Here is a 56,842-nt window from a genome sequence, read left to right on the forward strand (position 1 = left end):
TGTCGCCGCTACCCGCGTTCAGCACGCCCTGAGCGACAGCAACGTCTGATTGACCGTCATCCCTGACCTGCATTTCCAGGTCTGATCATCACTTCATCTTCATCGAGGAAATCATCATGAACACTCTCAAGACCCTGATCGCCGCCGCCGCTCTCGCCACCGTGAGCACCGCCACCTTCGCGGCTGATGACAGCCCGGCTGCCCAGCGTGTCCAGCACAACGTCAGTGAAAGTGTCATCCATGGTGCCGCTCAGCAGGCACCGACAGGCCAGGCGACCTTCGCGGAAACCGGCATGAGCACTTCGGCAGGCCGTTTCCAGATTGCCTCCGGTGACGACGAGATCCGTGGCCATGACCGCTCCATCCACCTGCAGGAATTCGATGTCGCCAATGATTCAGGCGATAGCGTTGCCGGCACCCGTGTTCGTCACGCCGTGAGCGACGTCAACGTCTGAGACGCCCGATGTCTGCGTCAGGCGCTTGCAGGCCAGGTGTCTGCACTGACATGACCTTTTTCAATAGGAGAACCCCCATGCAATCTCTCAAGTCTCTATTCGCCATTGCCGCATTGTCCGTTGCCGCCACTGGCGTGGTCTCTGCCAATGACAGCGAAGCCGATGCCCGCGTACGTGCCACCCTCAGTGATCGCGTGATCATGGGTCAGGCACAGCCGGTCACTCAGCAAGCCACACTGCACCATGATGATGTCGTGAAAACCGGCATGAGTGTCGCTGCCAGCCGCGTCCAGACATCCATCAGCAACGCCGGCATCCAGGGCACCACCCGTGCACTGGCAAGCGATTCGGCGGATTACGTCAACGATGCCGGCAAGAGTGTCTCTGCCACACGCGTCGAACATGCCTTGAACGAGAGCGCGTAACCGCTCGCGGCAACGCAATAGTCCCCGACTCTGCAAGACAGCCAAGGACGCCGATATGCCATCGACCTACCTCTGTCAGTTGCTGAATGGACCCACTGACCATCACGTTGTCTCCTGATGGTCAGTGCTCCAGAGAACAACTCGTGAGAGAGAAGAACGCTTGAGCAAGTGTTTTGACCCGAACGCAAGACCGCACTCGTCGTCAATGGCAGAACCCTTGCTCAAACGCTTTCCTGTCCTGAATGTCCTGTCCCGACATTCCCTGCCCGCCATTGGCGGGCTTTTTTTTGGCTTTTCGACGCTTCATGTGGATGTGACTTCATCCAGCACACGAACCACGGGGCTGTTGATCAGCGAGATCATCGCAATGAGGTCCCGTGAGAGAAAGGGTGCCGTGTGGTCGTGGTGACTCGCCTTGCATGAGAAACGCCCGCCATTCGGCGGGCGTTTCTCATGCAAGGATTTTCTCTTGCGTGGCGCTCGGATCAGTGAGCGCGAGTCAGGCGCGTGGCCAGCCACCAGCCCAGTAGCATCGTCAGTAGAAAACCCGCCAAAGGCAGACTCATGGCGCTGCTGGAGACGATCGCAGGCCCGGGGCAGTATCCGCTCAGGCCCCAGCCGGTACCGAACAGGGCCGCGCCGAGCAGCAGGCGACCATCGATATCGCGGCGTGTAGGCAGTTGGAATCGCTCACCCAACAGGGGAGTGCTGCGTCGCCAGGCGAGGCGATAACCGATGAAGGTGGTGATGACCGCCCCGCCAAGCACGAAGATCAGCGTGGGGTCCCAGTCTCCGGCCACGTCGAGAAATCCGACGACACGCGCGGGGTCGGTCATGCCGCTGAGTGTCAGGCCGAGGCTGAAGACCAGCCCGGTAATGAAGCCGGTGACAGCTTTCATGGTGACTCTCCCAGCAGATGTCGGGTCACGAAGACCGTCAGCATGGCGATGGCCACGAACACCCCCGTGGCCACCAGCGAGCGCGGGGAGAGACGCGCGATGCCGCAGACGCCGTGGCCACTGGTGCAGCCGCCGCCGATGCCTGTTCCCAGGCCCACCAGCAGGCCGGCGAACATCATGCTCAGCACCCCGCTGGCGGGATCGCCGATCAGCGCATCCGTGCCCTCGGCCACATTGCCCCAGTCAAGATTGAACAGCACAAGGAGCAGCGGGCCGCTGATCAACCCGAGCACGAAGGCGATACGCCAGCGGCGGTCCGGGCCTGATTCCAGCAGCGCGCCCCGCGTGATGCCACTGATACCGGCGATACGTCCCAGAAAGGCCATCAGCATCACTGCCGAAAGACCGATCAGAACGCCGCCGGCGAGTCCTTTCATGCTGCTCATCATGTCCATGTGGTTCGTCCTCGTGTCGCGGTCATCCTGCGTTGCGACGATGATATGCTCGTCCCTGGCGAGCGCCAACCGTCATCGCCCACCGACTGCTGAGTCTGCTGGTCATGACATCTGCCCATCGGGTGGCCTGAGCGGATCCGGTTGACCCGACAGCCACGGAAAGGCCCACCCCGAGAGTCTCGAGGCGGGCGTTTCGGCTTCTGCGCGCGGACCGATCAGACCAGCTCGCGGTGCTCCTTGCGAGCGCGACGGCTGTCACGTACCACGGCGCCGCAGATCACGGCGAGTACGCCAAGAGCCGCCGGGGCGCTTGTGGCAAGCATCCCGATCAGGTCAGGGACTCGTCGTAATGGCCGACCTTGTCGGTGATGGTGGTGAAGTCAAAGCGCGGCTGGCGGCTGGCGAGACTCTAGGCCGATGCTCAAGCGCTGGAAGATCGCCTGAGTCGCGCCGCTCATCTTCTATGACGTGCGGGCCCGTCTTCAGCGAAATCGTCGCGCCTTCGGCTCAGGACTGGGGGAGGTCCCAGTAAGGCGGGCTACCGAAGTACTCGGAGAAGTAGTCCAGAAACGCCCGGATCTTGGGGGCCAGTTGTCGGGAGCTTGAATAGATCGCCCAGATACCGGTCTCGTTGACCAGCGGTGTCTCGGGCAGCACTTCCACCAGCTCGCCCCTCGCCAGATGACGATAGAGACTCCAGGTCGAGGAGAGGGTGATGCCCAGGCCCGCGGCGCAGGCATCGCGCACCGCTTCGCCATTGTCGGTCCGTATGCGGCCCTTGATGCGTATCACCTCGACGCGATTCTCGTGCTGGAAACTCCATTGATCCATCCCGATCAGCGTCAGGCATTCATGGTGTTTTAGTTCCGCAGGGCGGGTTGGAGTGCCATGGCGCTGCAGGTATTGCGGAGAAGCACACAGGATACGCTTGTCCGGGGCCAGGCGCCGCGCGATCAGACTCGAATCCTTGAGAGCGGAGTTGCGGATGGCGATGTCGAAGCCGCCTTCCACCAGATCGACGATGGTATCCGTCAGGCGCAGATCCAGCTCGAGGTCCGGGTAGCGTGCCAGAAAGCCGGCCAGCCCGGGGATCAGATGCATGCGTCCGAAGGAGGCCGATGCCGTGATGCGCAAGGTGCCGGTGGGGGTGGTGGTGCCGGCACCGACGGCAGCCCGCGCCGCCTCGGCACTGGCCAGCACCTCTTCTGCGTGGGGGAGAAAGGCGCGACCTTCTTCGCTCAGTGCCACATGACGCGTGGTGCGATGCAACAGGCGTACCCCCAGACTGTCCTCGAGCTTGCGCAGGTGAGAGCTGGCGACGGCGGGCGACAGTCCCAGGTCCTCGCCGGCCTGACTGATGCTGTTCACGGCGGCGAGACGGACGAACAGCTTCAGGTGCTCAAGATTCATGTCATCTCCCCCCGAGGCGATGGTGTTGTGGACTGATATTCAACAAAATATAGAAACTGATTGTATCAACTCGCCATTTATTGTTCATGCCGAAGATAATTACCATGGCATGAACATTCACGCAGGAGTCAGACTCATGAAAGCGATGCTGGTGACGTCATTCGGTGGTCCCGAAGTGTTCGAAGCGGCGGAAATCGCCAAGCCCCAAGCGGCGGCAGGTCAGGTACTGGTGCGTATCGCCGCCACCAGCATCAATACCGTCGACACCATGATTCGCGAGATGGGCGCAGAGCTTCCGCTGTCTCCGGCACTGCCGGCGCTGCTGGGCATGGACTTCGCCGGTACTGTCGAAGCCGTGGGCGAGGGCGTCGTAGGCTACGCCATCGGGGATGAAGTCTATGGCTGTGCTGGTGGCGTGGCCGACCTGCCCGGTACGCTGGCCGAGTACATCGCCGCCGATGTTCGCCTGATCGCCCACAAGCCGAAGTCCCTGAGCATGGTGGAAGCCGCGGCGCTGCCGCTGGTCGGCATCACGGCCTATGAAGGTCTCAAGCGCGCCAACATCCAGGCCGGTCAGAAGGTGCTGGTTCACGGTGGTGCGGGGGGTGTGGGTCACATCGCCATCCAGCTGGCCCGTCACTTCGGTGCCGATGTCGCCTCTACCGTCGGTCGTGATGAGCACGAGACGCTGGTCGAAGGCCTGGGGGCCAGTGCCATCAATTACCGTAATGAGCAGGTCGCCGACTATGTGGCCAGGCTCACCGACGGCAAGGGCTTCGACATCGTGTTCGACTCTGTCGGCGGCGCCAACCTGCCGACCTCCTTCGAGGCTGCCGCGCTCAATGGCCATGTCTCGACGACCGTGTCCTTCATGGACATCGATCTGACCACCGCGCACTTCAAGGGCCTGTCACTGCATGTCGTCTTCATGCTGATCCCGATGCTGCATGACTTCCGTCGTGAGGAGCACCACGAGATTCTGGCCGACATGGCGCGTATCGCCGATGCCGGCGCGCTCAAGCCGATCATCGATGATCAGGTCTTCCCGCTCGCGGAAGTGGGCCAGGCCCATGCGCGTCTGGGCAGCGGTCAGGCAACCGGTAAGGTCATCGTCGAGGTCTGATTCCGTGACCGAAAGCCACATGGCAGGATCATCCTGACACTGCGCTGGCACAGACAAACGACAGGGTGTGTCCATACGGCACACCCTGTCGTTCGCGTCTCAAGCGTCGTGGGACATATCAAGGAGAGAGCACATGAAAACCATTCTTATCACCGGTTCCACCGATGGCATCGGCCTGGTCACGGCCAAGGCCCTGCTGGAGCGCGGCCATCGCGTGCTGATCCACGGGCGTAGCGAGCAGAAGGTCAATGGTGTCGTCGCCGAACTTGCGGCGCTGGCAGGGGCTGAGCGTGTCGCCGGTTTCGTGGCCGACCTGTCCGACCTGGTCGCCATCGACTCACTGGCAAGCGACGTGCTGGCGGCCAATGCCAGTCTGGATGTCCTGATCAACAATGCCGGTGTCTTCCAGGCCCCCAGCGTCGTGACGGCGGACGGTCTCGACCTGCGCTTCGTGGTCAATACCCTTGCCCCCTATCTGCTCACCCAGAAACTGGCGCCGGCACTGCGTCCGGCCGGGCGGGTCGTCAATCTGTCCTCGGCGGCTCAATCCCCCGTGGACGTGAAGGCCCTGACCGGCGAGGTCGCGTTCAACGACCACTACGCGGCCTATGCCCAGAGCAAGCTCGCGATCACCATGTGGACCCGCATGCTTGCCCAGGACTGGGAAGGTCAGGGGCCTATCCTGATCGCGGTCAACCCGGGCTCTCTGCTGGCCAGCAAGATGGTCAAGGAAGGCTTCGGCGTACCGGGCAAGGATCTTGGCATCGGTGCCGATATCCTGGTACGTGCGGCACTGGATGAGGAATTCGCCGGCGCCAATGGTCAGTACTTCGACAACGACGCCCAGCGTTTCGCACCGCCGCACGCCGACGCACTCGATGATGCGCTGTGCCGTCAAGTGGTCGCGACGATGGAGAGAATGCTTGACCGGATTGGCCGCTGAGTGACTCCGACCAGAGGGCAGCGAACTGGAGTGCCCTGCCTGAAGACGAAACGCCCACCCCGAGAGTCTCGAGGCGGGCGTTTCGTCTTCTGCGCGCGGACCGATCAGACCAGCTCGCGGTGCTCCTTGCGAGCGCGACGGCTGTCACGTACCACGGCGCCGCAGATCACGGCGAGTACGCCAAGGGTCAGCAATGGCCAGATGAGGACATAGGTGGCAAACAGGAATGTCATGGGCGTGTGTCTCCTGAAATGTGCAGTAGGAAAGTCCCCGGCGACGCCAAGGGCCGCCGGGGCGCTTGTGGCAAGCATCCCGATCAGGTCAGGGACTCGTCGTAATGGCCGACCTTGTCGGTGATGGTGGTGAAGTCAAAGCGCGGCTGGCGGCTGGCGAGACTCATGATCACACAGACCAGGGTGCTGGTGCCGTAGGCCGTGAGCGAGGCCAGCAGCACGGTGTAGTCACGCAGTTCGCCGGTCGCGAAGATGACCATGGCCAGCATGGCCAGCACGCCGGCGACCAGTCCGGCGATGCGACCGAGGAAGCCGAAGACCATCAGGCCGATGATGACGCCGCCGCCGATGCTGGCGAGCAGCTCGAAGATCAGCCCACTGATACCCTCCAGCGGCACCCACTCGAAGCGTGCCATGCAGAACACCACCATGGCGACCAGGACGGAACTGGTGAAGGCCAGGTTGGTGATGCGATCCCAGAAGCAGCTGGCGATCACCGGGAAGACGATGGCGCCCCAGAGTGCGCCGACGAAGACCAGCATCACCAGAATATCCAAAGAGAAGCTGGCGAAGACGATCCCCAGCACGGTGGCGATGATCATCGTCAGACGCCCGACCAGCAACATGCGGCGAGGGTCGGCCTTGCCGCGGGCGATGTTCTTGCCGTAGACGTCTGCCATCATGATCGCCGAGAGTGCCGAGAGATCGGAGTCAGCGGTGGAGGACAGCGAGCCGATCACCAGGATGAAGAACAGAGCGATGAAGAAGGGCGGCAGGTACTCCGACACCATCTGCGGAATCAGGTTGTTCATGTCGCCATTGAGCGGCTCGACCCCGAGGGTCAGCGCCATCAGACCGATCATCCCCAGACCGATCACGATGGCACCGTAGCCGACGGTAGCCGTGATGAAGGTCGGCTTGATGTGATCTTCATTGACCGCGAACAGGCGCTGGGAAATCGTCTGATTGCCGATGGCATACGCCAGCACGGCCACGAAGAAGGGCGCCCCCTGATTGAGGATGGCATCAGTCGAGAAGAAGTCGGCTTGTTGCGGCGTGACATGCTTGAGCCCTTCCACCAGCTCCGAAGGGCCACCCATGGCAAAGAACACGGCCGGAATGATGACGATGGCGATGGCCATCAGTGCCACCAGCTGGGCGAAATCCGTCAATACCGAGGCGCGGAAGCCCGACCAGAGCGTATAGCAGAGCACCCCGACCCCCGCCAGGATGACGCCTGTCTGGAAGGACAGCGGCGACAGCACCGAGACAAGCGCACCGGCGGCCGTGAAGTTGACCATCAGGCTGATGATGCTGCCCAGCACGTTGGAGAAGGCCAGAATCAGCTGGCTGCTCGAACCGTGGCGTGCATGGATCAGCTCGCCCAGCGTATGGGCGTTGGGGGCCAGCTTGCGGAAGCGGCGGCCGAAGGGATAGATGAACAGGATCATCAGCGCGCCCCAGAATCCATAGTGGATCGGGCCTGACACGCCATAGGTATAGCCGGAGGTGGCAGCGGCATAGAAGGAGGCGGCCCAGATCCAGGTGGCGGTCATGCTGGCGGCGCCCATGCCGAAGCCGACACGGTGGTTGGACACCATGAACTCGTCAGCATCTTCCTTTTTCTTGCGAATGGTGAGAGTGATCAGGTAGGTACCGCCATAGAAGGCGATCAGCAGGAGAAGAACGGTAATGGTCGAGAATTGATAGAGAGAGTCGTTGTTCAAGTACGGAGCCTCCAATGGATGACAGAACACCTGTTGACCTGAGCAGCGAGCTGTTCAGGAGTGCGGTGATGAGAGTCATGAAAGGAAGGTTCTGAGCCGTCTTGCCTTGAGATGGTTGTCGTGTCCAAGGCGTCTTCGTCTGGTGAACAGGCAGACCCTGTCACACTTGCGAGCTACGAGGTGTCAGCACTTTCCAGGGAAGAAAGTGCGGGGTGGCGGGCGTCGTGGCATGCACTTGCCCTCATCAGCGTAATGCTGCGTCATGGATTCCCTCTCTTATCGATAATGTCGAGGTTTCGACAGTCTTTCGAAAATACTGGTGATCCAGTGGGTCGCGAGTCCTGGTGCTTTCGGTGAGCGTTAAGATTGAGTTAATGAAGGCTGCATACCTTAGTGTCTGGTTTGCGACATGTCCACCCTTGACAGATTCCAGCAGATCGCTCTCAGGTATTGCCTGAACTCCAGGTCCATAAAGATGGCGTCATGCCCAGAGGTATCTGGCGTTTTATTGAATCTTCATTCAATATAAATTAAGTGTAATTCTTGGTGTTTCAGGGCGTCAAAGTCTGTCATTTAATGTCATTGAACTGTGTGAATTCCCCTTCTTTTTCTCGTGATGCCTCTCGGATCATTGAGGGATTTTCTCTGCCTCATCGTGGGGTTTCATGTTGATGGATATTCAATGATTTCACGCAAGTGATTGTTTTAAAAGTTGTTTGTCTATTATTGCTCAGCGTTCGGCCAGTTCTCATGAATACCGTGGTGACGAGGAGGGCGCGAGAGGAGTACGAAGAGAGGGCGAGAAGAGTGCAAGGAGAGGGCGAGAGGAAAACAAGGAAAAAAGGGAAGGCTGTCTCGACGGTTGTACGCCACCTTGCTGGCCGATGAGTCAAAAAAACCGCCCCCTGAACGGGAGCGGCAAGATGATGTTCTCAGTGCAGAGCACGTCACTGAGGGGCGTCTTCAGCCCGCCGGGCTCAGGATGCGGATATCGCCATCGGCAATCCAGTCTCCGGCATTGTCGCGGAAGCGCTGCATATGTTCCGTCTCACGGTGGGCCTGCAGGGCATCATGGGATTCCCAGGCTTCTACCACGGTGATGGTGTCGGGGCGTGGGTCGTTGTCCTTGTCGGCGGCGCGCTCGGAGTCCAGGCACGGGTGGTAGGCGTGGCAGCCATCTTCTTCTCGCACGGTGGGCGCGACGGCGCAGAGTTCATTGAAGACATCCTGAACGTGACCTTCCTTGGCGGTAACGGTGGCGATTACCCAGATCATCCTGGCTCCTTGTGACGGTGTTGACCGCAGTTGTGGCAGGGATTCTCGTGATGAGATCTCCTGACTATGTGGAGTCGTTTCTGGCCACTGCAAGGGGCGGCGGCTGACTGCCGGCATGATCTCGCGTGATGCGCACACCAAAGCGCCGGACAGCAGGGCTGTCCGGCGCAGTTGTCACCAGGCAATGATCCGTGATCGTGAGGGATCAGGCCGGGAAGGCGATCGATCAGGACGGGAAGGCGAACTGGGCGCCTTCACGCAGACCGGCGGAAGGCCAGCGCTGGGTGATGGTCTTGCGGCGAGTATAGAAGCGCACCGCGTCCGGGCCGTAGGCGGATAGATCGCCGAACAGCGAGCGCTTCCAGCCACCGAAGCTGTGATAGGCGACCGGCACCGGCAGCGGCACGTTGATGCCGACCATGCCGACCTGGATGTGATCACTGAAGTAGCGGGCGGCTTCGCCATCTCGGGTATAGATGCAGGTGCCGTTGCCGTATTCGTGATCATTGATCAGCTGCATGGCGGCTTCCATCGAATCGGCGCGCACGACCAGCAGCACCGGGCCGAAGATCTCTTCCTGATAGCAGGTCATCTCCGGGGTGACGCCATCGATCAGAGTGCCGCCGACGAAGAAGCCGTTCTCGCCGCCTTCGACCTGCGGATTGCGGCCATCGACCACCACCGTCGCGCCTTGCTGCTCGGCGCTGTCGATGTAGCCCACCACCTTGTCGCGATGCGCCGCGGTGATCAGCGGGCCGAAATCATTGCCCTTGTCGCTGTAGATACCGACCTTGAGGCCTTCCATCTGCTGCTTCATCTGCGCGATCAGCTTGTCGGCGGCGTCATCGCCCACGGCCACCGCGACGGACAGCGCCATGCAGCGCTCACCCGAGGAGCCGAAGGCGGCGCCATTCAGTGAGTTGGCCACGTATTCCATGTCGGCGTCCGGCATCACGATGGCGTGGTTCTTGGCGCCACCGAGGGCCTGACAGCGCTTGCCGTTGGCGGCGGCGCGGCTGTAGATGTACTCGGCGATCGGCGTGGAGCCCACGAAGCTGACCGCCTGGATGCGCGGGTCATCCAGCAGCGTATCGACGGCTTCCTTGTCGCCATTGACGACATTCATGACGCCGGCCGGCAGGCCAGCCTCCATCAGCAGCTCGGCGATGAACAGCGTGGAGGTCGGGTCGCGCTCGGAGGGCTTGAGAACGAAGGTGTTGCCGCAGGCGATCGCCATCGGGTACATCCACAGCGGCACCATGGCCGGGAAGTTGAACGGCGTGATGCCGGCAACGACGCCCAGTGGCTGGAATTCGCTCCAGGAGTCGATCCCCGGACCGGTATTGCGGCTGTGCTCACCCTTGAGCAATTCCGGAGCGCTGCAGGCATATTCGACATTCTCGATGCCGCGCTGGAGTTCCCCCAGCGCATCGTGACAGATCTTGCCGTGTTCCTGGCCGATCAGGCGGGCGATCTCGTCGGCGTGCTCTTCCAGCAGCTGCTTGAAGCGGAACATCACTCGGGCGCGCTTGATCGGCGGCGTGTTGCGCCATTCCGGGAAGGCGGCGGCGGCGGCCGCGATGGCTTCCTCGACGGTCGCCTTGCTGGCCAGGCGCACCTGACCGCCGACCTCACCGGTGGAGGGATTGAAGATGTCCTGGGTACGGCCTTCGCTGTGATCGAGGTTGCCGTTGATGAGGTGACCGAGCGTTTTCATTGTTGTGGGCTCCATGAAATGACTTGCAAGAAAAAGGGCAGTGATGGGGCTGGCGTCGATCGCCAGTCCGAACGTGATTGTCAGTCTTGAACGTGATTGTCAGTCCTGTGCGGCGAAGGCATCGCCCAGGGCATTGATCAGACGATCCAGTTCATCGTGCTCGGTGATGAACGGCAGGCCCAGCTGGATGGTGTCGCCGCCGTAACGCACATAGAAGCCGGCCTTCCAGCAATGCATGGCGATCTCGTAGGGACGCCGCGCCGGCTCGCCGGGATAGGCCTCGACCTGCAGAGCACCGGCCAGGCCGTAGTTGCGGATGTCACTGATATAGCGAGTGCCCTTGAGCTCGTGCAGCTTCTTCTCGAACACCGGGCTCAGTTCACGGACACGGGGGATGAGCTGGTCATTCTCGAGCACGTCGAGGGCCGCCAGCGCCGCGGCACACGCCACCGGGTGACCGGAGTAGGTGTAGCCGTGGGGAATCTCCATCATGTAATCGGCGCCGCCGTTGTCCATGAAGGTCTGGTAGATATCGCCCTTGACGACCACGGCACCCATCGGCACCGCGCCATTGGTAAGCTGCTTGGCGACATTGAGGATGTCCGGTGTGACACCGAATTCCTCGGCGCCGCTCATGGCGCCCATGCGCCCGAAGCCGGTGATGACCTCATCGAAGATCAACAGGATATCGTGCTGGTCACACAGCTCGCGCAGTCGCTTGAGATAGCCCACAGGTGGCGGCAGCACGCCGGCGGAGCCTGCCATCGGCTCGACGATGACGGCCGCGATGTTGGAGGCATCATGCAGCGCGATCAGCTCCAGCAGCTCATCGGCGCGCTCGGCACCGGTCTGGGGCATGCCGGGGGTGAAGACATTTTCCTTGAGCAGGGTATGCGGTAGATGGTCGGCATCGACCCCCTGGCCATAGAGCGTGCGGTTGGCGCCGATGCCGCCGACGCTGAAGCCCCCGAAGTTGACGCCGTGATAACCCTTGCTGCGACCGATCAGCTTGGTCTTGGTCGGCTTGCCTTTCTTGCGCCAGTAGGCGCGAGCGATCTTCAGTGAGGTATCGGCGCTTTCGGAACCCGATCCGGTGAAGAAGACGTGATCCAGCCCCTCGGGCATCAGTCCCGTGATGCGATGTGCCAGCTCGAAGGCCTTGGGGTGGCCGTACTGGAAGGATGGCGCGTAATCCAGCTCGCGCAGCTGTGCGCTGACCGCTTCGGCGATCTCCGGGCGGCAATGGCCGGCACCGCAGGTCCAGAGACCCGACAGGCCATCGAAGATCTGGCGTCCCCGAGAATCCGTGAAGTAGGCACCCTGCGCCTTGGTGATGATGCGTGGGTCCTGCTTGAACTGCCGATTGGCCGTGTAGGGCATCCAGTAGGCGTCAAGTTGTTCCTTGCTCAATCCTGCCTGGGCGGAAGGGGATGTGTCGAAGGCGGTCATGATGTCTCCCGAAGAGTGCTGTTGTTGTTGGATCTCGTCTCCTGTCTGGCTAGATTAGAAAGCCCTTTTGATAAGATAAATGCCGTTGTCTTTATCTTCAGGAAAGCATTTACTTAACTTTCCATGTCGTGGAACTCAGGAGGGCAGACCATGCGCAAGGACGGCATGAGAGGACAGCTTGGCGATGCCGATCTGCGCTTGCTGCGCATCTTTCGCAAGGTGGTGGAGTGCGGCGGCTTCTCGGCGGCCGAGATCGAGCTCAACATCAGTCGCTCCGCCATCAGCATGGCGATGAGTGACCTGGAGACGCGGCTGGGCCTCAAGCTCTGCCAGCGGGGTCGCAGTGGTTTCGCGCTCACCAATGAGGGAAGAGACGTCCATGAAGCCGCGATGCAGATGCTGGCAGCGGCGGAAGGCTTTCGCACGCGCATCAACGGACTGCACGCCTGGCTCAAGGGCGAGCTGAACATCGGCATCACCGACAACCTGGTCACCATGCCGGAGATGCACATCACTCACGCCCTGAGCGCGCTCAAGAAGCACGGCCCGGAAGTGAAGATCAACATCCGCATGATCCCGCCCAATGAGATCGAGCGCGCCGTACTGGATGGGCGATTGCATACCGGCGTGATCCCGACGCTCAAGACGCTGCCGGGACTCGAGTATCGCTCGCTCTACGAGGAAACCTCCTGCCTTTACTGCGCGCGGGGCCATGTGCTGTTTCGCGAGCCCCGGGAAGGCGACACTCGCGCGCGCGGACGCCCGGTGGGGCAGGAGGAAATACGCCAGCATGATGCCGTGCTGCCTGCCTACGCGCAGACGCCCACGATCAAGGCGCTGCATGAGCCACTCAGGGCATCCGCCTCGGCGACCGACCGCGAGGGCATCGCCTTTCTGGTGCTCTCCGGGCGTTATCTCGGCTATCTGCCCACCCACTATGCCGAGCGCTGGGTGCGCGATGGCCAGATGCAGGCGCTCAGCCCGGTGGCCAACTCCTATGTCACCTATTACAGCGCCATCACGCGCAAGAGCCGTGCGCCCAATCTGGTGCTGGAGCGTTATCTGACCGAGCTGGACGCCCTGCGCCAGGCGACACCGACACGGAAAGCGCCATCTACCCAGGAGGGCCGGTCATGAATCAGCACCAGGGGAAGTGGGCCATCCAGGGGCGGGGAGACTGTCGGGGTCATCAGGCGCGGTGAAGCGGATGACCTATTCGTTGTCGTCGTAGTGAATGATCGACAGCAGCTGAATCGGGACCTCGTTCAACTTCTCGGGGCCATGCGGAACGCCGGCATCGAAGGCCAGGCTGTCGCCGGGGCCCATCTCATAGAACTTGTCACCGTGGCGATAGGTGAGATGTCCTGACAGCAGGTAGATGAATTCATGTCCGGCATGGCAGAAGTTGGGGAAGACTTCGCTGGCATCATCCATGGTGATCAGGAAGGGTTCGTAGCGCTTCTTGGGGCCCTGCTTGTAGCTCAACAGTTGATAGGCATGGCCGACTTCCGTGCCGGTGCGTACCACCTGCATGCCTTGCCCGGCCTTGATGTGCTGGGCACCACGCCCATTGACATCGTAATCGCTGAACAGCTTCGAGATCGGCAGACTCAAGGCATTGCACAGCTTGTTGAGGGTATCGAGACTGGTGGACACCTGGGCGTTCTCCACCTTGCTGATCATGCCCTGGCTGACACCGGCGATACGCGAGACGTCGGAAATCTTGTAGCCCTGCGAGACACGCTGCTGCTTGAGCGCGCGCGCGATGTGCTGCTCAAGTCCGAGACGCGTCTCGTCAGCTGCCGCCGTGATGGTGTCTTTCCTCTCTGACTGCGCAGCGGGGTCGGTCGCTGGTTCACGGGGCAGAGTGTCGGAGCTGTCCTGTTCCGACTTCTCGGAGGGAGCGGGGGATTTTCGCGGCATGATGACTCCTGTAGCGGAGAGGGTGGCAATGGGAAGGGGATGGCCGGCGAGGACACTGCATGTCCTTGTGAGGCATGCGGCGCATCGGCTCGCGGGCGGGGTATGGCGTGACATTACCAACTTTGCCGTCAACCCTCATCCTTGATGTCTGCCAAGGGGGCGGGAGTACCTTTCGAGAGTCCTTTTCAATCACCTGGCCTGGGTGTGAGGCAAGAGGCCTCCTCGACGTCACGTCGAGGAGGCCTCTTGCGTCTTGCGTTCGCAATGCGTCCTGACACTTCACCCGGTTATCACTGCAGGTCTTGCAGTGTCCGACATGGTGCGTGTGCTCAGCCGCGAGCCAGTCGCTTGGCCTTTTCCGGGTCATCGAAGGGCAGGGAATGGCTGATGGCCGAGAGGCTGGTCTCTCCGTCAGTGCCGGTCTTGAGGGTCAGCGGGGTGCCATGCTCGGCATAGCCGGGTTCGAGACGCGCCAGTGCCATGGAGCGATCGCTCAGGCGCGAGTACATGCCTTGGGTGATGACACCGACACACTTGCCGTCGGCGTAGATCTTGTCACCGATCTGGGCGACGTCTTTCGAGTCCAACAGCACGCCATAGACCTTGACGCGCTCCTTGCCCTGCAGCGCGAAGTGTTCGCTGGCGCCACGGAATTCGGTCTTGCCCGGGGAGACGGTGAAGTCCAGGCCCAGCTCCCACAGGGTGTCGCCCACCGGCTGGTCGGGATACGGGTAGGTTTCGGAATTGTCCGCCGGGTAGAACAGCAGGTGGCTCTCGACCCGCAGCCAGTCAAGGGTGCCGAAGCTGCACGGCTTGATGCCCATGTCGGCGCCATCTTCGAGAATCTGTTCCCACAGAGAGGGAGCGTCCTTGGCCTTGCAGAAGATCTCGTAGCCACGCTCGCCGGTGTAGCCGGTGCGCGAGATCATCACGTGGTAGCCGAACAGCTGGGTCTGCAGATGGTGGAAGTAACGCAGCTCACGGATGCCCGGCACATGACGCTCCAGAAAATCCACCGCGACCGGCCCCTGCAGTGACATGTCATGCATGTCGTCATCGAAGGTCAGGCTGACGGCGCGCCCCAGGGCACTCTTGGCCAGCATTTCATTCGCGGTGCCCGTGCCGTGCACCACGAGGTAGGAGTTCGGCGCCAGACAATAGACGATGCAGTCGTCGACGAACTTGCCGGCCTCATTCAAGACGCTGGCGTACACCGATTTGCCTGGATACAGCTTGGACATGTCCCGCGTGGTGACGTAATCCAGCACGGCCTGGGCGTGCGGGCCATTGCAGTGGATCTTCTTGAGCCCCGAGACATCCATCAGACCGGCGCGGGTGCGGATGGTCTCGTGGTCATCGGCCGTGTCCGAGACGGCGTAATTCCAGGCAGTGCCCATGCCATTCCAGTCTTCCAGCTCCGCGCCCAGCTTGCGGTGTTGTTCGGCCAATGCCGAGATGCGCCATGAATTCGCCATGCGTCCCTTTCTCCTGTGAGTCGTGCTGCCTAGCGTAAGTGGGTGGTGCCGTAGTCCTGCTGGTGCCGGCGGAGATGGCGCGCAAGACGCGCATTCGCCGCAGGAGGTGTTGTTGTTCTGTTGCCTCTTCAGGCGCCTCTTCAGGCGCTTCACAAGGGCTTGTGCCTGCTGCTTGCCTTGCCTGATCGCATGAGTGTCGATTCTTGAAAGGAAAGAAACATTCCTCATGGTTAAGCAAGGGGCTTGCCAATTCCGTCAAAGGCCATGGCCACGGCAACCCTTGAGCGAGTCAGGCGGCGATTGGCAGCACGAATTCGGGCGTGAATATCAGCGCTTTGCGTCATGCTGGTGCGAAGAGGGAGTTCTGGGCACCGAAATGATGCCTATTTCGAGAAACGGGCAGGAATTTACTCAGGGTCACCTGGCGTTTTCTGTGGGGTAAAACGAGCTCGGAAAATAAATTCCCATGCAAAACAGGAGGTTGATGAAAAGTTCTGGGCGGCAGCTGGCGAAATGGCATGCTGCATGCTTTTCTTTGAGGGAAATAAAGTTGACCAGCAGGAATCACAAAAACTCGTTTCATCCGCTATCTTGGCGTGGCGTGTCACCACAAGGGGTCAGGTTTCCCGGGGTGGCAGACAGTGTCGAGGGAGATGGAACCCGGTCCGCTCTCAGAGGAAACCCAGATGTCACCCGAAAAGGCGCAACAGTTCATCAAGGATCACGATATTCGCTACTTGCTGGCGCAGTTCGTGGATATTCATGGCGCTGCCAAGACCAAGTCCGTGCCGGCCAATTGCCTGATGGATGTGGTCGAGAAGGGCGCCGGCTTTGCCGGCTTCGCCGTCAGTGGTCTCGGCATGTCGCCGGAGGGGCCGGACTTCATGGCGCGGGGGGATCTGGACTCGCTGTGCCTGGTGCCGTGGCAGCCGGGCTATGCGCGCATGGCCTGTGATGGCTACGTCAATGGGCAACCGTTCGCCAACGACAGCCGTGTGGTACTGCTCAAGCAGCTGGAGCGCCTGAAGGAGAAGGGCTGGACGCTCAATACTGGGCTGGAGCCGGAATTCTCGCTGTTCCGCCGGGGGGAAGCGGGTGAGCTGTTGCCGGTGGATGAGAGCGATACCCTCGCCAAGCCCTGCTACGACTACAAGGGCCTGTCACGTTCGCGTGAATTCCTCGAGCGTCTGGTCGAATCGCTGCAGGCGGTGGACTTCGACGTCTATCAGATCGATCACGAGGACGCCAATGGCCAGTTCGAGATCAACTACACCTACAGCGATGCGCTGACCTCGGCAGACCGCTTCACCTTCGTGCGCATGGCTGCCGGCGAGATCGCCAATGATCTGGGCATGGTGTGCTCCTTCATGCCCAAGCCCCTGGCGGACCGCCCGGGCAACGGCATGCACTTCCACCTGTCCGTGTGTGATGACACCGGCCGCAATCTGTTTGGCGATGACTCCGATTCCCAGGGCATGGGCCTGTCGCCGCTGGCGTATCACTTCCTCGGCGGTCTGCTGGCGCATGCCCCGGCGCTGTGTGCCTTTGCCGCGCCGACCGTCAATTCCTACAAGCGTCTAGTCGGCGGCGGCAGCACCAGCGGCGCGACCTGGGCGCCGGTCTTCATCGCCTACGGGGACAACAACCGCTCGGCCATGGTGCGTGTGCCCTACGGTCGCCTCGAGTTCCGCCTGCCGGACGCCGGCTGCAACCCCTATCTCGTGCACGCCGCCATCATCGCCGCGGGGCTGGATGGCGTGGCGCGCAAGCTGGATCCGGGCACGCCCCACAACATCAATCTCTACTCGCTGACCCCGAGCGAATGCGCCGAGAAGGGCATCGAGACGCTGCCGCAGAATCTCTCGCTGGCCATCGATGCGCTCGAGGCGGACAGCATTCTGCGCGAGAGCCTGGGCGAGGGGATCTGCGCCGAGTTCATGCGCCTCAAGCGCGAGGAATGGCGGGACTACAACGCCCAGGTCAGTGAGTGGGAAGTCAAACGCTACGCCGAATTCTTCTGATCTCATCCGGCGGCGCTCGCGGATCTCGCGGGTCATGTCAGACGAGGGTCGCCACTGTCACCACCACGCTCAAGACACCAGGCAGGAGTCGCCTCCTGCCCGTGAGAGGACATCACCATGTGTGGAATCGTAGGGCTTTATCTCAAGAACCCGGCGCTGGAGTCGCGCCTGGGGGAGCTGTTCGAGCCGATGTTGATCGCGATGACCGATCGCGGCCCGGACAGCGCTGGCTTCGCCATTTATGGCGACGAATTTGACGCTGGCATCAAGCTGACGCTGCAAAGCGATGGTGTCGATGAGGATTGGGACGCGATCGCCAAGGGCCTGGGCGAGCAGGTCGGCACGGTGGCGGACTGGTTCAGCAATGCCAGTGTCGCGGTATTCAAGATCGCCGGGGAAGAGAGTGCCGTGCGCAGCTGGCTTGCCGACAGTGCCCCGCAGATTCGCGTATTGAGCGTGGGGCAGAGCATCGAAATCCTCAAGGCAGTGGGCCTGCCGGCCCATATCGCCAGCCTCTATGGTCTCAAGGGCATGCAGGGCAGCCACATCATCGGCCATACCCGCATGGCGACCGAAAGCGCCGTGACCCTGCAGGGCAGCCACCCGTTCTCCACCGGGCGTGACCTGTGCCTGGTGCACAACGGCTCGCTGTCCAACCACAACTGGCTGCGCACCAAGCTCAAGCGTGAAGGCATCAGCTTCGAGACCGACAACGATTCCGAAGTCGCCGCCGGCTACCTGACCTGGCGTCTGGAGCAGGGCGACAGCCTGGAATCCGCGATCACCGGCGCCCTGAAGGACCTTGATGGCTTCTTCACCTTCACCATCGGCACGCGTGATGGCTTCGCCGTGGTGCGTGACCCGATCGCCTGCAAGCCTGCCGTGATCGCCGAGACCGATGACTACGTGGCCATGGCCTCGGAATACCGTGCCCTGGCCAGTCTGCCGGGCATCAAGGATGCCCGCGTGTGGGAGCCGGAACCCGGCCGCCTGTATCTGTGGGAAAAAGACACCGCCCGTTCGGAGGCCGCGTAATGATGAAGACACACGATCTGGCCGTTGAAGGGCTGCGCGAATTGAACCAGGCCCTGCACGATGCCGACATCCTGAAGGACGCGCGTGAGTGGCGAGTGGTCAATTCCGACGGCGCCCACAACATCGCCTGCGGCATCAATGACGACATCAGTGTCGATATCGATGGCCATGCGGGCTATTACTGCGCGGGCATGAACCAGAAGGCCAGCGTCACCATCCACGGCAACACCGGGGTCGGGGTGGCGGAAAACATGATGTCCGGCTGCGTGCGGGTCAAGGGCGATGCCTCCCAGTCCGCGGGCGCGACTGCCCACGGCGGCCTGCTGATCATCGAAGGCAACGCCTCGGCGCGCTGCGGCATCTCGATGAAGGGCGTGGATATCGTCGTCAAGGGCAACATCGGGGCCATGAGTGCCTTCATGGGCCAGGCGGGACGCATGGTGGTCTGCGGCGACGCCGGTGAAGGGCTCGGCGATTCGCTCTATGAAGCGCGAATCTACGTGAAGGGCACGGTCGCATCGCTGGGCGCGGACTGCATCGCCAAAGACATGCGTGCCGAGCACCTGGAAGAACTGGCGGAGTTGCTGGCGAGTGCCGGAATCGAGGAAGACCCGGCCAGCTTCACGCGTTATGGATCTGCGCGTCAGCTCTATCACTTCAAGGTCGACAACGCCTCAGCCTACTGATCAGGATGCTCAACATGACCGACGAGACTCAAACACAGCCCTACAACCCGGCACTGCGGGAATCCGCCACCTTCGGCCGCGATGTCATCCATGAGATCCAGCGGGCGGCGGAGACGGGAATCTACGATATCCGTGGCTGGGGCGCCAAGCGCAAGGTGCCGCATTTCGATGACCTGTTGTTCCTCGGCGCCAGCATGTCGCGCTATCCACTGGAAGGCTATCGCGAGAAGTGCGAGACCGAAGTCGTGCTCGGCACGCGCCATGCCAGGAAGCCGGTCGTGATCAGCACGCCGGTGACCATCGCCGGCATGAGCTTCGGTGCCCTGTCCGCCCAGGCCAAGGAAGCGCTGGGCCGTGGTGCCTCGGAAATCGGCACCTCCACCACCACCGGCGATGGCGGCATGACCCCGGAAGAGCGCGGCCAGTCCTCGCGCCTCGTCTATCAGTATCTGCCGTCACGTTATGGCATGAACCCGGACGACCTGCGCAAGGCCGACGCCATTGAAGTCGTGCTCGGCCAGGGCGCCAAGCCCGGCGGTGGCGGCATGCTGCTGGGCCAGAAGATTTCCGAGCGAGTCGCGGGCATGCGCACGCTGCCGCAGGGCATCGACCAGCGCAGCGCCTGCCGCCACCCGGACTGGACCGGCCCGGATGACCTGGCGATCAAGATTGCCGAACTGCGTGAGATCACCGACTGGCAGGTGCCGATCTACGTCAAGATCGGCGCGACCCGCACCTACTACGACGTCAAGCTGGCGGTGAAGGCGGGCGCGGATGTCATCGTGCTGGATGGCATGCAGGGCGGCACCGCCGCCACCCAGGATGTCTTCATCGAACACGTCGGCATCCCGACCATGGCCGCCATCCCCCAGGCCACTCAGGCACTGCAGGAGATGGGCCTGCACCGTGAGGTACAGCTGATCGTCTCCGGCGGGATTCGCAACGGCGCCGATGTGGCCAAGGCGATCGCGCTGGGTGCCGACGCCGTGGCCATCGGGACCGCCGCCTTGATTGCGCTGGGCGACAACCATCCGCGCTATGCCGATGAGTATCAGAAGCTGGGGTCCGCCGCCGGTTTCTATGACGACTTCCAGGATGGCAAGTGCCCGGCCGGTATCTCCACCCAGGACCCGGAGCTGAGCCAGCGACTGGACCCGGTCGCAGCCGGCAAGCGTCTTGCCAACTACCTGCGCGTGCTGACGCTGGAAGCCCAGACTCTGGCACGTGCCTGTGGCAAGTCGCACCTGCACCACCTGGAACCGGAAGATCTGGTCGCCCTGAACGTGGAAGCCGCGGCCATGGCCCGGGTGCCGCTGGCGGGCACCAACTGGGTGCCGGGCCAGGGCGGTTACTGATGGCACGATCTCTATCGTGCGTGTGCCATTGCGCATGAGAGCGATCGTGCATGGCTGCCATTGCGCATGATTGTCATGGCAAAGCTGCGAAGCCTTTTGTCAGCAAGATCGCCGCAATGTTGTCCAGGCAAAATGTCGCAATGACAAGAACTCTGCTCCGGTTGATGTAGAAAAATATGACCTGACGATATTGAGTTATCAAAGCGCCTCACCCTTCGGTGAGGCGCTTTCTTTGGTGGTGAGTACAATCAAGGAAAAAGGCCAATATCATGCAAGCGAAAGTGCATCAGAATGCTGACGGTGGAGAAGCGCGTAGTGTCGTGTCGATTGTGAGATCGTGATTCTCCCAAGATAAAGTTTTTCCATTCTTTCAGCATCTTGAAGACATTAAATGAGAAATATGTCAGGCGTAGCGATTGGCTTATTAGGTGAGGTTGGGTCAGGGCAATAATGGTGAATGCAAGCCGATATTCATGAGCTTTGTGTTCTGTTTTGGTGCGTGAATACCTCTATTGATTGTTCATATGTGAAATGGGGTTTTCAGACGATTTTGCCGGGCATGCGGGGTAATGATTTTGCCGTCAATGGCACGAAATATGCTCAAGAAATGGAGTGGTAGTCGGATGCACGTCATCGTCAAGACGGCGGCATTACAACAAGGACAATTTCTCAGAGCAGGGTCGTGTCATGAAAAGCCCGCAATCATCCTCTGTCACTGCCGGGATTCGAAGTCGGCAACACTATCCACGCATCGAGGCGCTGCCCGATGCCCAACGGTATCTGGTGGCGTGCCAGTCTCCCGAGAGCCTGCCAGGCACTGGAGAGGCGGCGGGCAACGCCCGTCAGCAACTGCAAATGCATTGTCAGCTGATCAGCACGCTGCTGGGGCAGCTCGGTAGCCGCGAGGTGGGAGGCGCCGTGCAATCCGCTCCGGCAACAGAGGCGTTGCCCACGGGGCCCGCCGACAGCGCCCGCCTGCATCGCTGGTACGACGTCGATGACCGCCCGAAGGCCTGCGACGCACTGGTCGGCGCCATCAGCGAGATCGGTGTCGCGGGGTGTCTGGTCATCATCGGCAGTGAGCATTTCGTGTGGCAGGTCGCCAATCTGGCTCAGCAGCAGGGTCTGTTGCTGGATGACATGGTGATGCTGCCGGTGGCTGCCCTGGGGCGGCATGTGTTCTGCGTGCACTGTCAGCAGGTCAGTGAGCACGTCATCCACTCACCGTCAGCCTGTGATGGCTGTGGTTTGATGCTGGAAGTGCGTGATCATTTTTCCAAGCGTCTCGGCGCCTACATGGGCGTGCGAATCGATGCGGAAGCCCCGGGAGAGATTCCCCCACAGGAGGAGGTGGCACCATGTCTCGCTTCATGAAGGCGCGGGTCGCCGCGGTCGATCAGCTCAGCAGCAGCGTGCGCCGTCTCACTCTGGTGCCTGCCGATGAGGCCTCACCCTTCACGCCGTTCTCACCGGGCAGTCATGTGGTGCTGGGCATTCCGGGAGAAGGGCGGGTGTGTCGCAACGCCTATTCATTGATCAGCCCGCCGGATGATCCCTCGCAGTACTGCATCGCAGTGCGTCGTCAGCCGGTCTCGCGTGGGGGCTCCGAAGCCATCCATTCACGCGTGCAGGTCGGCGACGAGCTGGAGCTCAGCCCGCCAGCCAACCTCTTTCTGCCGCACTGGCAGGCGCGCCATCACCTGATGCTGGCAGGCGGCATCGGCATCACGCCGTTTCTCTCTTACCTGCCGGAGCTGGAGAGTCGTGGCGCCAGCTGGGAGCTGCACCTGCGCAGCCAGGACCTCGACGTCGCCCGCTTCCCGGAGGCCGCGCCCTATCTGGCGAGTGGCAACATCACCCAGCACCGTCTCGAGCGTCCGAATCTGAAGGCCCTGCTGGCGCGTCAGCCCGCCGGCACTCACGTCTATCTCTGCGGCCCGCAGGCCATGATCGATGCCGTGAAGGAAGCTGCACGCGAGCTGCACTGGAGTCTCGCGCGCATCCACCACGAGGTCTTTGCCGCCCCGGAACCGGGGACTCCCTTCACGGCCGTGGCGCGCGGCAGCGGCGTGGAAGTGGCGGTCGGTGCTCAGGAATCGATGCTGGAAGCACTGGAGCGCAGCGGTGTCGAGGTGACGAGCCTGTGTCGCGGCGGGGTCTGCGGACAGTGTCGGGTCGAGATGCTGGAGGGGGAGGCGGAACACCGTGACGCCTTCCTCGATGAACAGGAGCGGGCCAGTCAGCGCTGCGTGATGCCCTGCGTTTCCCGGGCACGCAGCCAGCGGCTGGTGTTGGATCTCTGAAACCGTCTTTCGCGAGATGGACCCCCAAGGAGCAGGAACATGCAATTTTCCCCGCGAGATGACCAGGCGTTCCATGGTCAGTTCACCTTCAAGAATTCCGACTACGCCATCCAGCGTTTTCCCTTCCCGTTCCCGGAAGATGAGTACCGTTACTCGGTCAATATCGAGCCGCATGTCTTGCCGGGCAAGCCGGGCTCCATCACCGAGCACATGCTGGATATCGATGAGCATTATCTGAGCGAGATCGCCGAGCGTGAGCGGGTGCTGGCCAAGAACCCCAGACGCTGCCTGGTGATGCCACACATGCAGCCGGCAGCCTGGGACTTTCTCGAATTCGTGATGACGCACTACGCCCGGGACTATCCGCAGGCCTTCAGTTTCGAGCGCGACGGCGATGACTGCGTGTGGCGCAACCATCTGCTGGAGCTGGAACAGAGCTTCCGCATGGGCGATGACGCCAGCCTGCCACTGCCGCCACTGGACTATATCGGCCGTCAGATGCAGGGCGATATCGCGCTGCTGGACCAGCGCGACGGTGACCTCTTCATGGACGCCGGCATGATCACCTGTCCGGCGGACTGGTCACTGGCCTTCGATGCTGGCATGAGCTTCAAGCAGTGGCATGGTCCGGTGCCGCTGGCGCATGAGATGGGCGTGTTCGATCGCGCGCTCAAATACCTGTGCGCCATCCAGGTCGGCGGGCCGGTGCGACGCCTCAACTGGACCATGACCATCCATCCGCGCATGGACAGCTCCCCGGAGACCTATGCCGAGTGGGGCAGTGATCGCACCACCATCACCGCCGAAAACGCCGGTCGTGATGTGCATCTGCGCGTCGAGCTGCAGACGCTGGTGCGCATGCCGCGCAGTCATGCGCTGTTCTTCGGTATCCGCACCTATCTGATCAGCCTCGAGGACCTGTGTACCAACCCGGTCTGGCAGTCGCGCTTGTTGAATGTGCTCAAGACCCTGCCGGCGGAGCTGATCGACTACAAGGGGCTGACGCGCTATCTGCCCAGCGTGCTCGAGTGGCTGGAAGCCCGCGAGGCAAGCGTTGCGGCCAAGGCCGAAGCGACGGCGCAGGCAGCGGTCTAGGCCACGTTGCGGGCAAGCCGCTCTGGCCAAGAGCTCCTGATAAAGAGCTCTTGATAAAGAGCTCTCGGCAAACCGCTCTCGGCACCGAGGGCGTGATAGGGCATGGATTGCAAGCCGCTGACGAAAGCGCTTGCGAATAACAACAAAGGGGAAACGCTGGTGAATATCGATGTGCTCCAACTCAGCTACGCGCTGGATACGTTCTACTTCCTGATGTGTACCGCGCTGGTCATGTTCATGGCCTGCGGCTTCGCGATGCTGGAATCCGGGCTGGTGCGCTCCAAGAATACCGTCGAGATCCTGACCAAGAATGCGCTGCTCTACGGCATCGCCTGTCTGGTGTTCCTGGTGGTGGGCTACAACGTGATGTATCCCGGTGACAATGCCATCAGCAGCGTGATTCCGGGGCTGTCGTTCATGCTCGGCGCTGACAATACCCTCAGCGACATCAGTGCTGGCGAAGGGGCGGCCTATTACTCCAGCATGGCGGACTTCATCTTCCAGGCGGTGTTTGCCGCCGCGACCATGTCCATCGTCTCGGGGGCCGTGGCGGAACGCATGCGCCTGTGGCCGTTTCTGATCTTCGCGGTGGTGATGGTCGCGGTCATCTATCCGGTGGAAGGCTACTGGAAGTGGGGCGGCGGTTTCCTGGATGCGATGGGCTATCAGGACTTCGCAGGCTCGGTGGTCGTGCACATGGCGGGCGCGGCGGCGGCATTGGCGGCGGTATTGCTGGTCGGTCCGCGCAAGGGGCGCTACGGCGTGGACGGCAAGGTACGTGCCATTCCGGGCGCCAACCTGCCGATCGCCATGCTGGGCATGTTCATCCTGTGGATGGGCTGGTTCGGTTTCAATGGCGGCTCGATGCTCAAGATCGCCAGTCTCGATGATGCCAACAGCGTGGCGCGTATCTTCGTCAACACCAATGCGGCGGCCTCGGCAGGGATGGTGGCCGCGGCGCTGCTGTCACGCGCCATGTTCGGCAAGACCGACATGACCATGGTGATGAACGGTGCCCTGGCCGGTCTGGTCTCGATTACTGCCGAGCCGTTGCTGCCGTCTGCCGGCCTTGCGGTGCTGGTCGGTGCGGTAGGCGGCATCATCGTGGTGCTGTCGGTGGTGGGACTGGACCGTCTCAAGATCGATGACCCGGTCGGTGCCATCTCCGTACACGGCTCCGCCGGCCTGTGGGGCATCATGGCAGTGCTGTTCTCCAATCCGGACGCCGCGTTCGGTACCCAGATCCTGGGCACGCTGATCATCTTCGCCTGGATGTTCGGCGCAAGCTTGGTGGCGCTGCTGGTGATCAAGAAGGTCTGTGGTGGCCTGCGTGTCAGCGAGGAAGAGGAACTGGAAGGCATGGACATGCACGAATGTGGCATGGGGGCCTACCCGGAGTTCGTCAACATGTCCTCCCCGTCACAGGGAGAAGGCACTGCGTCCGGGCATGCTGGCAAGGCGAGCGCTGCAGTCCCGGCTGCGGTGCTCAAGGGGGCGGCGCGTTGAGCCTGCCCCCCCCCCAAGTGCTGGAGTCTCAGAGTTTGATGTGATGAGCCCCGCCAGCATGTGACACGAGAAGGCCCGCCAATTGGCGGGCCTTCTCGTGTTCCAGGGTGAGCGGAAGGGGAAAGGGTGGGCAAGGGATAGGGAAAGGAGGGGGAAACAAGAGGGAAACAAGCGGGATGATGGACGTCCCGGGAGAACAAGCAGCGACCAGCAGGAAACTGCCTGTCAGCGGCGGTGCAGTCCCCCCAGCTCATGATTGATATGGCGGGCGCAGTCCATCAGCGCGCCGCGCAACAGCAGGCGCCGGCGCTCGTCGGCCATCATCGCATCGGGGCCCGAGATATTGATGGCGCCCACCAGATGACCGGTATGGTCATAAAGTCCCGTGGCGATGGCAGTGGCGTAGTCGGAACGACTTTCCACCCATCCCTGGCGGCGGGCTTCCTCAATGGCATCCTTCAAGGCCGGCAGGTTCTGGGGCGCCGGCGGTGGGTAGTCATCCAGACGGATCTGGCGGTAGAGCTGCTGCAGTTCATCCTCGCCCAGCACCGTGAGCAGGATGCGCCCCATGGCACTGACATGACACGGCAGACGGGAGCCGATGGGGATGTTGACCGACATGCGCTGTGCGGCGAAGGCGCGGTAGAGATAGATGGCATCCGTGCCCTCACGCACGCTCAGGTGACATGACATGGTGGTCTGATCGCGCAGGGTGTCCAGGTGGGGCGCCACTACCTCGACCAGGTCACGACTGGCCAGATAGCTGAAGCCCAGCGAGATGACCTGTGGCCCCAGTTCATAGGTGTTGCGAGCGATCTTCTTGAGATAGCCCATGTCGGTGAGGGTGATGACGATACGATAGATGGCCGAATTGGTGGTGCCCAGTTCCTCGGCGAAGTCATTGGTGGTCAGCACCTTGCGCCTGCTGCTGAACATCTCGAGGATTCTCAGCCCGCGAAACAGTGCCGGCACGGTGTAATCATTCTCGCGAGCAGGTGCGGTCGAGAGCGATGGGTCATCGGTCACGACATCCTGCCCGGAAGGGAGCGAGGCGTGGGAATCGGGCATACCTGGTTCCTTTTGCTGCGTATGGCGAGCCGTAGGTGAAACGCAGTCTCCCCGTCGCTGCCTGGAACTCAGACGACGACGGGGAGCGGGTGACAACGTGAGAGGCATGCGCGAGCGGATGCCAAGGTTGCGTCGCAATCGCTAGCCGTGATGATGGGCCAGCAGGGCAGCGGCTGTCACGGTCTGCCCCGAGTATTCGCGCATGGCATCGAGCATGACGCCCCACAGATAGTGGCTGGAGGCGATGTCGAACAGCAGGTGGAAGCAGGGGCACTGATGGCTTCCCACGTTGACGATGATCGCGTTGGTGCGTGCCACTGACGTCTGGGCGACGCTCCCGGGCGGGAAGGCCTCACTGCGCAGGTCCACCCCGCACAGCTTGGCCATCAGCGTCGGTACGCTGCTGCCACTCAGGCTGAACCAGGCGTGGGAATCCCGCCGTGGCAGGGAATGCACGCGCCTGCCCTGGGCCAGTGCGTCATCCGCCTGCGCCATGAGCGGCAGCTCGGCCACGCCCGCATCGGGGGTGATGGCCGGCGTCAGTTGCAGAAACTCGCCCACTGACAGCCTGACCAGCCAGCTGCCATCCGTCTGGAGCCTTGCCGTATTGGGCGTATCCGGCACCGTGAAGCCCAGCGAGGCCAGCCAGTCGGCGGCCTCGCGGCCGCGAACGCCTGCGCGTCCCAGGGCGCTCATGTCGGCGAGCGCACAGTGGCTGAGAACGGTTGCCGTCACCGAATCACTTGATGCGTCGGTTGTCGACGCGCCGGTGAGGCTTGCCGGCAGTGCACAGCGCGCCAACGCCGTGGCGCCATCCAGGTGGTCCGTCATTGATGTCGTCATTTCACAGCTCCTGGCGGGCAGACTTGGGATCAAAGAAGGGCAGTGCCACGATCTCGGCCTGGACCAGTACGTCGCCCTGGGTGCGGATGGTGATCTTGCTGCCGGGCGTACTGCTGTCGATTCCGGCGTAGGCCAGGCCGATGATGGCACCCAGCGTCGCGCTGTATTCACACGAGGTCACGTTGCCGGTGATGTCGCCACCGGGCTTGGCGGCGTCGGCGCTCTGCTCCCCGCCGCTGAGCACCAGCTGACCTTCCAGCGGTTGCGGGCTGTCCTTGGGCAGCATGAAGCCGACCAGCTTGCGGGTCTGGGGCTGGGCGGCAAGAATCTCGATCGCACGACGGCCGACACAGAAGGGCTTCTTGTGGCTGACTGCCCACTCAAGGCCGATCTCGCCGGGATGGCTCATGCCATCGGTGTCCTGACCAATGATGATGTGGCCTTTTTCCAGACGCAGCAGCCGCTGGGCCTCGACACCGAAGGGGCGGATGTCGGCCTGCTCGCCTGCCAGCATCAGCAGGTCCCACAGCGCTTCGCCGAAACGGCTCGGCACGTGGATCTCGTAGCCCAGTTCACCGACGAAGCCGACCCGCAGCAGGCGGGCGGGAATCCTGCCCTGCGTGCCCAGCAATTCGGTCTCGAGATGGCCGGTGCGCAGCTCCAGATAGGGGAAGGCCTGGGGGCTCAGGTCGATGTCGCGACACACCTTGCTCAGCACCTCGCGGGCCTTGGGCCCGGCCAGATTGACGGCGCAGTAAGCGGCGGTGACGTTGGTGATATCGACATCGAGTCGCCACTGGGCATTCCACTTCAGCATCTGCTGGTAGACACGGTCCACGCCGCTGGTGGTGGCGGTGACATAGAAGTGTTCCTCACCGAGGCGGCACGAGACGCCATCGTCGATGATCACGCCTTGCTCGTTGGCCATTGTGGCGTAACGTGTGCGACCCACCGGCTGCTTGAGGAAGGCGAAGGTGTAGAGGCGGTTGAGCAGCTCGGCGGCATCCGGCCCGCGCAGCTCGATGCCACCGAGGGTCGAGACATCGATCAGGCCCACGCCGTTGCGCACGGCCAGCGCCTCGGTCTGCATGGCGTCATTGCGCTGCTCCGGGCGGCCATAGAAGGCCGGGCGCGCCCAGTGGCCGGCCGGCATCATGCTGGCACCTAGAGCTAGATGGCGCTGATGCATCGGTGTCTGGCGGTAGGGGTCGAAACTGCGACCGGCCAGCAGCGGCAGCGGTTCGGCCACGAAGGGCGGGCGCGCGGTGGTCACGCCGGTCTCGCTGACGGTGCGCTGTGTGGCCTCCGCGACCAGACGCGCGGCCGGCAGTGCCGAGTGACGGCCCTGGGACGGACCCATGCCCAGTGTCGAGAAGCGCTTGACCAGCTGGATGTCGCGATAGCCATGGCGGGTGGCATTGAGGATGTCGCGAATCTGCAGGTCTTCATCCAGATCAACGAACTCCTTGCCCTTGGGGTGCGCGAACAGCGGCCAGCCATGCTGACGGAAGGGGCGTGACGGCGTGACGACCGCCGGCTCACTCGCCTCCAGCGTGGCATCCACGATCTTGCCTGCGCTAGCAAGCCCGTTCAGGGCGGCGCTCGCGGCACGCTGACCATCGGCGATCACGTCCTTGAGGTGATAGAGGCCATTGGCGGAGCCTGCCATGTGCAGGTGTGCCGGCAGGCCGCTGAGGCTGAAGCGTGCATCATCATCCAGATAGGAGAGCTTGGCACCCGCCTGGCAGGCCAGCTGATAGACCGGCATGTAGCCCGCCGTCATGCAGACCAGATCACAGGGGATCACCTCTCCCTCGGTGGCCAGTTCGCCGCGCGCGACGATCTTGCGTACCTCGACGCCGGTGACGTGATGCAGCGACTTCTCCGCCTGCGCCTCGAAGATGGCGTGCTCGAGCTTCAGGGCGATGCCGCAGTGGCGCACCGCATCGGCAAGGCTTGCCTCATCGGGCTGGGCGCGCATGTCGAGCAGCGCGACGATGTTGACGCCGTGCTCCATCAGGTCCAGCGCGGCCAGATAGCCATCATCGCTGCCGGTGATCACCACGCCTTGCTTGCCAGGCAACACGCCATAGTGCTGCATCAGGCGCTGGGCGGCACTGGCGAGCATGATGCCCGGCAGGTCGTTGTTGCGAAATACCACCGGCTGATCGAAGGCGCCGCTGGCAAGAATGCATTCCTTGGCGCGCACCTTGTAGAGGCGCTTGCCGCGGATCACCGGCAGGTAGTTGTCGGTGAACCAGGCATTGCAGGTCGCCTCGGTCATCACGTCGATGCGCGGATGCGCCGTGACGGCCTCGCTCAGCGTCTGCAGTGTCTGGTTGGCCTCATGGCCTTCGGCGTCGAAGCGCGCATAGGTCAAGGCGCCGCCGAGCAGACGGCCCTGTTCGACCAGCAGCACGTTGGCGCCACCCTCGGCAGCCCCAAGCGCGGCCGTCATGCCGGCCGGGCCGGCGCCTACCACCACCACGTCGTGGAACAGATAGGCCTTGTCGTGATAGTCGCCACGCACGTCCAGATTCAAGGTCCCGAGCCCGGCCTTGCGGCGAATCAGCGGCTCCCAGTACTTCCAGACGCCCTTGGGCTTGTAGAAGGCGCGGTAATAGAAGCCCACTGGCATGAATTTCGAGAACTTGCCCAGTCGCATGTCGCGGTCATTGTCCAGGCTGCCATTCACGTTCTGAGCAGTGACCTGCAAGCCGCTGCTGATCTGGCGCTCATCGCCCAGCACGTTGGGCTCATCCGGCAATTGCACCAGGGTGTTGGCATCCTGGCCGGCAAAGGTCAGGGCGCCGCGCGGGCGGTGATACTTGAAGGAGCGCGACAGCAGCCAGCGGCCATTGGCGGCCAGGGCGCTGGCGATGGTGTCGCCGGCAAAGCCCTGGTAGCTCACACCATCGAAGCTGAAGGTCACCGGCGTGTCACGGTCGATCAGTCGGCCCAGCGGGGCCGGCAGACGTGCGCCTCGGGTCATGGGGACTCTGGCGTTCATGCGCGTTCTCCCGAGCTATCCGTGGTGTGCAGTGGAAACTCCACGCGCTGGGTGAAGCGCTCGGAGGGATCGAAGGTGCGCAGGATCTCGTCGGTCACGGTGTGACGCTCGGCGAGAAACCAGTAGCTGGAGGCGGCGTGCATCCACCATTCGGTGACGACACCGGCGGTGTTGTCGCTGAAGAAGACGTAGTCGGCCCACTCGCGATCACTGCAGGTATCGGGGTCTGGCATGTCGGCAAGCTCGCCGCCATACACGAATTCGCTGATATTTCGGGGCCCATTGAGTGGGCAGGGCATGATCTTCATCGCGGAAATCCTTGACCGTTGTTCTTGTACATCCAGCGTGGGGTGCGCATTCCCGGGCAGTCATCGAGCCTTGTAGGTCGAGCCGTCGCGAGGCATCAGTGGCTGGCGGCAGTCGCGCCCATCTCGTTGACCTGACGGAAGCGCGCGAAGCGCTCCAGCGCGAAGGGGGCGATCAGGTCCGGGGTCTTGCCGCCGGAGGCGACCAGTTCGGCCATGGTCTTGCCGCAGATCGGCGTCGCCTTGAAGCCCCAGGTGCCCCAGCCGGCGTCCAGGTAATAATTCTCGACGGGGCTCTCGCCCATGATCGGGCTGTAGTCCGGGGTCATGTCGGTTGTGCCTGCCCATTGGCGCATCAGGCGGGCCTGGGACAGGAAGGGGAACATCTCCAGCGCCGCGGCGATCAGGCTCTCCTTGAGGTCCAGCGTCGAGCGGGTGTTGTAGAGCGGGTAGGGGTCGGAGCCACCGCCGAACACCACCTCGCCACGGCTGGTCTGCTGCACGTAGCAGTGCAGGGCCGAGGAGCTGACGAGCGGATCGAGAAACGGCTTGAACGGCTGGGTGACCATCGCCTGCAGCGGATAGCTGATGATGGGCATGGTGAAGCCGGCCTTGCTGGCGAGCACTGAGCTGTGCCCGGCCACCGCCTGCACCACGCAGCCGCACTGCACGGTGCCGCGATTGGTCTTCACCGCGCGGATCTTGCCGCCTTCGACCACGAGGTCCTGCACCTCGGTGAGCTGGTGGATCTCGACACCGCGCTTGGCGGCCTCCTTGGCGTATCCCCAGGCGACGGCATCGTGCCGCGCAGTGGCACCATCGATATGCCACAGGCCCGCCATGACCGGCAGGTGGCCGGGGTCCAGGTTCAGGCTCGGTACCAGCTCGCGGATCTGCTGGCGATCCAGCATCTCGGTGCGCCCACCGAAGTGGGTGTTGACCTCGGCGCGCTGGCGGAAGGCCCGCACAGTGGAGTCGGTATGCGCTAGGGTCAGTTGGCCGCGTTCCGAGTACATGATGTTGTAGTCGAACTCGTTGGACAGTCCCTGGAACATGCGCACCGATTCGCTGTAGAAGCGCACGCCTTCCGGGGTCAGATAGTTGGAGCGAATCACCGCGGTGTTGCGCGCGGTGTTGCCGCTGCCCAGGTAGGCCTTTTCCAGCACGGCGATATTGGTGATGCCGTGATACTTGGCCAGATAGTAGGCGGTGGCCAGGCCGTGTCCGCCGCCGCCGATGATGACCACGTCGTAGCGGGACTTCAGCTCCGTGGGCGGTGGGAGGTCGACTTCGGCCGGATACTCGGAGGACAGGCCGTACTTGAGCAGAGAAAAGGGCATCATTCACTCCCGGTACGCGCAAACGTACCTCTAGTGGTTCAGGCCGACTGGCGACGCGCGGCAGTCAGGGTGTTGGCAAGCAGGCAGGCGATGGTCATCGGGCCGACGCCCCCGGGGACAGGCGTGATGGCGCCCGCGATCTTGCTGACCGCAGCGAAGTCCACATCCCCGACCAGTCGCGTGCGCGCCTTGCCGGTAGGGCTTTGCTCGGCGGACTGCGCGATGCGATTGATGCCCACATCGATGACCACGGCGCCGGGCTTGATCCAGTCGGCGCCGATCATGTTCGGGCGCCCGACCGCGGCCACCACGATGTCAGCCTGACGACAGAGCGCGGCAGGATTCTGACTGCGCGAGTGCAGCTGGGTGACGCTGCAGTTGGCGGCCAGCAGCAGGCTGGCCATCGGCTTGCCGACGATGTTGGAGCGCCCGATGATCACCGCATGCAGGCCAGAAAGATCCCCACCGCGCTCGGCAAAGGTGTCACGCAGCAGGCGCATGCAGCCGGTGGGCGTGCAGGGCGCCAGGGCATCGGCCCCTTGGACCAGCGCCCCGACGTTCATGCGATGGAAGCCGTCGACGTCCTTGGCGGGGTCGATGGCCTCCAGCACCGCGTCTTCCTGAATATGGGCCGGCAGCGGCAGCTGGACGAGGATGCCATGCACATCAGCGTCGGCATTGAGCTTCGCTACCAGCGCCAGCAGCTCGGCCTCGCGGGTCTCGCTGGGCAGGATGTGCTCGAAGGACTGCATGCCACACTCGACGGTACGCTTGAGCTTGTTGCGCACATACACCTGACTTGCCGGGTCCTCGCCGACCAGCACGACGGCAAGCCCCGGTATCACGCCTTGCTGCGCGAGGCTTGCGACCTCTGCCGTGACTTCCTCCAGCAGTCGCGCCGAGGCGGCCTTGCCATCGATCACGGCGGCGGTGGGCTGTGCGAGTGTCTCGTCCGCGATCGCGGTGGGTGTCGCTTGGGTATTCATGACTGCGCTTCCTCCCTTGGGTGACGGCCGATGATTCACACGTGGTCTGTCTTGAAGACTTGCTTGACGCCTTGTTTGAAGACTTATTTGACGCCTTGTTTGAAGACTTATTTGACGCCTTACTTGAAAATCACGGTGCGATCATTGGCGAGGAAGACGCGGTGTTCGATGTGATAGCGCACGGCATTGGTCAGCGCCTGGGTCTCGGTATTGCGGCCGGCGGCGACCAGGTCATCCGGGGCGAAGTTGTGCTCGACTCGCTGTACGGCCTGATCGATGATCGGCCCTTCGTCGAGGTCTGCCGTGACGTAGTGGGCGGTGGCGCCGATCAGCTTGACCCCGCGGGCGTGTGCCTGGTGGTAGGGCTTGGCGCCCTTGAAGCCGGGCAGGAAGGAGTGGTGGATGTTGATGGCGCGCCCGGCCAGCTTCTGGCACAGCTCATCGGAGAGAATCTGCATGTAGCGCGCCAGTACCACCAGCTGAGTGCCGGTTTCCTCGACGATGTCCATCAAGGCCGCTTCCTGGCGCGCCTTGGTGTCCTTGGTGATCGGCAGGTAGACGAAGCGGATGCCTTCGCGCTCGACCATCGGGCGCAGGTCCAGGTGGTTGGAGACGACCGCGGTGATCTGCATGTCCAGCTCACCCTTGCGATAGTGGTAGAGCAGATCATCCAGGCAATGGTCGAACTTGGAGACCATGATCAGCACCGGCATCTTGTCCTTGCCACCGTGGATCTGCCACTGCATCTCGAAGGGCGCCGCCACATCTTCAAAGGCCTGACGCATACGCTCGATATCGCCTTCGATGCCCGTGTTGAAACGGAAGCGTGCGCGCAGGAAGAACTGCCCCTTGTCCTCATCATCGTACTGCGCCAGCTCACTGATGTAGCACTCGTGAGTGGTCAGGAAGGTGGTGATGGCCGCCACGATGCCGGACGTCGCCGGGCAGCTGATGGTGAGGATGAAGTGATCGTCTGAGGTGCAGGTCGCGTGAGGCATTCTGGGCTCCGATGTCGGCAGAAAGGCATTGTTGTTGTGATATGAAGAATCTCATTCACTGACGTGGTTTCGATTCGGTTATTTCCTGTCAGTGACTTAATTTTCTTCTCAAGTAAATAACAATGTTTTTCTGGCGCTGGGTCAAGCCTGATCGACGCGTCGACCGGTGTTAGTGTCCATGAAATGAAGACAATGATTCACTGATGAATCTTTACCGCTTTGGGGGATCGCGGAGCAGGGTAAAGCCATGAGGCGGGCGAGGATGGGACAGGTGCCTGATGAGACACGCTCGTCTCGAGTTGGCTACAGCCTGCGAGCAACGTGAAAGGAATCGTCATATCCCGGTTGGGCAATTGCTGGCTGCAATATCAACACGTTAGTGTGCACTCATTGTATGCCTTGAGGTGTGACCTCTTGAGCCGGTATTCCTGCAAGACAATGAGGTAGACACGATGCGCACATTGACGATCGCGGCACTGATGGTGGCCAGCATGGCCGGTTCCAGCGTAGCGATGGCCGGCAACCCGGCTGATGATGGCCACGCTGCCAAGTCCCAGTACACCCAGCACAAGGACAGCGTCAGGACCTCTGCCCAATCCCACAAGGCGGCCGCTTCCGGGCAGGTGGCTGACAAGTCCTCTCACGTTGCCAGCAAGGCCCACGATGCCAAGTCCAAGGTGAGCAACAAGGCGAGCGATACCAATTCCCGCTATCAGAAGAAGAACTATGCTGACGTGCTCAAGAACGAGCGCCACTGATGGCATGACGCTTTTGCTCGGCACGGCTTGAGTCGGGCACGCTCCTTGAGATCCGCGCCTGACTGGCGCGGCAGGCGGTGTGCCTCTGGTGTGCGTCATCAGACGCTGACGTCGCGTGTTTCATACGCTCGCCTCGACAAGATGCAAGCATTCGTCAAGCGAGCCTGACTGGCTTGCGAACATAAATATCAAGGAGTTAGTGTGCCACCACCCTGTCTCCCTGGACCCTGGACCCTGGTCTTCAGGTCAGGAAGGGGACAATTCGCGAGTAGAGAGGAGTAGGTACGATGCGCAGGATGACGATTGCAGCACTCATGGTAATGGGCATGGCTGGCTCCTCAGTGGCAATGGCAAATTCCTACACTGATGCGGCGAAGGACAGTGCCAAGTCCCAGTACACCACAGCCAAGGACAACGCCAGTTCCAAGGTGACTTCCCGGACTGACAGTGCCTCTTCCAAGGCCAGCTCTGCCAAGGCCAAGACAAGTGACAAGGTCAGCTCTGCCAAGTCCAAGGCAAGTGACAAGGTCAGCTCTGCCAAGACCAAGGCAAGTGACAAGGTCAGCTCTGCCAAGTCCACCAAGTCCACCAAGTCCAGCTACGAAGACAAGTTCAAGTGATCTGATCCCCCTGGATTCGGGGGAGTCATGTGACACCCAGTCCCCGTCAGCCTCAGGCTGGCGGGGGCTTTTTCGTGGGGGGATCCCCAAGGCCGCGCAGGAGTCGTCTCTCGCCGGGAAGTGCGTTCTGCCCGGCACGCCATGAGGAGAATGGGCGAGCCTGACGGGCATTGGCAGATCAGTGGTCCGAAAAGGTCTCGACCAGATGTTGGGCGAAGGCCTGCACGCGGCGTGGTTGAGCGCGGGCGGGCGGGAACAGCAGCTGAAGCGGTGAGGGCGGAGCAGCGTGCTCCGGCAGCAGCTCCACGAGGCGACCCTCGCGCAAGTCGTCCGCCACGTCGACTTCCGATTTCAGGGCGATACCAAACCCTTCCAGACACCATTGGCGCACCAGTTCCCCATCATTGGCGATGCGATTGCCGCTGACGGTGACGATCTGCGGCACCTTGTGGTTGCCGAAGTGCCATTCATTGTCGAGGCTCTTGCCAAAGCGCATCACCAGACAGTTGTGGTGCTTGAGATCGGCCGGCGTCAGCGGTGCGGGGTGCTGCGCCAGATAGGCGGGAGAGGCACACAGCAGGCGACGTTTCTGGCCCAGATGCCGCACGCGCAGCGTGCTGTCCATGATGGTGCCGAAACGCAGCGCAAGATCGATCCCCTGACTGACGATATCGATGTAACTGTCCGACAGCAGCAGCTCTATCTCGATGGTGGGGTGCTGACGCTGAAATTCGGTGATGGCGCGTGACAGGGCGTTGCGACCCAGATCGCTCGGTGCGCTGATGCGAATTCTACCGGTGAGTGTCTGGGCGCCCAGGCGGATGCGGGTCTCAAGCTCCGAGACACTGTCGAGCAGACCACGGGCTTCTTCCATCAGCGTGCGGCCCTCTTCGGTCAGGCTGATGGCACGTGTGGTGCGGTTGAGCAGCACCACCCCGTAGTGCGCCTCCAGTGAAGCCAGACGCTCCGATACCGTCGTCGGCGACAGTCCCGTCTCGCGCCCCGCGGCGGTCAGGCTGCCTTTCTCGACGATGGTCAGAAACAGCGCGATGTTGTCCAGTAGCATTGTGCGGTTTTTCCGAATTATCTTTGCGAAAAGGGGATGTTTATACGGACAAGGCTTGTGACTAGGATGATCACATCGCTTGAGCGACTCAAGCCTTCCTGACACATCACGGAGTTCCTTCCATGTCCCAGTTGACCATCATCGCCAATATCCACGCCAAGCCGGACCAGATCGAGAAGGTCAAGGCGGCGCTTCTCAAGCTGGTGCCGATCACCCGCGCTGAAGAAGGCTGTCTCACTTACACCCTGCATCAGAACAACGAGAATCCGGCACATTTCACCTTTCACGAGAACTGGGTCTCGCGTGAGCTGTGGCAGCAGCACATGCAGGCACCGCATCTGGAAGAGTACGTGGCAGCGACAGAAGGCGCGGTCACTGAGTTCACCTTGCAAGAGATGACGGCTTTCGCCTGAGGTGTGGCCTTCGGGTGATAGGTGGTCCTGATATTCCACGCAGGCAATACAGGCTTGCTCGCCAGCTCATCGGCGCCGCGGCGCTCAAGGATCTCTCCCAGCTCTATATCGGCAATCCGCGTCTCAGTGAACTGGAAGATGAACTGCGTCGCCGTGCCTGATTCGTCTCATCTGATTCGTCACGCCTGAATCTCTACAACCCCCGGGCGATGACCACGTCATCGTCCAGTCTCTCTATCTCATCTTCATCGACCCTGCCGGCCCGGCGCACAGCGCCAACCGGCGGGCAAGGAGTCCCCATGCGTTTTTCTCGCCTCAAGACTGCCATCTTCATCGCCTCGCTGGGCGTCAGCGCTGCCTCTACCGTGCAGGCTGATGCCACAACGGCTGAAGCCTCCGCCGACAACCACCAGAGCGCCGCAGCCAGTGCCTGGAGCCACGCGACCCTCAGTACCTTTGCCGAGTATTCGGACACCCGCCCCGGCAATATCACCTTCACGCCGGATGGTCGCCTGATCATGTCCCAGCAGCCACTCGATGCTCCGGCACTGCGCGTGGTCGAGATCACCCCGGACGGCAAGCGTGTGCCATTCCCGAACCTGGACTGGGCCGATGGCCCGGCAGAAGGCGAGGTCGGCATCGCGTCAATCATCGGCGTACATTCCGACCGTCAGGGCGTGGTGTGGATGCTCGACATGGGCAGTCAGGACAGTGCGCCCAAGCTGGTGGGCTGGGATACCCGCAGTGATTCGCTCAAGAAGGTGATCCCGCTTGGGGGAGACAGCGTGCTGCCGATCTCCTTCCTGCAGGATTTCGTCATCGATGAAAGGCGCGGCAAGATCTATATCGCGGACATGACCTTCACTGCCCCCGCCTCCCACATGAAACCGGCCTTCGTGGTGGTGGATATCGCCAGTGGCAAGACGCGCCGTGTGCTGCAGAGCGATGAAAGGCTGATGCCGGTGGCGCATGACATGGTCATCAATGGGCGTCTGATGGCGGCCAAGGGCGATGGTGATGGCGAGGGAGAGCAGAGTGGCGGGCCGAAGCCCTGGTACCTGGGCTTGAACGCCATCGCCTTCGATCCGGAAGATGACGTCGTCTATTTCGGTGGCGTGAACGGCAGTGATATCTATCGTCTGCCGGCGGCTGAGCTGGCCGATGACACTGCCACACAGGCGGAGCTGTCGCGCGCCATCACGCATTACGCCACCAAGCGTCCCAATGATGGCTTCATCTTCGACGCCAGTCGCGGCGGCATCATCGCCGGTGACGCGGAGCACAATGCACTGACCTTCTCATCGCCGGAGGGCATGTCGGTGATCGCCCAGGATGACGAGCGTCTGCGCTGGCCGGATGGCTTCGCCTTCGCGCCCGATGGCAGTCTCTACCTCACCACCAACCAGCTGAACGCTCACCCGGCGCTCAATCAGGGTGTCGATGGCAGCGACAAGCATTACTACCTGCTCAAGCTGACACCCGCCAACTGACAGGCTCTGCTTGCGGCAGGCGAAGGGCTTGTCTGGCCAGTCCTTCGCCCTGTCTTGCCTGTCAGCGTATTTCCCCAACGCAGGACGTGTCTGATGACCGTCCTGCGTTGTCGTCTCTTGCCTCTCGCCTCTGTAGCCGACGACCCGCTGGCGTCTCCCTGGAAGCAACCCGCAAACTCGCTACTCATTATCCGCTTTATCCGGATTAACTTTGCGGATATGGGTCGTTTTTACGCTCAGTCCATGGAGTTAGCATGGTGTCATCGCTTCACGGCAGGGTCGCTCAGTCAGAAGTGGTATCAGACGCAAGTGGCAACTGATGCCTGACACCCGAGATTGCCCTTGCCGCCACTGACATGATGTTCTGGAGAGACTCTGATGAAAGCCATTGGTTACTACGCTGCCGGTTCCATCGATCGTGATGATGCCCTGGTCGATATCGAATTGGACACACCTGTCGCCACCGGTCACGACCTGCTGGTCAAGGTTGCCGCTGTCTCGGTCAACCCGGTGGACTACAAGATCCGCGAAAGCCGCGAGCCGGCCGCAGGCGAAGCTGCCGTCATCGGCTGGGACGCCGTAGGGGAAGTCGTCGCCGTCGGTGACAAGGTCACTTCCTTCGCCGCAGGTGACAAGGTCTGGTATGCCGGCGATATCACCCGCGCCGGTACCAACAGCGAATTCCATCTGGTGGATGAGCGCATCGTCGGTCATGCGCCCAGGTCCGTTGAGGTCCATGAGGCGGCTGCGCTGCCGCTGACCACGCTGACCGGCTTCGAGATGCTCTTCGATCGCCTGCGTGTCACCGAGCCGGTACCCGGCGCTGCACGTGCCATCCTGATCATCGGCGGGGCCGGTGGCGTGGGCTCCATCACCATCCAGCTGCTGCGCGCACTGACGGATCTGACCATCATTGCCACCGCGTCACGTCCAGAAACCCAAGCGTGGGTCATGTCGCTGGGCGCGCATCACGTCATCGACCACAGCCAGCCGTTGCCGGCGCAGATCGAGGCATTGGGCATCGGTGCACCGGCCTTCGTGTTCTCGACCAATTTCTCCGAGCACTACGCACCGCAAGTGGCTGAGTTGATCGCGCCGCAGGGGCGTTTCGGCATGATCGATGATCCGCAGACCCTCGATGTGGTGCCGTTCAAGGGCAAGGCCGTGTCCATCCACTGGGAGCTGATGTTCACTCGCTCACTGTTCACTACCGCTGATATCGCGCGTCAGGGCGAGATCCTCACCAAGGTGGCGGGTCTGCTGGACACTGGCAAGATCACCTCCACGGCAACGGAGACCTTCGGCACCATCAATGCCGAAAATCTCAAGCGCGCACATGCCTTGCTGGAAAGCGGCAAGGCCAGGGGCAAGATCGTGCTTGAAGGCTTCTGATCGAACCCACTGCTGAGGCGGTGACGTGAAAGGCGTGCGGCCGGGCAACCGGTCGCACGCCTGTGTCCGGGAGAGGGGCTGCCAATATCCTGGTCAGCGACGAGCGCCGGGCATCGCTGGCGCATGAAGGCGCGCAGGCCATCGTACACGGCAACCCTTGTCTCCATGACCGCCTCACGGGGTGAGTCGAGACGGTGGCGGCAGTACGTTGCCGAGATCCCGGGGATCACCTCTCATCTGGGTCAGATGGGCGATATCTGGCGTCAAGTGCTTGTCAGGCATATAAAAGATCGTTCCGATGAGAGTTATCCGACCGCACATTGCGCTGCTGACGCGTTATGCTGAGAGGGGAGAACAGGGGGCCTGACACATCGCTTCCCGGGACCACTCATGGTTGTCTGAGCCGGGCTCAGGGCGCCAGAGGCATACAGCCTGACGAGGAGACAAGACATGAACAGGTGGTCATTGACGGGGCTGACTCTGGCGTTGGCGTTGTTGGGTGCCTCGGTGGTGCAGGCCGAGGCCGCGGATGACGGCAAGAGTCATGAAGAGCAGCTCAAGAAGAAGCACGAAGCGCTAGAAGGGCAGGCCAAGGCTGAACGCGTTCAGGCCGAGCAGATGCATGAGCTGAAGCAGATTCAGAAACAACGCCAGGCTGCAGAAGCGCAGGCCGACAAGGCGGTTGCGGACAAGGCTGTCCCGACCAAGGCCGTTGCGGACAAGGCCGCCCCGGAGACTCCTCCGGCAGGAAAGTCCGATGCGAAGGCAGCGTCACCTGGGCCTCTGCTCAGACGTGGCGGTCAGTTGCCCGATGCCTTGGCGTCTGACAAGGCGCTCTGGGTGGAGGACTGGCAGCGACATCAGCTACCCGAACCTGGCGAAGGTCAGCGCTGGCTCCAGCTTCGCAGCGGATTCGTCCTGACGGATATTCAGAGCGGCACCATTGAAGAGATACTGCTTGGGCCGTGAACCGCACTTCTGACATGACGCCCGTAACAGGATCTCGTCGTGTTGCGTGGTACCTCTGTCGGTAAGTCGCGACATATGTGGGTATCTTGGCGACAACTTCGGTCACATTGTCGGGAAACGTGAAGAAATCTGCGCAGACTTGCAGAGTGCAGGCTAAGTCATCAGAATTAGGGAACAGTGTTTTCTAATTCCCGGTGTTGAACGTGCCCGGGCATGACGAGGAGATCGAAGATGCGCAACCGCACCCTGACAGTCTGCAGCATGGTGATTGCCCTGATGAGCGCCTCCGTCGCGCAGGCGGCTCCTGATGATCGTGATGATCGTGGGCAAGGCCAGCATCTGCAGCAACGCAAGCACTCTCAAGGCAATCAGCAAGGCAATCAGCAAGGCAACCATCAAGGCAATCAGCAAGGTCAGAAGCACCAGGCCAAGCAGCAACATGCAGCGCAAGGACACGGCAAGGCCCGTGCGGGGCATCATTCCGCTGGGCCCCAGCACTGGAAGCGGGGCGACCACGTCTCGCGCGATTATTACGGCAACAAGCGTTACTGGGTAAGTGACTGGAAGGCACACCACCTGTCCCGGCCGCCGGAAGGGCATCGCTGGTTGAATGTGGATGGCCGCTACGTTCTGACGGCCGTCGCGACCGGTGTGATCACGGCGATCATTCTCAATCAGTGATGCCGCCTGGACTGACAGTCCATTGACCACGCCATGGCATCGCACAATGAAAACCGTGTCATCAGAACCGTGTCATGAAAAAGGGGCCTCCCGATGGAGGCCCCTTTTTTCGTCTTGCGGTCAGCCGTCGCTGCGGTCAGCCGTCGCTGCGGTCAGCCGGGACAGCATCATCGGGCCAGCAGTGTCTCCAGCGCCTGGGCGACGCGCAGCAGCGCCACATCCTGACCCTGAGGGCGTGACAGCATCAGGCCCAGCGGTTCCTCGTTCTGTGGTGCCGGCGCGGGAATCGAGATCGAGCTGGCATCCAGATAGTTGAAGACGCTGGTGTTGCGCAGCGCACGCTTGTTGAGCTGGGCAAACAGCGCGCCATCCTGCTCCAGCAGGTCACGACGCGGGGCGCGCATGGCCACGGTCGGCATCAGCACCGCATCGACATCCTGCACCTGCTGAGCGAAGCGTTGCTGGATGGCGGTGCGCGGCCACAGGCGTGCCAGATACTCGCTGGCCGTGATGTCACGCCCGCCATTCAGGCGTTCGGCGATCAGCGGATCATACTGATCTTCATGGGCAGCCAGCAGTTCGTGATGCACGGCGGCCGCTTCCGGAATGACCAGGCCGCCGCGCTGATTGATGGCGTAAGCGGCCTCGATGGCCTCGACCGGCGCACGCTGGAGGCGAACCCCCAGCCCCTCGAGTCGTTCCAGCAGGGCGGCGAAGTCGGCGGCTACATCGGCGTCCACTTCACTGACCAGCTCGCTCTCCGGCACCAGCAGCGTCAGCGGGCGGGTAAGGGGTGTCGGGTCAGCGACCTCACCGCTCAGGACTTCCCACAGCGTGCGACAGCAGGCAACGCTGGGCGCGATGGGGCCGATGCAGTCCAGGCTCGGTGACAGCGGGAAGGCGCCATCCCCCGGCACGCTGGCCTGTGACGGCTTGAAGCCCGTCAGCCCGCAGAAGGCCGCCGGAATCCGCAGCGAGCCGCCGGTATCGCTGCCCAGGGTCGCCGCGGCCAGCCCGAAGGCGACGGAGGCCGCCCCGCCGGAGGTCGAACCGCCGGTGATGCGCTCGCCATCGAAGGGGTTGGGCGGTGTGCCGACGTGCGGGTTGAGGCCAAGGCCAGAAAACGCGAACTCGCTCATGCTGGTGCGACCGGCGTGCAGAATGCCGGCGGCTTTCAGGCGGGCCAGCGCCGGGGCATCCTGGCTTGCCGGGTGACTCTCTGCCAGTGCGCGAGAGCCCGCCATGGTCGTCATGCCGGCCTCATCGAAGAGATCCTTGATCGAGACAGGGACCCCTCCCAGCGGCAACGACGTCGCAGCCGCCTGCAGTTGCTGCTGGGCCGCTGCCTGCGCGCTCATGACCGCGTCATCGCGGCTGATGATGCTGTGGCTGGCGGTCTCGCCCAGGGCCTGATGGCGCTCGGCAAGCACCGTGGCAGTCTGCTCGGGACCGAAACTGCCTGCCTGATAGGCGGCCAGCAGCTGCGTCAACGTACGCTGGCGGGGCGAGCGCGCCCAGAATTCACGGGCGTTCTCCATCTTCACGCGCTCAGCGCTCATGCCTTCATCACTCATGCCACCACCTCAAGTTCTTCCACCTCGTAACGGTGCTCGATGCGACGACCCGTCTGCGGGTCGATCAGGCGCATGGTAAAGCTCGGGCTGGGGCGGATGCCACCGATCGCCGGCACGGTACCGCACAGCAGCACGCTGTTGGGGGCCAGGCTGCCATCCTTGGCGATGGCGGCGGGCAGGCGCTCCATCAGGGTGGCGACCGGCAGCAGCTCGGCGAGGGTGCCCTGCTGGTAGCGCACGGTCTTGCCGGCGTCCTCGATCTCGCTCTCGATCTCGAGGCTGTCCCAGTGGTCGATGACCTCACTGAGCTTCCAGGCGTGGCGGGCAATCGGCTTGGCGCACAGCTGTTTGGATTCGGCGACGCCGACGGCCTCGAGCTTGCGGTCGGTGTGATCCGAGGCGATCGTCACCCACAGGGTGCCCTCGGCGTCGCTGACCAGACAGGTCTCGACCTCACCGGAGCCTTCGCCGCCGAGCATCGCGACCTGAGAAGCCTGGGTCAGCGTCTCGCGGCTCACGCGGTAGAACAGCGGAGTCTGGGAGGGCGGTGCCACACCCAGCAGCTTGAGCTCGTCGATATGGTGCTGCACGCCCGCCTGGTCGCGTCCGGCCCAGCCGGCAATCGCGACGCGTTGGATATCAAGGGTGAATTCGCCGTTGTCATGGGTAAAGGTCAGCATGGTTTATCGCTCCGTTATCGGGGTTGTCGTTGTTCTTTGAAAAATTCTTGAATGAACGGTGTGGCGCCAATGACACCTGCCGGCGTGCCAGCAGGTGCCAGGCAAGAGCAGGTTTACAGTGCCGAAGGCAGCCACAGCGCGATCTGCGGGAAGGCCACCAGCAGCGCTGCCATCACCAGCATCGCGCCCAGATACGGCAGGGTGCCGATGATGACGTCGGCGAAGGCTTCGCCACGCCGTGAGGCCTGCACGATGTAGAGATTCAAGCCGACTGGCGGGGTGATCAGCGCCAGCTCGACGAACAGGATCATCACGATGCCGAACCACACCTTGTCGTAACCGGCCGCGACGATCAGCGGGGTGACGATGGGAATGGTGATGACCATCAGCGACAGGGTCTCGATGAAGAAGCCGAGCACGATGAACAGCGCGATCACCGCCATCAGCAGCGCGAAGGGACCCAGGTCATAGGCTTCGAGCAGGCCGGTGACCTGCTGGACCATGCCGGAGGAGGCCAGCGCGAAGTTGAGGAAGGAGGCCGCCATGATGATGAACAGGATCATCGAGGTGGTCTTGACGGTGCCGTCCAGCGCGCGGCTGATCATCGACAGGTTCAGCGAGCGGTTGATGGCGGCGAGGCCCAGTGAGGCCAGCACGCCGATGGCGGCGGCTTCGGTGGGCGTCGCCCAGCCCAGATAGATGGAGCCGACGATGACGATGAACAGCACCAGCAGCGGCAGCAGGAACGACAGGCTCTTGAGGCGGGTGCTCCAGCTCGCGCTCTTGCGCGGGCCGCCCAGTGATGGCTTCCAGACACATAGCAGCAGCGAGGCCAGCATGAATAGCGCTGCCAGGCCGAGGCCCGGTACCAGACCGGCCATGAACAGCTTCGGGATAGAGGTCTCGGTCAGGAAGCCATAGACGATCAGGTTGATCGACGGCGGAATCAGGATGCCCAGGGTGCCGCCCGCGGCGATGCTGCCGCAGAACAGCTTGGGGTCGTAGCCGAGCTTCTTGCCCTGGGGGAGCGCCACGGTCGAGACCGTCGCCGCTGTGGCTACCGAGGAGCCGGAGGTCGCCGAGAACAGCGCCGAGGTGGTGATGTTGGCGTGCAGCAGGCCGCCCGGCAGCCACGACAGCCAGTGGTCCATGGCGCGGTAGGCCTTCTCGGCAATGCCGGCGCGCACGATGATCTCGCCCATCAGCACGAAGAGCGGAATCGCGATCAGCAGGAAGGAGTCCGCGGCAGACCACAGGTTCTGGCCCAGCGCCTTGGTCAGCGGGAAGAAGGAATAGAACTGGTCGATCCCGAAGGCGAGCAGGAAGAGGGTGACCGCAACGGGAATGCCGGCCAGCAGCAGGGTGAGGATACCTACCGAAAGAAAGCCCAACATCAGCGTGTCTCCTTGGTCGTGGAGGCCGCCTGGGCCAGAGCCCCTTCGCTTTCTCCGTGATCGGGGCCGGCCAGTGTCTCCAGCGTGGTGGTATCACGCAGACAGGCGGCAACGAGAACGCGCAGCCCCAGCACGCTGGTAGTGATCGCGAACCAGGCGTAACCGGACAGCCACAGCAGCTGCGGAATCCAAAGCGGCGTCGCCAGCGGGGTATTGGCGGTGGAGCCGTTGCTCAGCGACTTGCCGAGCACCGGCCAGGCATTGATCAGGATCACCCAGGCCACCAGGTTCAGCGCCAGCATCGCGAGGATATCCAGGGTGTGGCGCGAGAAGGCCGGCAGCTTGCCATGCACGACATCGATACGGATGTGGGCACGCTCCATCAGGGTGTGGGACAGACCCCACGCCGAGAGCATCGCCAGCACATAGCCGGCATATTCGTGCACGCCGGGCAGCGGATGATTGAACAGTTGGCGCATGAGGATTTCCGCGCCGATGAAGACCACGACGGCCAGCAGCAGCAGGCCCATCAGGCGTGCGGCGTGGCGCGATATCGCGCGTGTCAGGGACACGAGGACATCGAGTGCGTGAAGGAAGGAGTTCATGAGTCGGGTCCTGCTGGGGCGGTGAACGACGCTGATCCGTGCCAATCAGGCGAGGTGCGGGCGTTCAGCGCCGTGTCTCTTGGGAGCATGTCTGCCGTATCCGGGCAGGGCGGGGCTTTCGGCCCCTGCTCACGAACAGCCCTTCGCGAGCAGGGGACGATGGATCACTCCGCGGTGGCGGTCAGGCCGACGACCTTGCCGACACTCTCGTTCCAGGCCGTGCGCGTCTCGGCATCGACACGTGCCGCCCAGGCAGGCAGGACGGTGTCCTCGAGTGCGGCACGTGCGCGTTTGGCATCGTCATCGCTGAAGTCGACCAGCGTCATGTCGGCGCTCTTGCCCAGCGGGCAATCGCCTTCGCCGGTCAGACAGGCCACGCCTCGCGCGGTCTCGCCACGCGCGTTTTCCCACACCGGCGCGGTGAACTCGCTGTCCACCTGTTGCTGGATCAGCGTCTGGCTATCAGCGCTCAGGCTCTGCCACTTGTCCTGATTGATGGCGGTGATCACGTAATCCCAGCCGCCCAGCGGCAGCGGCATCAGGTGGCTGGAGACTTCGTGCCAGCCGGCGCTGTAGCCGGAGAGCGAACCGGTGACGGCGCAGTCGATCACGCCACGTTCCAGGGAGCCCGGCACCTCGTTGAAGGCGATGTTGAGGCTCTGCGCGCCCAGCGCCTCGATGAACTCACCGGTGGAGCGGCCGCTGGCACGTACCTTCTTGTCCTTCAGACCATCGAGCCCTTCGATCGGGGTATTGCAGAACAGCACCTGGGCCGGATACGGCACGATCGCCAGCACATGGCTGTTGAAGCGCTTGTTCATGGCGGATTCGGCCAGTGGGCGGAAGGCTTCGGCCACCTTCTGGGCCTCCTCGGCCGTCGGGGCCATCATCGGCAGATCCAGACCTTCGAGTTCCGGCGCGTCCGACACGGTGTAATCCGCCACGGTCATGCCGACATCGAAGACGCCATCGCCCAGGTAGCGATAGACGTCGGAGCCAGGGATGCCCATCTGGTCGAAGGTGGTCACCTGGGTGCTGAGTTCACCGCTGCTGGCATCTGGCAGCGTCTCGCTCCAGAAGGGCTTCTCGAACTGACGGTTGAGCTCCAGGCTACTCCAGCTGCCTACCACGTTGAGGGTGTCGGCAGCATTGGCGCTACCGGCAGCGGCGAGCGCGAGACCAAGGGCGGAGAGGGCAAAACGTGTCTTCATGGGAGTCACCATTGTTATTGTGCATCTGGTGTTAGCGAAAGAATCTGACGGTCTTGTCTGTTGCGGAGCAGGTCCGTGGCTCCCACAAGCGGTCATCCGTATTTGAGACGATGATTGGGGATATCGGTGATCAGCATGTGGCCCGGGCTGTGTGCGATGGCCAACGGCAGGCGCGCATTCTCCAGCGCCAGTTGCGGCGTGACGCCACAGGCCCAGAACACCGGCAGGTCGCCTGTCTCAAGCGTAGGTGCATCGCCGAAATCAGGGGTGTTGATATCGGAAATGCCGATCAAGGCGGGGTCACCCAGATGGACGGGCGCGCCGTGGACGCGGGGCATGTCGGTGGTGATCTGGATCGCGCGAATGGCATGCGCCGCCGACATCGGACGCAGGGACACCACCAGGTTGCCGTGGAAACGACCGGCACTGATCAGCGGGATATTGGTGCGATACATCGGCACATTGCGCTTCAGGCGCGCATGGCGAACCTCGACGCCTTCGTTGAGCAGCGCCTCTTCAAACGAGAACGAGCAGCCGATGGAAAACGCCACGAAATCGTCCTGCCACAGGGCGGCGATATCCGTGCGCGTTTCTTCAAGCTTGCCGTGACGGTAGATGTGATAGGCGGGCAGGTCGTGGCGCAGGTCGATGTGCTCACCGAGCCCTGTCGGGGCGGGAGAACCGACGGCCGTGACATCCAGCAACGGGCAGGCCTTGGGATTGGCCTGGCAGAATTGCAGAAATTCGCCGGCAGCCTCGGCTGGCAGGATGATCAGGTTGGTCTGGGCAAAGCCTGCAGCGATACCGCTGGTGTGGCTGGCCCAATGACCGCTGCGGATTTGCTCGCGCGCCTCGCGGGGGGACGACGCGGCACTGAGAAGTGTCTGGGGCATCGTGGGGGCTTCTTGTGAAGTTGTTGTTGTCTGTCTTCACCATAAGAAGCACGCCCAGATAAATCCAATCGATTTTTATCGAGTCAAGCCATCGGAAATTCCTTTCATGTGGTGTGTGAAATGGCCCGTCGTAGGCCCGTGAGACGTGAGCGAGACAGGAAACGTGGGAGCAGGAACATGGGGAATGCGAGAGCGTCATTGGCAGACAGCGATGCTCAGGACAGGCGTGAATGCGCCTCCTGATCCTGGCGGGCGATCTCGATGGCCAGTTCACACACGCCTTCGGCGAGGGCGCTTTCCATATGGGTCGGCCAGGAGGCGGTGAAGGTCAGCTCGGGCAGGTCGCAGGGCAGGCTGAGCAGGGTGCCCTGGCGGATTTCCTCGGCGACGATGCGCGGCGGGATGGCGCCGACGCCCAGGCCATCCAGGGTCATGCGCACGATGGTCCACAAGGAGCTTGAGCAATGCAGCTTCACGTCATCGAGTCCCATCTGATGCAGCATGGAGCCAAGTTCATGGTGCGGCCGGCTGTTGCGGGCAAACGAGATCAGCGGCAGAGCATTCAGGCGTCGCAAGGAGAAGTTGTCTTCGGTGAAGCCAAGAGACGGGCTGATCACGAAGCCCATCGTGTAGTTGCACAGAAAGCGGTTGAGCACGTTCTCCGCCGTGACCGGCCCCATCAGGAAGGCGAGATCGATATCGCCGGCGGTGAGCATGGCGGCAAGCCCCGGGGAGCTGTCGACTTCGAGTTCCAGGGTGAGATCCGGGTAACGGCGCGCCAGTTCGGCCAGAAAGCCGGGCAGCCAGCTGTGCGCCACGGTCTCCACGACGCCCAGTCGCAACACGCCCTGGAAGGGCGTGCTCAACGCCATCATTGACAGCGCTTTCTGGCGCGCTTCCAGCAGCGCCTCGGCGTGACGATAGAATTCGCGCCCCTTGAGAGTGGGCTGTACCGGTCGGCGAGTGCGCTCCAGCAGGCGGGTTTCCAGGGTGGTTTCCAGCTTGTTGATACGTTCGGAAATCGACGGCTGGGTCAGATGCAGATGCTGGGCAGCCAGTCGGAACGACCCCAGGCGGGTGATCCACACGAAGGCTTCCACTTCCTTGAAATCGAACATGGCCAGATCCTGTCGTGATTGATGCCGCAAGCTTGGGGCTCACATTACCACTCGTTGAGAAATTGCGTTCTCGATGGCATGCATTACGGTACGATGTGGAGCATCGAGAAATGTGTATTTTCAAGAAAGGAAATGATGATGCAGTCTAGCGTGCGAGTTGTCAGCCTTGTGATGCTGAGTGCCCTTGTCATGGCGGGGTGCAGTTATACGCCGGCGCGAATCGATGCCGAGCCTATCATCGAAATCGGTGATGGACATCATGATCACAAGCGTGGAGGTGGCAGCTTCTGTCCGCCGGGGCAGGCCAAGAAAGGCAACTGCTGATCACATCGAATCACAAGGAGCCGCTCATGCGGCTCCTTTTTCGTTGTCGCTCGCTTCCTGATATGGGCCTCTGGAGTCGCTTGATCTGCAAGGATATCCTGAGTGATCCGAGTCTTGCCTCTTCCTCCACTGCTGCTGGCGGGTACCGTATTCCATGCTCAATCCCAAGGCGCTGACGGCGCTGAATGAAATCATCCGTCGCGGCTCACTGCGCCGTGCGGCACGGCACCTGAATCTCGACCCTTCCGCGGTCAGCCGCCAGATCAAGCAGCTGGAAGAAGAGGTGGGTGTCGCGCTGTGCGAGCGCAGCGAGACGGGCATGCGTGCGACCCAGGCCGGGGTGTTGCTGCTGGATCATTTCCATCGTCAGCAGGCGGCGGAGGCCGCAGCGCTCTCGCAGCTGAGTGCCCTGCAGGGGCTGCGTAGCGGTGAGGTGCGAATCGCGGTGGGCGAGGGCTTCATCGCCGATCTGATCTCGCTGCCCTTGCAGAGCTTCATGGCACGTCATCCCGGCATCGAGGTGGTGGTACGCATGGCGGGGGTGAATGAGGCGACCGAGCTGTTGCGCGACTTCGAGGTGGATATCGCGCTTCTCTACGCCCCGCCGGTAGACCCGATTCTCTGCTGTCATGTGGAGACCTGTCAGCCGTTGGATCTGATCGTGCCGGCGGCACATCCGCTGCTCGAGATCGGCAAGCCATTGACGCTCGCACAGGTGGCGGATTGGCCACTGGCATTGATTGACGAGTGCACCGGCATGCGCCAGATGGTGAATCAGGCGGCGCAGCAGGAGCGGGTCTCGCTGCGTGCGCAATTGCGCACCAATTCCGTCTCGGTGCTCAAGAACTTCGTGCGCTCGGGAATTGGTGTCACCTTCATGCCCGAGCTCAGCGTGGTGGAGGAATTGCGGCGTGGCGATATCTGCCTGTTGCCGATGCAGCATCCGGCCCTGGCACAGACCCGCGCGCAGATGTGTACGCGGCGCGGGCGTGAGATGACGGTGGCCGTCGAGGCCTGCCTTACCCACCTGCAGCAGGGATTGCGGTTCTTCACCGCAGATGCGCCACGTCTGCTCGGCAAGTGACACCCGCTGGACAGCGCCACGAGTGGGTCAATCCTCGGCGCATCCAGTCTTGACGGCTTCTCGTATCAGAGTCTGGGCATAGTGATATCTCACGACAACAACACCTGATGCGAGGATTTCCTCCGATGCTGAGCCCTCTCAAGACACTACTGGCGCTGGCAGCGCTTCCTTTCAGTCTGCAGGCCCAGGCCTATGAGATAGAACCTCTCGGAGAGGGGCTCTATCGCTTCATCGATGATCGCCATCGCTCCGTGTTCATGATCACCGATCAGGGCGCACTGGTGACGGACCCGATGAATCACGCCGCAGCGAGCTGGTTGAGCAACGAGATCAAGCAGCGCTTCGACACTCCGGTTCGCTATGTGGTGTATAGCCACAACCACAGTGATCACATCTATGGCGGCGAGGTCTTCGACACGCCGGATACCACCTTCATCGCGCACCGGCTGGCAGCTCAGGATATCGCCAATACCCGGGCGAAGGCCGTACCGCCGGATCTCGTCTTCGAGGATGAAATGACCTTGCGACTGGGCGGCAAGGAAGTTCAGCTGCGCTATCACGGCCCGAATGACGGGCGCGGGTCGATCAGCATGTACTTCAAGGACCATGCCACGATGTTCGTGGTCGACTGGATCGTCATCGGACGCATGCCGTGGCAGAAGCTCTGGAGCTATGACATCCAGGGCATGATCAACTCGACGCGTGAAGTGCTGGAATATGACTTCGATACCTTCGTTGGCGGGCATGCCGAGACCGGTGATCACGCCGATGTCGAACGCTACCTGACCTATCTGGAGTCACTGTATTCCCAGGTGACGGAGGGCATTCTCGCCGGCAAGTCACTGGAGCAGATCCAGCAGGAGGTCGATCTCTCCGAGTACAGTGATCTGGCTCAGTTTGAGGAGTGGGTCGGTCTCAACATCGAAGGCGTGCATGAACGTCTGATGGAAGAGTCCGGCATGGGCTGGCGCAGTGATCTCAAGGGTGAGCATACCCACTGACGATGTAGCGCCTCGTCAAGCCCTGCTTCGCTCAACACTGCCTCGTTCAGCACGGCCTCGCCGTGTCATTGAAATGGCCCCGAAAACTCCGGTTTTCGGGGCCATTCTGGTCTTTGGGTACGTCAGGTCTTTGGATATGTCAGGTCTGTGGGAACGCCAAGCCAGAGATGGGCTTGTCAGGTCCAATGGGTGTGGACGAAAAAACAACACTCGCACGATTGATTAGTCTACAGCGACAACGCTACTTTCGACGTGTGAGGGTAACGCCCACCACCTGGCTGGCCACAGTGCCATATCCCCGGGACGGCGTTTCTCCCGCCGCATACCACCGATATTTACAAAAACAAAAGGGAATCCACATGTCCTTGTCCAAGACATCTCTGCTGCGCAAGACGTTTACCGGTTCCACTCTGGCGCTCAGCCTGCTGGCGGCCAGCGTGCAGGCCCAGACCATCAATCTCAGCTACAACGGCGCACCGGATGCCGACAAGAATGCCGTGCATGTCTTTGCCAGCAACCTGAAGACGCTGGTGGAAGAGAAGACCGATGGTGAGCTGGAGCTCAAGCTCTACCCCAACAGCATGTTGGGAGAGGAGCAGGAACGCATGGAACAGGTCATCAGCGCACCGAGCCTGAACATCGCCTCCTTCGCGGGCATGGCCCCCATCGTGCCGGAAGTCTATGTCAGCGCCACGCCGTTCATGTTCGACGGCTTTGATGAGGCGCGTCGTTTCTTCGATGAAGGTCAGTACTGGCAGCAGGTGCAGCAACTGTTCAGTGAGCGCACCAATGGCGCCGAGATTCTGGCCGTCGTGGAGGAAGGGGGCTTTCTGGCCTTTACCAATGACAAGCGTCCGATCACCAGCCCGGATGACTTCGAGGGGCTTCGCTTCCGCGCGATGGACCCGAGTCAGGTAGCGCTCTACGAGGCCTTCGGCGCCTCGGGCACGCCAATTCCGTGGACGGAAGTCTACATGGCGCTGCGCACCGGGGTGGCGGATGGTCAGATGAACCCGCCTATGTACATCCTGCTGGGCAGTCTGCAGGAAGTGCAGAAGTACCTGACGCTGGCCAACATCCAATACTCGGATCAGTTCCTGGTCGCCAATGGTCAGCTGCTCGAGAGCCTGTCTGATGAAGAGCGCACCGCACTGCTCGAATCAGTCAAGGAAGCCAATGCTCAGGCCCGTCAGGACAACCAGAGCCAGGTCGAGTCACGCATCGCCTTGCTTGAAGAGCAGGGCATGCAAGTGATCCGCCCGAGCGAGGCAGACCTCGAGGCATTTCGCAGCAAGAGCCAGCCGGCCTACCTCGAGTGGCTCAAGAGTCAGGACATCGCACCAGAGCTGATCGATACCGCGATGAAGGATGCCGGTCTCTCTTCATGAGGGGCATGTGAGGCGCGCGGTTTCCACAGCGCTCAAGTGCCCAGGCGTGACTCGACGTCAACGCCTCTCGACGTCAGCGCCTCTCGACGTGAGAGAGCCCTGGGCCTGATGAGCTGATGGTGCAGTTCCCCCGATGCCCGGGGAATGTCGTCCGGGCATCGGGGCTCTGATTCTCCCTCCTTTCTGGTGGATTGCGGTAAATGACTTCCATGACTCCTTCACGACTGTCTTCCTTCAGGGAAGGCCTGCTGCATGCCTGTGGCCGCGTGACGCTGGCGCTCGCGGCGATGCTGCTGGCTTCCACGGTGCTGATCATGCTCTACGGCGTGGTGATGCGCTATGTACTGGGCGGCGCGCCCATCTGGGTCGATGAGCTGACCCGCTATCTCATCATCGCCAGTGTCATGCTGGCGATCGGCGTCGTCTGGGCAGAAGGGGCACACATGCGCGTGGCGCTGCTGGAACGGCGTCTGCCTCCGCGCCTGGCCAGGGGGCTGATCCATTACCAATGGTGGCTGACGCTCGTATTGATGGCCGGCGCGACCTGGATGACCTGGCACTACGCCATGTCGGCGAGCATGTTCCGCACCATGGGGCTGGGCATCAGCCGCAGCGTGCCGATGCTGTCGATGCCGATCGGTTTCGCGTTGATCACGGCCCAGGTGCTGCTGCATGGCCCACGGCCGCTGAGATCCCAGACCCTGGAGATCGCACCGGACGAGGAGGCCGCCGACCTTCCGGTGCATGATGACAAGACAGGAGGGCCGCGCACATGATCTGGGCAATGCTGGCCATCTTCGTCGTGCACGTCCTGCTGGGACTGCCGCTGTTTCTCTCCCTGCTCGCCACCGCCGTGACCGGCTTCCTGTTCATCGATCTCTCGATGCTGGAACGTCTCGGACCACAGCAGTTCTTCGGTGGTATCAATGCCTTCTCACTGATGGCAATTCCGCTGTTCATCCTTGCCGGCAACCTGATGAACATCAGTGGCCTGACCGAACGCCTCATGCGTCTGGCACGGCTGATGGTCGGGCATCTGCGCGGTGGCATGGGCCATGTGAATGTCGTCTCCAGCGTCTTCTTTGCCGGCGTCAATGGTTCGGCGGTCGCGGATACCTCCGCGCTTGGTTCACTGCTTGTACCTGCCATGCGCAAGGAGGGCTATTCGACCTCCTTCGCCGCAGGCCTGACCGCAGGTAGCTCGTTGATCGGGCCGATCATACCGCCCAGCATCTTCATGATCCTCTACGCCTCGCTGACCAATACCTCCGTGGGCAGTCTGTTCCTGGCCGGTGTCGTGCCCGGGCTGGTGCTGGCGGTGGCGTTCATGGCGATGAATGCCTGGTATGCCCGACGTCATGGCCTGCAGGCGCGCGGTCAGGCACCGGCACGCAGTGAAGTGATCTCGGCAGTCATCGGCGCGCTGCCGGCACTGGTGGCACCGGTGATCATCGTCTCCGGTATCGTGCTGGGTATCGTGACGCCGACCGAATCCGGCGCCTTGATCGTCGCTTACGTGCTGCTCTGCGGGTTGTGTCAGGGGCCGCTCAAACTTGTCGAGGTATGGGGTGCCATCAAGGATACGGCGCGTCTGACCAGTGCCATCTTCGTGATCATGGCGGTGTCGTCCATCGTCAGCTGGCTGCTGTCCTATGCCCAGGTGCCCAATCAGTTCGTGGCCCTGCTGACGCCCTACATCGACAGCCCGATCCTGATCCTGTTGCTGCTCAGTGCCATCACCTTCGTCACCGGCATGTTCATGGAAGAGGTCTCGGCGCTGATGCTGCTGACACCGATCTTCGTGCCCGTGGCCATGGCCGCCGGCATCGACCCCGTGCATCTGGGGGTCATCATCACGCTCAATATCACCATCGCGCTGATCACGCCGCCGATGGGGGCCTGCGTCTTCGTGGCCGCCGCGGTCAGCAAGCTCGAGATCACCTCACTGTTTCGCACCATCTGGCCCTTCGTGCTGGTGGCGGTCGCGGTACTGCTGATGCTGATCGTCTTCCCGCCCTTAACTCTGTGGTTGCCGACCCTGTCTGGATAACACCTCATGACGTCATCACTGACTTTAACGCCTCCTGCCATCCCGAGTCATGACGAGCCGGATTGGTTGCAGGTGACCTGCATCCCCGTGAAGGGCTGTGACAGTCCTCTGGTGCCGACCAGTCTCGGGCCGTCATGCCTGAAGGTCTATCCCGCCTACGCACGCCTCGGCATTCCCGGGGCGGTCAATGAATGTCTGGTGCGGCGTGCGGTGTATCAGCGTCTGCTGCAGGCCGCACGCGCCTTGCCGGAAGGGCTGTCGCTGGTGGTGATGGATGGCTGGCGACCCTGGCGGGTACAGCAGTATCTGTTCGAGACGCTGTATCAGTCGCTCAAGACGCATGACCCCTCGCTTTGCGAGGCCCAGCTGCTGGCGCGTACGCGGGAATTCGTCTCCTTGCCCAGCCGTGATCCTGACGCGCCGAGCCCGCACCTCACCGGCGGTGCCGTGGATGTCACGATCTGCGATGCCGATGGCTTGCTGCTCGAGATGGGGACGCTGTTCGATGAGGCGACACCTGAGTCCCACGCGGACTATTTCGAACGTCATCCGCCTGGCGCAGACACGCCCCAGGCTGAGGCACGCGACAACCGGCGGCTGCTCTATCACGTCATGACCCAGGCCGGTTTCACCAACCTGCCCAGCGAATGGTGGCACTTCGACTTCGGGGATCAGCTCTGGGCCTGGTACCGGGGCGAGCCCGAGGCACTCTTCGGTCCGGCGGAGATGGACAGTATCGAGAGTCTCTGGAAGCGGTCTCTGCAATAGCGACTCATGGCGGGTCGCACGGATTGGCCATGCACAGCGCCAGACACAAGACGCCCCGCTCGATGACCTCTCGAGTGGGGCGTCTTGTCATCCTGTGCAAGGGAAATCACGCCTCAGCTGACGATCTCGGCCTGATCCAGCATGGCGTGGAAGAGCACGTTGCAGCCAGCGTGCAGGTCCTTGGGGGCGGCATTCTCGATCTCGTTGTGGCTGATGCCGCCTTCGCAGGGGACGAAGATCATGCCGGCGGGAGCGATACGGCCCATGAAGATGGCGTCGTGACCGGCACCGCTGACGATGTCGAGATGCGAGTAGCCGAGCTGGCTGGCGGCATTGCGCACCGCGTTCACGCAGTTGTCGGCGAAGTGTTCCGGCACGAAGTCGGCGGTAGGGGTGAGCTCGAATACCAGACGATGTCGCTGACTCACGGCTTCGACCACCTCTTTCAGCTCCGCGACCATCGCGGTGAGGGAGTCGGGCTCCAGCGAGCGCAGGTCGATGGTCATGTTGACCTGACCCGGGATGACGTTGCGAGAGCCCGGATGGACCTGCATCACGCCCACGGTGCCGCGACCGTGCGGTGCATGCTCGATGGCGATGCGGTTGACGGCGACGGTGATCTCGGCCGCCCCGAGCATGGCGTCCTGGCGCAGCGACATGGGCGTGGGGCCCGCATGGGCTTCCTGGCCGGTCAGCGACAGATCGAACCAGCGCTGGCCCAGCGCGCCCATCACCACGCCGATGGTGGTCTCTTCATCTTCCAGGATCGGGCCCTGCTCGATATGGCTCTCGAAGAAGGCGCGGACGTTCTCGCGGGGGATCTCATCGCTGCCCCGATAGCCGATGGCATCCAGCGCTTCGCCGGCGGTCACGCCATCCGTGTCCTTCTGAGCCAGCATCTCGTGCAATGACAACTGGCCGGTATGCACACCGGACCCCATCATGCAGGGCGCAAAGCGACAGCCTTCCTCGTTGGTCCAGACCACCACCTCCACCGGGCAGCGGGTCTTGATGTCGTGCTGGTTGAGGCTGCGCAGCACTTCCAGTCCCGCCATCACCCCGAAGCAGCCATCGAACTTGCCGCCCGTGGGCTGGGTATCGATGTGGCTGCCGGTCATCACCGCCGGGGCGTCCGGATCGGTGCCGGCGCGGCGCGCAAAGATGTTGCCGATGGCATCGATACGGATCGTGCAGCCTTCGGCCTTGCACCATTGAATGAAGAGGTCGCGCGCCTGGCGGTCCAGTTCGGTCAACGCCTGGCGGTTGACGCCGCCCTTGGGCGTGGCGCCCAGCTCGGCCAGGG

General features: G+C 62.3%; 53 protein-coding genes (1 of these 53 cut by a window edge). 27 read left to right on the plus strand and 26 right to left on the minus strand.

What is annotated here, in order from left to right; translation table 11 throughout:
• Positions 1-116: 116 nt before the first annotated feature.
• Entirely contained in the window at positions 117-455 is a 339-nt protein-coding gene (locus tag QD228_RS12265; protein WP_077377126.1) for a hypothetical protein, read from the plus strand.
• Positions 456-532: 77 nt separating this feature from the next.
• Complete coding sequence (locus QD228_RS12270; protein WP_136937981.1) at positions 533-880, plus strand: hypothetical protein; 348 nt, start codon at positions 533-535, stop codon at positions 878-880.
• A gap of 485 nt (positions 881-1,365) precedes the next feature.
• Here the strand turns inward: QD228_RS12270 and QD228_RS12275 are convergent, their stop codons facing one another.
• The 3 genes from QD228_RS12275 to QD228_RS12285 form a co-directional block, all read right to left on the minus strand.
• Positions 1,366-1,779: a DUF6691 family protein gene (locus QD228_RS12275; RefSeq protein ID WP_077377120.1), complete on the minus strand. Its 414-nt coding sequence runs from the start codon at positions 1,777-1,779 to the stop codon at positions 1,366-1,368.
• On the minus strand, positions 1,776-2,234 hold the full coding sequence (locus tag QD228_RS12280; RefSeq protein WP_077377117.1) for a hypothetical protein: 459 nt from the start codon (positions 2,232-2,234) through the stop codon (positions 1,776-1,778). Before QD228_RS12280 ends, QD228_RS12275 begins: the two co-directional genes overlap by 4 nt.
• Positions 2,235-2,741: 507 nt before the next feature.
• Entirely contained in the window at positions 2,742-3,644 is a 903-nt protein-coding gene (locus tag QD228_RS12285) for a LysR family transcriptional regulator (RefSeq protein ID WP_176503749.1), read from the minus strand.
• 136 nt (positions 3,645-3,780) lie between these two features.
• Here QD228_RS12285 and QD228_RS12290 point away from each other — a divergent pair, with 136 nt between their 5' ends.
• Together QD228_RS12290 and QD228_RS12295 are read left to right on the plus strand one after the other, a co-directional pair.
• Positions 3,781-4,767 carry a zinc-dependent alcohol dehydrogenase family protein gene (locus QD228_RS12290; RefSeq protein ID WP_279875707.1) on the plus strand — a complete coding sequence of 329 codons (987 nt, stop codon included), beginning with the start codon at positions 3,781-3,783 and terminating at the stop codon, positions 4,765-4,767.
• Between the two features lie 133 nt (positions 4,768-4,900).
• Complete coding sequence (locus QD228_RS12295) at positions 4,901-5,710, plus strand: SDR family NAD(P)-dependent oxidoreductase (RefSeq protein ID WP_279875708.1); 810 nt, start codon at positions 4,901-4,903, stop codon at positions 5,708-5,710.
• A gap of 104 nt (positions 5,711-5,814) precedes the next feature.
• Here QD228_RS12295 and QD228_RS12300 read toward each other — a convergent pair whose 3' ends face one another.
• The 5 genes from QD228_RS12300 to QD228_RS12320 all read right to left on the minus strand — a co-directional run bounded on the left by QD228_RS12300 (position 5,815) and on the right by QD228_RS12320 (position 12,111).
• Positions 5,815-5,943, minus strand: a complete 129-nt coding sequence (locus QD228_RS12300; protein WP_218015038.1) for a putative transporter small subunit — start codon at positions 5,941-5,943, stop codon at positions 5,815-5,817.
• 83 nt (positions 5,944-6,026) lie between these two features.
• Complete coding sequence (locus QD228_RS12305) at positions 6,027-7,670, minus strand: sodium:solute symporter family protein (RefSeq protein ID WP_084209745.1); 1,644 nt, start codon at positions 7,668-7,670, stop codon at positions 6,027-6,029.
• Positions 7,671-8,633: 963 nt separating this feature from the next.
• Positions 8,634-8,945, minus strand: a complete 312-nt coding sequence (locus QD228_RS12310; protein WP_043332154.1) for a putative quinol monooxygenase — start codon at positions 8,943-8,945, stop codon at positions 8,634-8,636.
• A gap of 226 nt (positions 8,946-9,171) precedes the next feature.
• On the minus strand, positions 9,172-10,662 hold the full coding sequence (locus QD228_RS12315; protein ID WP_054555950.1) for a CoA-acylating methylmalonate-semialdehyde dehydrogenase: 1,491 nt from the start codon (positions 10,660-10,662) through the stop codon (positions 9,172-9,174).
• Between the two features lie 99 nt (positions 10,663-10,761).
• Positions 10,762-12,111 (minus strand): aspartate aminotransferase family protein, encoded by a 1,350-nt coding sequence (locus tag QD228_RS12320; RefSeq protein WP_077377099.1) that lies wholly within the window; start codon positions 12,109-12,111, stop codon positions 10,762-10,764.
• A 150-nt stretch (positions 12,112-12,261) separates the two neighbouring features.
• On the opposite strand from QD228_RS12320, the gene QD228_RS12325 reads away from it, so the two are divergent.
• Positions 12,262-13,248: a LysR family transcriptional regulator gene (locus QD228_RS12325; protein WP_077377096.1), complete on the plus strand. Its 987-nt coding sequence runs from the start codon at positions 12,262-12,264 to the stop codon at positions 13,246-13,248.
• A 75-nt stretch (positions 13,249-13,323) separates the two neighbouring features.
• Here QD228_RS12325 and QD228_RS12330 read toward each other — a convergent pair whose 3' ends face one another.
• The gene (locus QD228_RS12330; protein ID WP_279875709.1) at positions 13,324-14,034 is read right to left on the minus strand and encodes an XRE family transcriptional regulator; all 711 of its coding nucleotides are present in this window, start codon (positions 14,032-14,034) and stop codon (positions 13,324-13,326) included.
• A 329-nt stretch (positions 14,035-14,363) separates the two neighbouring features.
• Entirely contained in the window at positions 14,364-15,509 is a 1,146-nt protein-coding gene (locus tag QD228_RS12335; protein ID WP_084208848.1) for an aminomethyltransferase family protein, read from the minus strand.
• Between the two features lie 686 nt (positions 15,510-16,195).
• Between QD228_RS12335 and glnT the strand changes: the two genes are divergently transcribed.
• The 8 genes from glnT to amt all read left to right on the plus strand — a co-directional run bounded on the left by glnT (position 16,196) and on the right by amt (position 25,510).
• Positions 16,196-17,530: a type III glutamate--ammonia ligase gene (gene glnT / locus QD228_RS12340; RefSeq protein WP_279875710.1), complete on the plus strand. Its 1,335-nt coding sequence runs from the start codon at positions 16,196-16,198 to the stop codon at positions 17,528-17,530.
• Positions 17,531-17,647: 117 nt separating this feature from the next.
• A complete protein-coding gene (locus tag QD228_RS12345; RefSeq protein WP_279875711.1) occupies positions 17,648-18,565 on the plus strand; it encodes a glutamine amidotransferase family protein in 918 nt (305 codons plus the stop codon).
• Positions 18,565-19,251: a protein glxC gene (locus QD228_RS12350; RefSeq protein WP_242007773.1), complete on the plus strand. Its 687-nt coding sequence runs from the start codon at positions 18,565-18,567 to the stop codon at positions 19,249-19,251. Before QD228_RS12345 ends, QD228_RS12350 begins: the two co-directional genes overlap by 1 nt.
• Before the next feature lie 14 nt (positions 19,252-19,265).
• On the plus strand, positions 19,266-20,606 hold the full coding sequence (locus tag QD228_RS12355; protein WP_213114087.1) for an FMN-binding glutamate synthase family protein: 1,341 nt from the start codon (positions 19,266-19,268) through the stop codon (positions 20,604-20,606).
• A gap of 687 nt (positions 20,607-21,293) precedes the next feature.
• Entirely contained in the window at positions 21,294-21,980 is a 687-nt protein-coding gene (locus tag QD228_RS12360) for a dimethylamine monooxygenase subunit DmmA family protein (protein ID WP_271303097.1), read from the plus strand.
• A complete protein-coding gene (locus tag QD228_RS12365; RefSeq protein WP_279875712.1) occupies positions 21,965-22,909 on the plus strand; it encodes a PDR/VanB family oxidoreductase in 945 nt (314 codons plus the stop codon). The genes QD228_RS12360 and QD228_RS12365 overlap by 16 nt, the downstream gene beginning before the upstream one ends.
• A gap of 39 nt (positions 22,910-22,948) precedes the next feature.
• A complete protein-coding gene (locus QD228_RS12370; RefSeq protein ID WP_279875713.1) occupies positions 22,949-24,004 on the plus strand; it encodes a DUF3445 domain-containing protein in 1,056 nt (351 codons plus the stop codon).
• A 159-nt stretch (positions 24,005-24,163) separates the two neighbouring features.
• Positions 24,164-25,510, plus strand: a complete 1,347-nt coding sequence (gene amt / locus QD228_RS12375; protein ID WP_169477139.1) for an ammonium transporter — start codon at positions 24,164-24,166, stop codon at positions 25,508-25,510.
• Positions 25,511-25,735: 225 nt separating this feature from the next.
• Here amt and QD228_RS12380 read toward each other — a convergent pair whose 3' ends face one another.
• The 7 genes from QD228_RS12380 to purU all read right to left on the minus strand — a co-directional run bounded on the left by QD228_RS12380 (position 25,736) and on the right by purU (position 34,060).
• Positions 25,736-26,578, minus strand: a complete 843-nt coding sequence (locus tag QD228_RS12380; RefSeq protein ID WP_084208839.1) for an IclR family transcriptional regulator — start codon at positions 26,576-26,578, stop codon at positions 25,736-25,738.
• 141 nt (positions 26,579-26,719) lie between these two features.
• Positions 26,720-27,421, minus strand: coding sequence for a hypothetical protein (locus QD228_RS12385; RefSeq protein ID WP_279875714.1), 702 nt, complete (start codon positions 27,419-27,421; stop codon positions 26,720-26,722).
• Between the two features lies 1 nt (position 27,422).
• A complete protein-coding gene (locus QD228_RS12390) occupies positions 27,423-30,431 on the minus strand; it encodes a 2Fe-2S iron-sulfur cluster-binding protein (RefSeq protein WP_279875715.1) in 3,009 nt (1,002 codons plus the stop codon).
• Positions 30,428-30,739: a sarcosine oxidase subunit delta gene (locus tag QD228_RS12395; RefSeq protein ID WP_054555966.1), complete on the minus strand. Its 312-nt coding sequence runs from the start codon at positions 30,737-30,739 to the stop codon at positions 30,428-30,430. Before QD228_RS12395 ends, QD228_RS12390 begins: the two co-directional genes overlap by 4 nt.
• Before the next feature lie 95 nt (positions 30,740-30,834).
• Positions 30,835-32,076, minus strand: a complete 1,242-nt coding sequence (locus tag QD228_RS12400; protein WP_084208837.1) for an FAD-dependent oxidoreductase — start codon at positions 32,074-32,076, stop codon at positions 30,835-30,837.
• Positions 32,077-32,114: 38 nt separating this feature from the next.
• On the minus strand, positions 32,115-33,062 hold the full coding sequence (gene folD / locus QD228_RS12405) for a bifunctional methylenetetrahydrofolate dehydrogenase/methenyltetrahydrofolate cyclohydrolase FolD (protein WP_279875716.1): 948 nt from the start codon (positions 33,060-33,062) through the stop codon (positions 32,115-32,117).
• A 119-nt stretch (positions 33,063-33,181) separates the two neighbouring features.
• Entirely contained in the window at positions 33,182-34,060 is an 879-nt protein-coding gene (gene purU, locus QD228_RS12410; protein WP_077377058.1) for a formyltetrahydrofolate deformylase, read from the minus strand.
• 452 nt (positions 34,061-34,512) lie between these two features.
• Between purU and QD228_RS12415 the strand changes: the two genes are divergently transcribed.
• A complete protein-coding gene (locus QD228_RS12415; protein WP_279875717.1) occupies positions 34,513-34,818 on the plus strand; it encodes a hypothetical protein in 306 nt (101 codons plus the stop codon).
• A gap of 326 nt (positions 34,819-35,144) precedes the next feature.
• A complete protein-coding gene (locus QD228_RS12420) occupies positions 35,145-35,438 on the plus strand; it encodes a hypothetical protein (RefSeq protein ID WP_279875718.1) in 294 nt (97 codons plus the stop codon).
• 178 nt (positions 35,439-35,616) lie between these two features.
• Here QD228_RS12420 and QD228_RS12425 read toward each other — a convergent pair whose 3' ends face one another.
• Entirely contained in the window at positions 35,617-36,504 is an 888-nt protein-coding gene (locus QD228_RS12425; RefSeq protein ID WP_176503730.1) for a LysR family transcriptional regulator, read from the minus strand.
• 122 nt (positions 36,505-36,626) lie between these two features.
• On the opposite strand from QD228_RS12425, the gene QD228_RS12430 reads away from it, so the two are divergent.
• The 6 genes from QD228_RS12430 (at position 36,627) to QD228_RS12455 (ending at position 41,449) form a co-directional block, all read left to right on the plus strand.
• Entirely contained in the window at positions 36,627-36,917 is a 291-nt protein-coding gene (locus QD228_RS12430) for a putative quinol monooxygenase (RefSeq protein ID WP_024952318.1), read from the plus strand.
• A gap of 14 nt (positions 36,918-36,931) precedes the next feature.
• Entirely contained in the window at positions 36,932-37,078 is a 147-nt protein-coding gene (locus QD228_RS12435; RefSeq protein WP_181013924.1) for a hypothetical protein, read from the plus strand.
• A gap of 138 nt (positions 37,079-37,216) precedes the next feature.
• Positions 37,217-38,407 carry an L-dopachrome tautomerase-related protein gene (locus QD228_RS12440; RefSeq protein ID WP_279875719.1) on the plus strand — a complete coding sequence of 397 codons (1,191 nt, stop codon included), beginning with the start codon at positions 37,217-37,219 and terminating at the stop codon, positions 38,405-38,407.
• A gap of 378 nt (positions 38,408-38,785) precedes the next feature.
• Positions 38,786-39,799 (plus strand): zinc-binding alcohol dehydrogenase family protein, encoded by a 1,014-nt coding sequence (locus tag QD228_RS12445; RefSeq protein ID WP_279875720.1) that lies wholly within the window; start codon positions 38,786-38,788, stop codon positions 39,797-39,799.
• Between the two features lie 492 nt (positions 39,800-40,291).
• Positions 40,292-40,768 carry an RcnB family protein gene (locus QD228_RS12450; RefSeq protein WP_279875721.1) on the plus strand — a complete coding sequence of 159 codons (477 nt, stop codon included), beginning with the start codon at positions 40,292-40,294 and terminating at the stop codon, positions 40,766-40,768.
• Positions 40,769-40,999: 231 nt separating this feature from the next.
• Entirely contained in the window at positions 41,000-41,449 is a 450-nt protein-coding gene (locus QD228_RS12455; protein ID WP_279875722.1) for an RcnB family protein, read from the plus strand.
• 167 nt (positions 41,450-41,616) lie between these two features.
• On the opposite strand, the gene QD228_RS12460 is transcribed toward QD228_RS12455, so the two are convergent.
• The 7 genes from QD228_RS12460 to QD228_RS12490 form a co-directional block, all read right to left on the minus strand.
• Complete coding sequence (locus tag QD228_RS12460) at positions 41,617-43,023, minus strand: amidase (RefSeq protein WP_279875723.1); 1,407 nt, start codon at positions 43,021-43,023, stop codon at positions 41,617-41,619.
• Positions 43,020-43,703 carry a DUF2848 domain-containing protein gene (locus tag QD228_RS12465; RefSeq protein ID WP_077377034.1) on the minus strand — a complete coding sequence of 228 codons (684 nt, stop codon included), beginning with the start codon at positions 43,701-43,703 and terminating at the stop codon, positions 43,020-43,022. The genes QD228_RS12460 and QD228_RS12465 overlap by 4 nt, the downstream gene beginning before the upstream one ends.
• A 113-nt stretch (positions 43,704-43,816) precedes the next feature.
• Complete coding sequence (locus tag QD228_RS12470; protein WP_077377031.1) at positions 43,817-45,097, minus strand: TRAP transporter large permease; 1,281 nt, start codon at positions 45,095-45,097, stop codon at positions 43,817-43,819.
• The gene (locus QD228_RS12475) at positions 45,097-45,702 is read right to left on the minus strand and encodes a TRAP transporter small permease (protein WP_054555982.1); all 606 of its coding nucleotides are present in this window, start codon (positions 45,700-45,702) and stop codon (positions 45,097-45,099) included. The genes QD228_RS12470 and QD228_RS12475 overlap by 1 nt, the downstream gene beginning before the upstream one ends.
• Before the next feature lie 164 nt (positions 45,703-45,866).
• Positions 45,867-46,913 (minus strand): TRAP transporter substrate-binding protein, encoded by a 1,047-nt coding sequence (locus tag QD228_RS12480; RefSeq protein WP_279875724.1) that lies wholly within the window; start codon positions 46,911-46,913, stop codon positions 45,867-45,869.
• Positions 46,914-47,005: 92 nt separating this feature from the next.
• Complete coding sequence (locus QD228_RS12485) at positions 47,006-47,806, minus strand: putative hydro-lyase (RefSeq protein ID WP_176493178.1); 801 nt, start codon at positions 47,804-47,806, stop codon at positions 47,006-47,008.
• A gap of 215 nt (positions 47,807-48,021) precedes the next feature.
• Positions 48,022-48,924, minus strand: coding sequence for a LysR family transcriptional regulator (locus QD228_RS12490; protein ID WP_279875725.1), 903 nt, complete (start codon positions 48,922-48,924; stop codon positions 48,022-48,024).
• A gap of 478 nt (positions 48,925-49,402) precedes the next feature.
• Here QD228_RS12490 and QD228_RS12495 point away from each other — a divergent pair, with 478 nt between their 5' ends.
• The 6 genes from QD228_RS12495 to QD228_RS12520 all read left to right on the plus strand — a co-directional run bounded on the left by QD228_RS12495 (position 49,403) and on the right by QD228_RS12520 (position 55,539).
• On the plus strand, positions 49,403-50,332 hold the full coding sequence (locus QD228_RS12495) for a LysR family transcriptional regulator (protein ID WP_136937949.1): 930 nt from the start codon (positions 49,403-49,405) through the stop codon (positions 50,330-50,332).
• 125 nt (positions 50,333-50,457) lie between these two features.
• Positions 50,458-51,333 carry an MBL fold metallo-hydrolase gene (locus QD228_RS12500; RefSeq protein WP_279875726.1) on the plus strand — a complete coding sequence of 292 codons (876 nt, stop codon included), beginning with the start codon at positions 50,458-50,460 and terminating at the stop codon, positions 51,331-51,333.
• A gap of 359 nt (positions 51,334-51,692) precedes the next feature.
• Complete coding sequence (gene dctP, locus QD228_RS12505; protein ID WP_279875727.1) at positions 51,693-52,721, plus strand: TRAP transporter substrate-binding protein DctP; 1,029 nt, start codon at positions 51,693-51,695, stop codon at positions 52,719-52,721.
• A gap of 200 nt (positions 52,722-52,921) precedes the next feature.
• A complete protein-coding gene (locus QD228_RS12510) occupies positions 52,922-53,497 on the plus strand; it encodes a TRAP transporter small permease (RefSeq protein WP_279875728.1) in 576 nt (191 codons plus the stop codon).
• Positions 53,494-54,771 carry a TRAP transporter large permease gene (locus tag QD228_RS12515; RefSeq protein ID WP_279875729.1) on the plus strand — a complete coding sequence of 426 codons (1,278 nt, stop codon included), beginning with the start codon at positions 53,494-53,496 and terminating at the stop codon, positions 54,769-54,771. Before QD228_RS12510 ends, QD228_RS12515 begins: the two co-directional genes overlap by 4 nt.
• Positions 54,772-54,777: 6 nt before the next feature.
• The gene (locus QD228_RS12520; protein ID WP_279875730.1) at positions 54,778-55,539 is read left to right on the plus strand and encodes a M15 family metallopeptidase; all 762 of its coding nucleotides are present in this window, start codon (positions 54,778-54,780) and stop codon (positions 55,537-55,539) included.
• A gap of 113 nt (positions 55,540-55,652) precedes the next feature.
• On the opposite strand, the gene QD228_RS12525 is transcribed toward QD228_RS12520, so the two are convergent.
• Positions 55,653-56,842 carry the 3' portion of a Zn-dependent hydrolase gene (locus QD228_RS12525; RefSeq protein ID WP_279875731.1) on the minus strand. 88 nt of this gene lie beyond the right edge of the window, so the window shows 1,190 of its 1,278 coding nt (coding positions 89-1,278); its start codon lies off the right edge, out of view; the stop codon is at positions 55,653-55,655.

The organism is Cobetia sp. 3AK, from assembly GCF_029846335.1.
In the GTDB taxonomy this organism is placed as follows: domain Bacteria; phylum Pseudomonadota; class Gammaproteobacteria; order Pseudomonadales; family Halomonadaceae; genus Cobetia; species Cobetia marina.

What these genes read in the sequence shown, in the direction of transcription:
- QD228_RS12265 (WP_077377126.1), top strand. Translation starts at nt 117, where the DNA reads ATGAACACTCTCAAGACCCTGATCGCCGCCGCCGCTCTCGCCACCGTG.
- QD228_RS12270 (WP_136937981.1), top strand. Translation starts at nt 533, where the DNA reads ATGCAATCTCTCAAGTCTCTATTCGCCATTGCCGCATTGTCCGTTGCC.
- QD228_RS12275 (WP_077377120.1), bottom strand. Translation starts at nt 1,779, where the DNA reads ATGAAAGCTGTCACCGGCTTCATTACCGGGCTGGTCTTCAGCCTCGGC.
- QD228_RS12280 (WP_077377117.1), bottom strand. Translation starts at nt 2,234, where the DNA reads ATGGACATGATGAGCAGCATGAAAGGACTCGCCGGCGGCGTTCTGATC.
- QD228_RS12285 (WP_176503749.1), bottom strand. Translation starts at nt 3,644, where the DNA reads ATGAATCTTGAGCACCTGAAGCTGTTCGTCCGTCTCGCCGCCGTGAAC.
- QD228_RS12290 (WP_279875707.1), top strand. Translation starts at nt 3,781, where the DNA reads ATGAAAGCGATGCTGGTGACGTCATTCGGTGGTCCCGAAGTGTTCGAA.
- QD228_RS12295 (WP_279875708.1), top strand. Translation starts at nt 4,901, where the DNA reads ATGAAAACCATTCTTATCACCGGTTCCACCGATGGCATCGGCCTGGTC.
- QD228_RS12300 (WP_218015038.1), bottom strand. Translation starts at nt 5,943, where the DNA reads ATGACATTCCTGTTTGCCACCTATGTCCTCATCTGGCCATTGCTGACC.
- QD228_RS12310 (WP_043332154.1), bottom strand. Translation starts at nt 8,945, where the DNA reads ATGATCTGGGTAATCGCCACCGTTACCGCCAAGGAAGGTCACGTTCAG.
- QD228_RS12315 (WP_054555950.1), bottom strand. Translation starts at nt 10,662, where the DNA reads ATGAAAACGCTCGGTCACCTCATCAACGGCAACCTCGATCACAGCGAA.
- QD228_RS12320 (WP_077377099.1), bottom strand. Translation starts at nt 12,111, where the DNA reads ATGACCGCCTTCGACACATCCCCTTCCGCCCAGGCAGGATTGAGCAAG.
- QD228_RS12325 (WP_077377096.1), top strand. Translation starts at nt 12,262, where the DNA reads ATGCGCAAGGACGGCATGAGAGGACAGCTTGGCGATGCCGATCTGCGC.
- QD228_RS12330 (WP_279875709.1), bottom strand. Translation starts at nt 14,034, where the DNA reads ATGCCGCGAAAATCCCCCGCTCCCTCCGAGAAGTCGGAACAGGACAGC.
- QD228_RS12335 (WP_084208848.1), bottom strand. Translation starts at nt 15,509, where the DNA reads ATGGCGAATTCATGGCGCATCTCGGCATTGGCCGAACAACACCGCAAG.
- glnT (WP_279875710.1), top strand. Translation starts at nt 16,196, where the DNA reads ATGTCACCCGAAAAGGCGCAACAGTTCATCAAGGATCACGATATTCGC.
- QD228_RS12345 (WP_279875711.1), top strand. Translation starts at nt 17,648, where the DNA reads ATGTGTGGAATCGTAGGGCTTTATCTCAAGAACCCGGCGCTGGAGTCG.
- QD228_RS12350 (WP_242007773.1), top strand. Translation starts at nt 18,565, where the DNA reads ATGATGAAGACACACGATCTGGCCGTTGAAGGGCTGCGCGAATTGAAC.
- QD228_RS12355 (WP_213114087.1), top strand. Translation starts at nt 19,266, where the DNA reads ATGACCGACGAGACTCAAACACAGCCCTACAACCCGGCACTGCGGGAA.
- QD228_RS12360 (WP_271303097.1), top strand. Translation starts at nt 21,294, where the DNA reads ATGAAAAGCCCGCAATCATCCTCTGTCACTGCCGGGATTCGAAGTCGG.
- QD228_RS12365 (WP_279875712.1), top strand. Translation starts at nt 21,965, where the DNA reads ATGTCTCGCTTCATGAAGGCGCGGGTCGCCGCGGTCGATCAGCTCAGC.
- QD228_RS12370 (WP_279875713.1), top strand. Translation starts at nt 22,949, where the DNA reads ATGCAATTTTCCCCGCGAGATGACCAGGCGTTCCATGGTCAGTTCACC.
- QD228_RS12380 (WP_084208839.1), bottom strand. Translation starts at nt 26,578, where the DNA reads ATGCCCGATTCCCACGCCTCGCTCCCTTCCGGGCAGGATGTCGTGACC.
- QD228_RS12385 (WP_279875714.1), bottom strand. Translation starts at nt 27,421, where the DNA reads ATGACGACATCAATGACGGACCACCTGGATGGCGCCACGGCGTTGGCG.
- QD228_RS12390 (WP_279875715.1), bottom strand. Translation starts at nt 30,431, where the DNA reads ATGAACGCCAGAGTCCCCATGACCCGAGGCGCACGTCTGCCGGCCCCG.
- QD228_RS12395 (WP_054555966.1), bottom strand. Translation starts at nt 30,739, where the DNA reads ATGAAGATCATGCCCTGCCCACTCAATGGGCCCCGAAATATCAGCGAA.
- QD228_RS12400 (WP_084208837.1), bottom strand. Translation starts at nt 32,076, where the DNA reads ATGCCCTTTTCTCTGCTCAAGTACGGCCTGTCCTCCGAGTATCCGGCC.
- folD (WP_279875716.1), bottom strand. Translation starts at nt 33,062, where the DNA reads ATGAATACCCAAGCGACACCCACCGCGATCGCGGACGAGACACTCGCA.
- purU (WP_077377058.1), bottom strand. Translation starts at nt 34,060, where the DNA reads ATGCCTCACGCGACCTGCACCTCAGACGATCACTTCATCCTCACCATC.
- QD228_RS12415 (WP_279875717.1), top strand. Translation starts at nt 34,513, where the DNA reads ATGCGCACATTGACGATCGCGGCACTGATGGTGGCCAGCATGGCCGGT.
- QD228_RS12420 (WP_279875718.1), top strand. Translation starts at nt 35,145, where the DNA reads ATGGCTGGCTCCTCAGTGGCAATGGCAAATTCCTACACTGATGCGGCG.
- QD228_RS12425 (WP_176503730.1), bottom strand. Translation starts at nt 36,504, where the DNA reads ATGCTACTGGACAACATCGCGCTGTTTCTGACCATCGTCGAGAAAGGC.
- QD228_RS12430 (WP_024952318.1), top strand. Translation starts at nt 36,627, where the DNA reads ATGTCCCAGTTGACCATCATCGCCAATATCCACGCCAAGCCGGACCAG.
- QD228_RS12440 (WP_279875719.1), top strand. Translation starts at nt 37,217, where the DNA reads ATGCGTTTTTCTCGCCTCAAGACTGCCATCTTCATCGCCTCGCTGGGC.
- QD228_RS12445 (WP_279875720.1), top strand. Translation starts at nt 38,786, where the DNA reads ATGAAAGCCATTGGTTACTACGCTGCCGGTTCCATCGATCGTGATGAT.
- QD228_RS12455 (WP_279875722.1), top strand. Translation starts at nt 41,000, where the DNA reads ATGCGCAACCGCACCCTGACAGTCTGCAGCATGGTGATTGCCCTGATG.
- QD228_RS12460 (WP_279875723.1), bottom strand. Translation starts at nt 43,023, where the DNA reads ATGAGTGATGAAGGCATGAGCGCTGAGCGCGTGAAGATGGAGAACGCC.
- QD228_RS12465 (WP_077377034.1), bottom strand. Translation starts at nt 43,703, where the DNA reads ATGCTGACCTTTACCCATGACAACGGCGAATTCACCCTTGATATCCAA.
- QD228_RS12470 (WP_077377031.1), bottom strand. Translation starts at nt 45,097, where the DNA reads ATGTTGGGCTTTCTTTCGGTAGGTATCCTCACCCTGCTGCTGGCCGGC.
- QD228_RS12475 (WP_054555982.1), bottom strand. Translation starts at nt 45,702, where the DNA reads ATGAACTCCTTCCTTCACGCACTCGATGTCCTCGTGTCCCTGACACGC.
- QD228_RS12480 (WP_279875724.1), bottom strand. Translation starts at nt 46,913, where the DNA reads ATGAAGACACGTTTTGCCCTCTCCGCCCTTGGTCTCGCGCTCGCCGCT.
- QD228_RS12485 (WP_176493178.1), bottom strand. Translation starts at nt 47,806, where the DNA reads ATGCCCCAGACACTTCTCAGTGCCGCGTCGTCCCCCCGCGAGGCGCGC.
- QD228_RS12490 (WP_279875725.1), bottom strand. Translation starts at nt 48,924, where the DNA reads ATGTTCGATTTCAAGGAAGTGGAAGCCTTCGTGTGGATCACCCGCCTG.
- QD228_RS12495 (WP_136937949.1), top strand. Translation starts at nt 49,403, where the DNA reads ATGCTCAATCCCAAGGCGCTGACGGCGCTGAATGAAATCATCCGTCGC.
- QD228_RS12500 (WP_279875726.1), top strand. Translation starts at nt 50,458, where the DNA reads ATGCTGAGCCCTCTCAAGACACTACTGGCGCTGGCAGCGCTTCCTTTC.
- dctP (WP_279875727.1), top strand. Translation starts at nt 51,693, where the DNA reads ATGTCCTTGTCCAAGACATCTCTGCTGCGCAAGACGTTTACCGGTTCC.
- QD228_RS12510 (WP_279875728.1), top strand. Translation starts at nt 52,922, where the DNA reads ATGACTTCCATGACTCCTTCACGACTGTCTTCCTTCAGGGAAGGCCTG.
- QD228_RS12515 (WP_279875729.1), top strand. Translation starts at nt 53,494, where the DNA reads ATGATCTGGGCAATGCTGGCCATCTTCGTCGTGCACGTCCTGCTGGGA.
- QD228_RS12520 (WP_279875730.1), top strand. Translation starts at nt 54,778, where the DNA reads ATGACGTCATCACTGACTTTAACGCCTCCTGCCATCCCGAGTCATGAC.